This is a genomic window from Massilia sp. PAMC28688 (genome assembly GCF_019443445.1).
Taxonomy (GTDB): Bacteria; Pseudomonadota; Gammaproteobacteria; order Burkholderiales; family Burkholderiaceae_D; genus Telluria_A.
In genome coordinates, this window is sequence record NZ_CP080378.1 from 5,278,801 (window position 1) to 5,336,471 (window position 57,671).

At 63.0% G+C, this 57,671-nt stretch carries 35 protein-coding genes and 2 pseudogenes (2 of these 37 only partly in view); 12 read left to right on the forward strand and 25 right to left on the reverse strand.

All coding sequences use genetic code 11. The annotated features are described in order from the left end of the window. A protein-coding gene (locus tag KY495_RS23215; protein ID WP_219881623.1) for a polysaccharide biosynthesis/export family protein crosses the window boundary here: on the reverse strand, nt 1-1,033 show its 5' portion. 74 nt of this gene lie to the left of the window's left edge; the window shows 1,033 of its 1,107 coding nt (coding positions 1-1,033); the start codon lies at nt 1,031-1,033; its stop codon lies beyond the left edge, outside the window. Nucleotides 1,034-1,214: 181 nt separating this feature from the next. Between KY495_RS23215 and KY495_RS23220 the strand changes: the two genes are divergently transcribed. Next, complete coding sequence (locus KY495_RS23220) at nt 1,215-3,266, forward strand: ATP-binding protein (RefSeq protein ID WP_219881624.1); 2,052 nt, start codon at nt 1,215-1,217, stop codon at nt 3,264-3,266. Here the strand turns inward: KY495_RS23220 and KY495_RS23225 are convergent. After that, nucleotides 3,263-5,119 carry a TonB family protein gene (locus KY495_RS23225; RefSeq protein WP_219881625.1) on the reverse strand — a complete coding sequence of 619 codons (1,857 nt, stop codon included), beginning with the start codon at nt 5,117-5,119 and terminating at the stop codon, nt 3,263-3,265. The two genes, KY495_RS23220 and KY495_RS23225, sit on opposite strands and share 4 nt — an antisense overlap. Before the next feature lie 270 nt (nt 5,120-5,389). On the opposite strand from KY495_RS23225, the gene KY495_RS23230 reads away from it, so the two are divergent. From KY495_RS23230 to KY495_RS23240, 3 genes are all read left to right on the forward strand, one after another. Beyond that, nucleotides 5,390-6,049, forward strand: coding sequence for an ABC transporter substrate-binding protein (locus tag KY495_RS23230; protein ID WP_229518432.1), 660 nt, complete (start codon nt 5,390-5,392; stop codon nt 6,047-6,049). Nucleotides 6,050-6,133: 84 nt separating this feature from the next. Beyond that, on the forward strand, nt 6,134-6,655 hold the full coding sequence (locus KY495_RS23235) for a flavin reductase family protein (RefSeq protein ID WP_219881627.1): 522 nt from the start codon (nt 6,134-6,136) through the stop codon (nt 6,653-6,655). Nucleotides 6,656-6,679: 24 nt separating this feature from the next. Beyond that, nucleotides 6,680-8,032: an MBL fold metallo-hydrolase gene (locus tag KY495_RS23240; RefSeq protein ID WP_219881628.1), complete on the forward strand. Its 1,353-nt coding sequence runs from the start codon at nt 6,680-6,682 to the stop codon at nt 8,030-8,032. A gap of 527 nt (nt 8,033-8,559) precedes the next feature. Here the strand turns inward: KY495_RS23240 and KY495_RS24180 are convergent. From KY495_RS24180 to KY495_RS23250, 3 genes and pseudogenes are all read right to left on the reverse strand, one after another. Beyond that, complete coding sequence (locus tag KY495_RS24180) at nt 8,560-8,730, reverse strand: hypothetical protein (protein ID WP_229518433.1); 171 nt, start codon at nt 8,728-8,730, stop codon at nt 8,560-8,562. Between the two features lie 78 nt (nt 8,731-8,808). Then, nucleotides 8,809-9,156, reverse strand: a pseudogene (locus tag KY495_RS24435) (zinc-ribbon domain containing protein); the annotation flags it as partial. A gap of 274 nt (nt 9,157-9,430) precedes the next feature. Continuing rightward, nucleotides 9,431-11,521, reverse strand: a complete 2,091-nt coding sequence (locus tag KY495_RS23250) for a PAS domain S-box protein (protein WP_219881630.1) — start codon at nt 11,519-11,521, stop codon at nt 9,431-9,433. Between the two features lie 132 nt (nt 11,522-11,653). Here KY495_RS23250 and KY495_RS23255 point away from each other — a divergent pair, with 132 nt between their 5' ends. Together KY495_RS23255 and KY495_RS23260 are read left to right on the forward strand one after the other, a co-directional pair. Next, nucleotides 11,654-12,328, forward strand: coding sequence for an SOS response-associated peptidase (locus KY495_RS23255; RefSeq protein ID WP_219881631.1), 675 nt, complete (start codon nt 11,654-11,656; stop codon nt 12,326-12,328). A 106-nt stretch (nt 12,329-12,434) separates the two neighbouring features. Next, nucleotides 12,435-12,815, forward strand: a complete 381-nt coding sequence (locus KY495_RS23260; protein ID WP_219881632.1) for a hypothetical protein — start codon at nt 12,435-12,437, stop codon at nt 12,813-12,815. Nucleotides 12,816-12,980: 165 nt separating this feature from the next. Here the strand turns inward: KY495_RS23260 and KY495_RS23265 are convergent, their stop codons facing one another. The 11 genes from KY495_RS23265 to KY495_RS23315 all read right to left on the reverse strand — a co-directional run bounded on the left by KY495_RS23265 (nt 12,981) and on the right by KY495_RS23315 (nt 28,020). Then, on the reverse strand, nt 12,981-13,733 hold the full coding sequence (locus KY495_RS23265; RefSeq protein WP_219881633.1) for a YfaP family protein: 753 nt from the start codon (nt 13,731-13,733) through the stop codon (nt 12,981-12,983). 18 nt (nt 13,734-13,751) lie between these two features. After that, entirely contained in the window at nt 13,752-15,404 is a 1,653-nt protein-coding gene (locus KY495_RS23270) for a DUF2300 domain-containing protein (protein WP_219881634.1), read from the reverse strand. A 35-nt stretch (nt 15,405-15,439) separates the two neighbouring features. Next, on the reverse strand, nt 15,440-19,993 hold the full coding sequence (locus tag KY495_RS23275) for an alpha-2-macroglobulin (RefSeq protein WP_219881635.1): 4,554 nt from the start codon (nt 19,991-19,993) through the stop codon (nt 15,440-15,442). Beyond that, nucleotides 19,990-20,640, reverse strand: coding sequence for a DUF1175 family protein (locus KY495_RS23280; RefSeq protein WP_219881636.1), 651 nt, complete (start codon nt 20,638-20,640; stop codon nt 19,990-19,992). Before KY495_RS23280 ends, KY495_RS23275 begins: the two co-directional genes overlap by 4 nt. A 2-nt stretch (nt 20,641-20,642) precedes the next feature. Then, nucleotides 20,643-22,223 (reverse strand): DUF2138 family protein, encoded by a 1,581-nt coding sequence (locus KY495_RS23285; RefSeq protein WP_219881637.1) that lies wholly within the window; start codon nt 22,221-22,223, stop codon nt 20,643-20,645. Nucleotides 22,224-22,313: 90 nt separating this feature from the next. After that, nucleotides 22,314-22,697 carry a hypothetical protein gene (locus KY495_RS23290; RefSeq protein ID WP_219881638.1) on the reverse strand — a complete coding sequence of 128 codons (384 nt, stop codon included), beginning with the start codon at nt 22,695-22,697 and terminating at the stop codon, nt 22,314-22,316. Nucleotides 22,698-22,766: 69 nt separating this feature from the next. Then, nucleotides 22,767-25,595: a pitrilysin family protein gene (locus KY495_RS23295; protein WP_219881639.1), complete on the reverse strand. Its 2,829-nt coding sequence runs from the start codon at nt 25,593-25,595 to the stop codon at nt 22,767-22,769. 73 nt (nt 25,596-25,668) lie between these two features. Next, nucleotides 25,669-26,490 (reverse strand): class III extradiol ring-cleavage dioxygenase, encoded by an 822-nt coding sequence (locus KY495_RS23300; RefSeq protein WP_219881640.1) that lies wholly within the window; start codon nt 26,488-26,490, stop codon nt 25,669-25,671. Nucleotides 26,491-26,598: 108 nt separating this feature from the next. Next, entirely contained in the window at nt 26,599-26,955 is a 357-nt protein-coding gene (locus tag KY495_RS23305; RefSeq protein ID WP_219881641.1) for a hypothetical protein, read from the reverse strand. A gap of 172 nt (nt 26,956-27,127) precedes the next feature. Continuing rightward, nucleotides 27,128-27,493: a hypothetical protein gene (locus KY495_RS23310; RefSeq protein ID WP_219881642.1), complete on the reverse strand. Its 366-nt coding sequence runs from the start codon at nt 27,491-27,493 to the stop codon at nt 27,128-27,130. A gap of 185 nt (nt 27,494-27,678) precedes the next feature. Continuing rightward, complete coding sequence (locus KY495_RS23315) at nt 27,679-28,020, reverse strand: hypothetical protein (protein WP_219881643.1); 342 nt, start codon at nt 28,018-28,020, stop codon at nt 27,679-27,681. 238 nt (nt 28,021-28,258) lie between these two features. Here KY495_RS23315 and KY495_RS23320 point away from each other — a divergent pair, with 238 nt between their 5' ends. Then, nucleotides 28,259-28,936: a PEP-CTERM sorting domain-containing protein gene (locus tag KY495_RS23320; RefSeq protein ID WP_219881644.1), complete on the forward strand. Its 678-nt coding sequence runs from the start codon at nt 28,259-28,261 to the stop codon at nt 28,934-28,936. A gap of 78 nt (nt 28,937-29,014) precedes the next feature. Here KY495_RS23320 and KY495_RS23325 read toward each other — a convergent pair whose 3' ends face one another. From KY495_RS23325 to KY495_RS23350, 6 genes are all read right to left on the reverse strand, one after another. After that, complete coding sequence (locus KY495_RS23325; RefSeq protein WP_219881645.1) at nt 29,015-29,527, reverse strand: hypothetical protein; 513 nt, start codon at nt 29,525-29,527, stop codon at nt 29,015-29,017. Between the two features lie 10 nt (nt 29,528-29,537). After that, nucleotides 29,538-30,443, reverse strand: a complete 906-nt coding sequence (locus tag KY495_RS23330) for a hypothetical protein (protein WP_219881646.1) — start codon at nt 30,441-30,443, stop codon at nt 29,538-29,540. 344 nt (nt 30,444-30,787) lie between these two features. Further along, nucleotides 30,788-31,303, reverse strand: a complete 516-nt coding sequence (locus KY495_RS23335) for a DUF4240 domain-containing protein (RefSeq protein ID WP_219881647.1) — start codon at nt 31,301-31,303, stop codon at nt 30,788-30,790. A gap of 2 nt (nt 31,304-31,305) precedes the next feature. Then, on the reverse strand, nt 31,306-32,262 hold the full coding sequence (locus KY495_RS23340) for a leucine-rich repeat domain-containing protein (protein WP_219881648.1): 957 nt from the start codon (nt 32,260-32,262) through the stop codon (nt 31,306-31,308). Between the two features lie 21 nt (nt 32,263-32,283). Further along, nucleotides 32,284-40,359: an RHS repeat-associated core domain-containing protein gene (locus KY495_RS23345; RefSeq protein ID WP_219881649.1), complete on the reverse strand. Its 8,076-nt coding sequence runs from the start codon at nt 40,357-40,359 to the stop codon at nt 32,284-32,286. An 86-nt stretch (nt 40,360-40,445) separates the two neighbouring features. Further along, nucleotides 40,446-47,435, reverse strand: coding sequence for a carboxypeptidase regulatory-like domain-containing protein (locus KY495_RS23350; protein WP_219881650.1), 6,990 nt, complete (start codon nt 47,433-47,435; stop codon nt 40,446-40,448). Nucleotides 47,436-47,861: 426 nt separating this feature from the next. Between KY495_RS23350 and KY495_RS23355 the strand changes: the two genes are divergently transcribed. Further along, complete coding sequence (locus tag KY495_RS23355) at nt 47,862-48,260, forward strand: hypothetical protein (protein ID WP_219881651.1); 399 nt, start codon at nt 47,862-47,864, stop codon at nt 48,258-48,260. A gap of 53 nt (nt 48,261-48,313) precedes the next feature. Here the strand turns inward: KY495_RS23355 and KY495_RS23360 are convergent, their stop codons facing one another. Both KY495_RS23360 and KY495_RS23365 read right to left on the reverse strand, forming a co-directional pair. Further along, nucleotides 48,314-49,051 carry a hypothetical protein gene (locus KY495_RS23360; protein WP_219881652.1) on the reverse strand — a complete coding sequence of 246 codons (738 nt, stop codon included), beginning with the start codon at nt 49,049-49,051 and terminating at the stop codon, nt 48,314-48,316. 93 nt (nt 49,052-49,144) lie between these two features. Next, nucleotides 49,145-52,090: a type VI secretion system Vgr family protein gene (locus KY495_RS23365; protein WP_219881653.1), complete on the reverse strand. Its 2,946-nt coding sequence runs from the start codon at nt 52,088-52,090 to the stop codon at nt 49,145-49,147. Nucleotides 52,091-52,256: 166 nt separating this feature from the next. On the opposite strand from KY495_RS23365, the gene KY495_RS23370 reads away from it, so the two are divergent. From KY495_RS23370 to KY495_RS23380, 3 genes are all read left to right on the forward strand, one after another. Next, the gene (locus KY495_RS23370) at nt 52,257-52,484 is read left to right on the forward strand and encodes an SUMF1/EgtB/PvdO family nonheme iron enzyme (protein WP_267876182.1); all 228 of its coding nucleotides are present in this window, start codon (nt 52,257-52,259) and stop codon (nt 52,482-52,484) included. Nucleotides 52,485-52,629: 145 nt separating this feature from the next. Continuing rightward, entirely contained in the window at nt 52,630-53,628 is a 999-nt protein-coding gene (locus tag KY495_RS23375; protein ID WP_219881655.1) for an SUMF1/EgtB/PvdO family nonheme iron enzyme, read from the forward strand. Nucleotides 53,629-53,777: 149 nt separating this feature from the next. After that, nucleotides 53,778-54,710, forward strand: coding sequence for an SUMF1/EgtB/PvdO family nonheme iron enzyme (locus tag KY495_RS23380; RefSeq protein WP_219881656.1), 933 nt, complete (start codon nt 53,778-53,780; stop codon nt 54,708-54,710). Nucleotides 54,711-54,746: 36 nt separating this feature from the next. On the opposite strand, the gene KY495_RS23385 is transcribed toward KY495_RS23380, so the two are convergent. Beyond that, complete coding sequence (locus KY495_RS23385) at nt 54,747-57,080, reverse strand: hypothetical protein (protein ID WP_219881657.1); 2,334 nt, start codon at nt 57,078-57,080, stop codon at nt 54,747-54,749. A gap of 552 nt (nt 57,081-57,632) precedes the next feature. Between KY495_RS23385 and KY495_RS24185 the strand changes: the two are divergent. Continuing rightward, nucleotides 57,633-57,671 (forward strand): annotated as a pseudogene (locus tag KY495_RS24185) (transposase); its annotated part runs 106 nt beyond the window's last position; the annotation flags it as partial.

Sequence of the window (57,671 nt, forward strand, 5' to 3'; positions counted from 1 at the left end):
CCAGCGGCGAGGCGGCCACGTACACCAGGTCCTTGGGATGCAGCTCGAATGATTCGGCCAGCGCCAGCGCCCCCTTGCGCCGCGCGTCGAGCTGGAACACGCGCGTGCTCTCCCCGGTGCGGCGCACCACATACACCTGGCGCGCGTCGCCCGTCATGGGACTGATGCCGCCCGATTCGCCCAGCGCTTCGTTCAGCGTCAAGCGGCCGTTGTGCATGGTCAGCGCCTTGGGCGAAACCACTTCGCCGGAGACGAACACCTTGCTTTCCTCGCGCGAATGGACGCGCACCACGTCGCCCGGCAGCAGCAGCACCTTGCCCGGATTGATGCCCTTGGCCACCATGGTGCGCAGGTCGATGTGATAGCGTTTCTCGCCCCGCTCCAGCACGATGCGGCTCTGGTCGGCCGAAGGCAGCATGCCGCCGGCGCGGTTAAGCGCTTCGGTCAGGGTCATGGGAATGTCATTGATGGCCTGCAGGCCGGCGTTCTTGACTTCCCCATCTATATACACGCGCTTGCTGCGGTAGGACTGCACCCGCAGTGTCACGTTGGGCGAGGCCAGGTAGCGCGACAGGCGCCTGGTGAGCAGGCTGCGCGCCTGTTCCTCGGTCAGTCCGGCCACCGTGAGCACCCCGGCAAAGGGAAACTGCAGCCGCCCTTCATGGTCGACCACGAAGCCGGCCGCCGGCGCGCCCGGGGTGCCCATATCGGCCATGGCCGACGAGGCGGCCGTGCCCTGCCCGGCCAGCTCCGGATGGTCCCACACGACAATGGACAGCACATCCCCCTTGTCGATGGTATAAGGTGGGGGATCGCGCACGATCAGGTGGACAATATGCTTGTTGACATGCTGTTCGCGCTGCGCGCGCTCGGCCGCAATCAGCTGCTCCGTGATGAGGTCGGTTGGTGGCCCCGGCTCGTCGCGCGTGCCCTCTTCCATTGCGCCCACGGCATGGCTGGCGCAACCGCCAAGCAAGGCAAGGAAAGCGATCAGGACAATTCTTGACCATACGGACGACTGAAAAGTTTTCATTTTGCTTGCCAATATAAACACGATCTGAGCCAGAGTAAGTGAGCCCCACCCGCTTGGCTTTGGTAAATATCAATCCCGAATCACAGCGATGGCGTTTGTATAACGCAAGCTTGTGGCGACAAGAAAGACTGTTTGTGGCAAGCTCATGCAATTCCCAGTGTTGCCATCCGATAAGCGATTCATGCCTGCCTCCCGCCCCCTCCCTGACGATGTTTCGCGCGAAGAATTGCTTGCCAGCGAGGCACGCTACCGCGCCCTGGTGGAGGCCAACAGCGCCATCGTGTGGACCACGCCGCCAAGCGGCGAGTTTACGGCGCCGCAGCCTGGCTGGAGTGCCTACACCGGCCAGCCGCTGGCGCAACTCTTGGGCTGGGGCTGGCTTGACGCCATTCATCCCGACGACCGCGACAACACCGTGCGCAGCTGGCGCGACGCCATGCAGCGCCGTGCCCTGTATGTGTGCGAGCACCGCCTGCGCGGGGCTGATGGCCAGTACCGCTACATGTCGGCGCGCGCCGCGCCCATCCTGCATGCCGATGGGACGGTCAAGGAATGGCTGGGCATTCACATCGATATTGACGAGCGCAAGCGTGGCGAGGAACGCCTGCGCCTGCTCGACGCCATGAGTCAGGCCACGCGCAGCGCCGTCGATCCCAGGAGCATCATGGACATCACCACCCGCATGCTCGGCCAGCATCTCGATGCCACGCGCTGTCCTTATGCGGACGTGGAAGCGGACAACGATAGCTTTACCATCCGCCACGACTGGACCGCACCGGGCGCCTCCAGCACGGTGGGCAATTACTCGCTCGACCTGTTCGGCGCGCGCGCTGCCGGCGAGATGCGCGCGGGCGCGACGCTGTGCATTCGCGACGTTGACGCCGAACTGGACGCCGCCGCGGGCGCGGCCATGTTCAATGCCATTGACTGCAAGGCCATCATTTGCTGCCCCCTGGTCAAGGAAGGCAAGCTGGTGGCCATGATGGCGGTGCACCAGGACCGGCCGCGCGCCTGGACCGCGCACGAAGTGGCGCTGGTGGAAGAAACGGTGGAACGTTCGTGGGTGCACATCGAACGCGTACGCGCCACCGAAGCGCTGCGCGAGGCCGACCGGCGCAAGAGTGAATTTCTGGCCATCCTGGCGCACGAACTGCGCAATCCCCTCGCCCCGATCCGCAACGGCCTGCAGGTGATGCGCCTGGCAGGCGACGACATGGCGGCCATGCAGCGGGTACGCGCCATGATGGAGCGCCAGGTGGGCCAGATGGTGGACCTGGTCAACGATCTGCTGGACGTGGCCCGCATTACGCGCGGCGAGTTTGAACTCAAGCGCCGGCCCGTGCTGCTGGCCGAACTGGTGTCGAGCGCGGTGGAAACGAGCCGGCCGCTGATCGACCAGCACCATCATGCGCTCAGCATCAGCCTGCCCGACATCGACGTCTGGCTCGATGCCGACCCCACCCGCATTTCCCAGGTGATCAGCAACGTCTTGAACAACGCGGCCAAATACACGCCACCGTCAGGGCGCATCGCGCTCAAGGCCTGGTGCGAAGACGACGGCCTGGTGCTGCAGGTCAGCGACAATGGTCCCGGCATCGCCCCCGAGGCCGAGCAGCGGGTCTTTGACATGTTCTCCCAGCTCGGCAGCTCCGCGCAGCGGGACCAGGGCGGGCTTGGGATTGGCTTGTCGGTGGCGCGGCGCCTGATGCAGCTGCACGATGGCCGCATCGACCTGGTGCCGCGTCCCGGCCAGGCCGGCAGCACGTTTGAATTGCGCCTGCCGCTGCCGTCCGCGCCGGCGCAGGCCCCGGTTCTGCCGGCAGTTGGCGCAGCAGGCGCCCCGGCAAGTGCCCTCCGGGTGCTGGTGGTGGACGACAATACCGATGCGGCCGACATGCTGGCCACCCTGCTCGATCTGCTTGGTCACCAGTGCCGGGTGGCCAATGATGGCGTGCAGGCACTGGCGCTGGCCCAATCCTTCGTGCCGGACGTGGCATTCCTGGATATTGGCATGCCGGGCATGAATGGCTACCAGCTGTCCGAGAGGCTGGGACGCCTGCCGCAATTGTCCGGCATGGTGCGCATCGCCCTGACCGGGTGGGGCGAGCAGAACGACCGCGCACGCAGCAAGCTGGCCGGTTTCGACCACCATCTGCTCAAGCCGTGCAACCTGCAGGCTGTCGAAGCCTTGCTGCAGGAGCTGGCCCTGGCTAAAAGCCGACACCCCGCCTAGCGCACTTCTTCCATCAGCCTGAGCGTCGCGCCAAAGCGCCAGACACGGCGCACATCGATCACGTCGTAGCGCTGCGCAATGGCGGCCGGGAACGGGGCGTAGCGCGCATTGACGCGCACGATGCGGCGCACTGCCTCGTCCATTTCCGCCAGGCCGCTGGAGCGCACGATGACCACGTCTTCCACCGAGCCGTCGCTGCGCACGGCAACGCTGACCAGGATGTCGCGTTCGATGTCACCCGGACGGCGGTCGGCCCATGAGGCGGGGAAGTTGACCGAGGCATTGCGCTCGATCTTCTGGCGCCAGCTCTCTACATACATTTTCAGCGGCAAGTCGCGCTCGTTGGCGCCCACTGCCACGCGCCTGTTGTCGCGCAACAGGGGGCCTGGCGGGTCTCCCTTCAGGACATCGATCCCCTTGAGCATGTCGCGGGCGCGGTTGGCCAGGTCGCTGCCCATCGCGTTACGGGGCAGCTGGCCACGTGCGCCGCTGCCGCCGGGACCGGCGTTCAGACCGTCGGCACCGCCATTGCCGGGCGCGGTGCCGGCAGCATTACGGGCCCGCTCGGCAGCCAGCAGGTCGGCCTTTTGCTTTTGCTCGGCCGCGAGGCGGTCGGCGGCGCGCTGCGCGGCTGCCTGCTCGGCCGCTTCCCGCTGCTGCTGGGCGAGCTGCTCGGCGCGGCGCTGCGCTGCCGCCTGCTCGGCCGCTTCCCGCTGCTGCTCGGCGAGCTGCTCGGCGCGGCGCTGCGCTGCCGCCTGTTCGGCCGCTTCCCGCTGCTGCTGGGCGAGCTGCTCCGCACGGCGCTGCGCTGCGAGCTGTTCCGTGCGCTGGCGCTCCAGCTCCTGCTGCACGATCCGCTGCTGGTCGATCCGCTGCCGGTCGGCCAGATCCTGCTCCATCCGCTGCTGCGCCAGGCGCGTTTGTTCAAGTTCGGCCCGCTGCTGTTGCTCGCGCTGCCGGGCCAGCTGCAATTGTTCCTGTTCCGCCCGCTGCTGCTGTTCCTTTTGCTGGGCCAGCTTCGCCTCGGCACGCTCGCGTTCCAGCTGCTGTGCCAGGCGCTGCTCTTCTTCACGCTGCTGCTGCGCTGCCTTCTGCTGCGCCTCCTGCTGCGCTTCCTGCTGCGCTATCTGCTCACGCGCCAGTTGCGCCAGGCGCTCCTGCTCCAGCACCAAGTCCTGTTCGCGCCTGCGTTCCTGTTCCAGCCGCGCCTGGCGCGCGGCTTCTTCATCGGCGCGCTGCCGGGCCTCGCGCGCCAGGCGCTCCTCCTCGACCCCGGCCCGGCCCGCTTCCTCCGCCAGTGCCGCGGCCACCTCCGCGTCCCCCTCTTCTTCGCCTTCGCGCGCGGCCTGCAGGTCGAGCGATTTGTCTTCGGCTTCCTGGGGCCGCGCGATCGGCATGGCGAAGTCGTTGACAATGGCGTCCTGCGCCAACACCGGCGTGGGGTCAAGCAGCAGCTCCCGCTCGGGCAAGGGGGTGCTCACGCGGCGCACGCGGCGCGGCTTGTCTTTTTTTGCCGTCCGCCGTGCCTTGGCCACTGGCGGCGGCGCTGGCGGTGCAATGTCGACCAGGCGCATCCCGCTCACCGCGGTTGCGGGCGCCGTTGGCACTATCGTCACCGGCGGCGCGGATGGCATCGGGAGCGGCGCCGGCGCCGGCAGGGGCGCGGGCGGCATCGCCGCAGGGACGATGGTAACGGTCAGCGGTGGCGGCGTTCCCGGCAGGCCCATGCCCGGCACGCCGAACTGGAGCAGCAGCGCCAGCCCATGCAGCAGCAGCGACACGCCCACGGCGGCGAACAGGCGCCGGTCGGTACGGCTGGCAGCCGGGCTGTCCGGTTGCGAGCCGAACTTCATGCAAGGGTATCGTTACGCGAACCTGCCAGCAACGCCATAAGAGTCGGTTTGAAAGAGATAAACCTCTGAATTCTAAGCGAAAACTGCCGGTGCGGCTGCGCGGGGAGCGTCTTTTTTCTGCGATGTCTGTACGACAAGTAGAGCACCCCTTCTGCAAATCATCGCTATCATTACGCAATGAAATACGGCCTTCTTTTCTTTTCGCTACTGCTCGCCGGCGCTCCTTGCCGGTCGGACAATATCGTCTTTGCCGTGTCAACGGGCAGTGCCATGCCCATGACCAAGTTCCGCACGGCGGCGCGGGGGACCGAAGAACTGACGGGCGGGCTGCTCAAGGATTTTGGCGACGCCCTCGCGCGCGAGCTGGCCATGCAGCCGCGCTACCTGAACCTGCCGCGTAAGCGGGTCGAAGCGGCGCTGGCCGATGGCCGGGCCGACCTGCTGTGCGACCTGCGTCCGGAATGGATGGAAGGTGGCGGCTGGGCCTGGAGCGAGACTGTCTTCACCAATTACATGATCATCGCCGGGCGCGCCGACACGCCGCCCCTTTCCATGCTCGAACAAGTTGCCGGGCGACGCATCGGCACCGTGCTGGGCTACCGTTATCCCGAGGTGGAGAGCCTGCTGGGCGGCGCTTCGCGTTTCCGGCGCGACGATGCCGGCAGCGATGACGTCAACACAAACAAGCTGCTCAATGCCCGCTTCGACTACATGATGTCCAATTCGCTGTATTACAACTACCAGCGCAAGGTCCATCCCCGCGGAGCCCAGCTCAATCCTGCGGTATTCACAATCCGGCCTTTCGATACCTATTGCGCCCTGCCGCCCAACGGCCGGCTCGACCTGGCGCAGGTGAACCGGGCCATCCTGACTCTGCACAAAAGCGGGGAGATGCAGAAAGTCTACGCCCGCTACCGGCCTCAAGGCTAGCCTAATCGTCATTGTTTCACATCAAGATCACCAAACAGGCGTCCTCTAGTATGGGTTGAAGTCCACCATGCCTGCAGGCCGCCCATGTCCGCTCCCGCCCTCACCGCCACGCCGGCCGCGCCCCCTGGCCCCGGTCCGGAATTCAATTCCGCCCAGTTTCGCAGCGCCCTGTCGCAGTTTGCCACCGGCGTCACCGTCATCACGGCGCGCCAGGCAGATGGCAGCTTTGCCGGGGTGACCATCAACTCCTTCAATTCCGTGTCGCTCGATCCGCCCCTGGTGCTGTGGAGCCTGGCCCATGGCGCCAGCTGCATGGCCAGCTTCAGCGCCGCCCCGGCCTACGTCATTAATGTCCTGGCCGGCGACCAGGTCGAACTGGCGCAGCGCTTCGCCCGCCCGGGCCAGCACCGTTTTGAGTCGCTGGCCTTTTCCCTTTCGCGCCACGGGGTACCGGTGCTGGCTGGAAGCGTGGCCTGGTTCGAGTGCCGCCACCGCAGCCGCTACAGCGAGGGCGACCACGTCATTTTCGTGGGCGAAGTGGAACGCTGCCACTCGCATCCACACCGTACGCTCGGCTTTCACCGCGGCCGCTTCATCGCCATCTGAACCTGTCAACCACGGACTGCGACCATGCCCCACGCGCTCACCTTCGTCAACCACGCCAGTTTTTACATTGCCAACACCGCCAGCCTGCTGTTGATCGATCCCTGGGTCGAAGGCGCGGTATTCAACAATGGCTGGAGCCTGCTCGACACGTCCACCTCCAACGAGGCACTGGTGCGCGATATTGCCGCGCTCAATCTCAATACCTTCATCTGGTACTCGCACGAACACCCGGATCACTTTTCGATTTCCTTCATCAAAAAGCTCAAGCAGGCGGCGCCGGGCAAGGTCACGGTCCTGTTCCAGCGCACCAAGGACCAGCGGGTAGCCGGCTTTCTTCGCAAGAATGGCTTCGATGTCATCGAATGCGCAGCCGGCGCGCGCCAGGTGCTCGATCCCGAGCTCTCGATCGCCGTGTTCCCCTATGCCGACGGCGACTCGTGGTGCCTGATCCAGTCAGGCCAGAAAACCATCGTCAACCTCAATGACTGCGCCGTGACCGATGCTGCCGGCTGCCAGGCAATCCGCAAAGCCATTGCACCGCACTCGAAAAAAGTGGATATATTGTTTACCCAGTTTGGCTATGCCAACTGGATCGGCAATCCTTTCGAGCCGGGCCTGCGGCGCCGCGCCGCGGCCGAAAAGCGCAACCGCATCAGCCTGCAGATGGAGATCCTCAAGCCGGCGGTCACAATCCCATTCGCCTCGTTCGTGGCGTTTTCCAGCGTGGAGAACTGCTACCTGAACGACTACCAGAATTCGGCCTACACCATCCGCCAATGGGCCAGCCTGTCGCCGCTGACCGAATCGGTGCGTTTCATGAAGCCGCATGATGTCATCGATGTCGAACAAGCCAGTGCCGGCTCCATGTCGCGCATGAGCCACGCAGCGGTGGAGCACTGGGAACAGCTGGGCAGCCGCACGCGCGCGCCCACCCCGGCCGAAGCACCGGTCGCTCCCGCCGATGTGGCGGCAGCCTTTGCCCGCTACCGCGCCGCCGTCGGCACGAATCTGCCCTGGCTGCCCTGGCTGCTGGAAAAGTGCGGCCTGATCAAGCCACTGCTGCTGCACATGCCGGACCTGGCGCTCACAGTGCGCTGTTCGTACGTGAGCGGCTACACGGAACTGCCGGCGGCCGCTGCCTACGATGTGTCGATGACGTCATCGAGCGTGGTGTTCTTGTTCAGTAATGACTACGGCTTCAACACGACGCACGTGAACGGCCGCTTCCGTACCACCAGCAGCGGCGCCTTGCAGCGGTTCTCGCGCTTTTTCATGCCGCAGAACCTGGGCCGCCAGGGCTATGGCATCCGCCATCCGCTGGCCACCGCCGGCCACCTGGCCGGCAATGTGCTGGGGCGCATGCGCGCAGGCGCCTAGTGTCCTGAGTTATGAATTCGTTGATTGAATGCGGCGGGAATCGCCCCAATACCGCTTCACAAATGCTCGAGTGGCTTCTGACTGAACACAATAAAGTCGGTCGGGTTCATGCGGGATCAGTCGTTGGATTTTTCAAGCCCCCGAGCAATTGAGCAAAGTTGGTCGGGGCAAAGCTGGCGAACAACAAGCTCGCGGGCGCAACAATCAAGTTAGTCGGGATAGACCGCTTTCGCCCCAGGCTGTAACGCTGACGCGTCAAGTCTTCCAAGTGCGGGGCCGTACTCACCTCTGGCTAAATGCTCGAAGAAATCTCTCGCGAATGCTGTGAACGCCTTTGCTGGGCTATAGGGAGTACCGCAGATCATCAATTTCTTTCGCTGGATTTAATTTTGATGCCCGCTTTTGGCCGATCTCTGCCGATTGTACCCGACAACTGGGGTCAGTCACCTCCGCCGCTGTCGCCCCAAAGACGTCCATCTTGCTGCTCAAAAGCGCGCGTTTGGGTATATCTGGCGCGAAGTGAATGATCATGCCTCGCTTTGCGCATGACGTGCCGCCTTGATCGCTTCGGCGAGGCAGGCGATCCCTGGGTACTCCGGAATATCCTTTATTGCCCGATTCTTCACCGAACCAAGATTGCTCAGATTCTTGAGGACGCCATGCGCGAGCAGGTACGTGCCGTCATCAACCAAGAACATCAACTCCTTACGGGTAAGTTCATTTTTTGCAAAGAGGTCGGAGTACCTACGCAATCGACGTTGAACCGCCCTCGACTCACGACGGCAGTCCGGACAATGCACGCAGTCCGCATCCACGAAAAAGCGCAACGTCTCAAACCAATAGCGCTGCTCTGCTGCGAAGAAAATAAACGGACGATGACATGTGCGGCAACTTCTCAGGACATCGACGTAATATTCTCTCGGGTAGATTGAAAAATTTTGCTTATTGGTTTCCGCAATCAGTGCCGTTTCCGGAAATAGCGTATCTCTATGCAGTCGCCAAAAGCCGCGTCGAAGGTCAGTCTCGGAGATCCTCACTCCTGACGGACGTGGTGACGAACCGTAACGGGGGTGCGGCACATATTGTCCTGAGCTTGTGGCTGACTTGGGCGATTTGCGAGACATGTTGTGGATTAGGTGTTAAAGATGCGAACGGCGATTTGCGGAATTTGCCGTGGGACCGCTTCTGGCCCGTTAGCGGTCAGTCGGTATTGCCTAACTCTACACTAGCTTGATCGAGTCGACTAGAAGACCTGGCGCAGGGCGACCACACCCCGACCAAATTTATTATTTACTTACCGACTTCCTGTTTCGACTCACCTCGGCCTTGCTGTCATGTGTTCATCGTCCTGGGGCGATTTTCCCACATTGGTAATTCAACGACTTACCACCCAGGACACTAGCGCACCACCGTCAGGCTGCCGTCACGCTGTGGCCGCTCTTCGGCCAGGCGGGCCAGCAGGCTGCTGACCAGATCGAACTGCACCGGCTTGGTCAGGTGATAATCGAAACCGGCTGCATCGGCCAGGGCGTGGTCGTTCTGCGCACCCCAGCCGGTCAGGGCGAGCAAAATCACGTGCTCCAGGCCGGCGGTGGCGCGGATGCGGCGCGCGGCGTCATAACCGTTCAGGCCCGGCATGCCGATATCGAGGAACACCACATCGGGCGCAAACTCGGCCGCCCGCGCTACCGCGGCCAGGCCATCGTGCGCGACGCTGATGGTGTGGCCGGTAAGTTCCATCATGGTGGCCAGCGTGTCTGCCGCGTCCACATTGTCGTCCGCCAGCAGGATGCGCAAGGGCGCCACGGCACCGGGCACGCTGCGCTCAGGCAGTGCCGGCAGGCTGGCGGGGCCGACCGAAAACAGTGGCAGGCGCACCGTGAAGGTACATCCCTGCCCCGGACCTGCACTGTGGGCCGCAACCGAGCCGCCGTGCATGTCCACCAGCCGCCGCACCAGCGACAGGCCGATTCCCAGGCCACCCTGGGCGCGCTCCAGATTGCGGCCCACCTGCGAAAACATCTCGAATACCGTGACCAGGGCTTCGGCCGGGATGCCCACGCCATTGTCGGTGACGCTGACCACCGCTTCCTGGCCCTCGCGCCATGCCTTGAGCACGATGCGTCCCTGGGCCGGCGTGTACTTGGCCGAGTTATTGAGCAGGTTCGACACCACCTGCGCCACGCGGGTGGCATCCACGTCCACCATCAGCTCTTCATCACTAACTTCCAGCGACAGCGCGTGCTGGCCGCCTTCAATCAGCGGCAGGCTCGTTTCGACGGCTGAAAACAGTACCGCCTTCAAGTCCACCACACTCTTTTTCAGTTCGAGCTTGCCGCCACTGATACGCGCCACATCGAGCAAGTCGTCGATCAGGCGCACCATGTGCGTGACTTGGCGGTCCATCATGTCGCGCACCTTGGCCACCACCGCCGGGTTGTCGGCGCCAAGGCGCATTACGCCAAGGCCACTGCGGATCGGCGCGAGCGGGTTGCGCAGTTCGTGTGCCAGCGTGGCCAAAAATTCGGTCTTGCGCCGGTCCGCTTCCGACAGCCGCGCTTCGGCCAGCTTGCTGTCGCTGATGTCCACCACAATGGCCACCAATCCCTGGTACACCCCATTGCCGTCGCGCACGCTGTTGACATTGCTTTTGGCCCAGATGAGGCTGCCATCCTTGCGCCGATAGCGTTTTTCGATCACAAAGCCGTTGCCGCCGGCCGCTGCCAGCGCCACCGATGCCTGCGTCGCGTCGCGCGAGTCTTCTGCCGTCACTTCCATCACGGTCTTGCCCAGCAGTTCGCCCTCTGTGTAGCCGAGCATGTCGCAATATTTTTTGTTGACCAGAATGAAGCGGCCATCCACGTCTGTCTGCACCACGCCGGTGGCGGCCTGGCGCACGATCTGCTGGAAGCGCTCGCGGCTGTCAAACAGTTCGCGCTCCGTCACCTCTTGCACCGCCAGCAATTTTTGCTGCTCGTGAATCGTCTTGTGCAGTGTGAGCTGGCTCATCACCTGCCCGGCCAGGGTCCTGAGGGCAAACATTTGGGATGGCGTCGCGCCCTGCGGCCGGGCGACCGTATCGAGCACGCACAGCGTTCCCAAAGGCACGCCCTCCGGTGTCTTGAGCAGGACGCCGGCGTAAAAACGCAGTCCCGGTCCGCCCGTGACGAGCGCATTGCAAGCCAGGCGAGGATCTTGCAGGGTGTCCGGAATCACCAGTTCAGATTGTTCCAAGATTGCAATTTTGCAAATGGAATCATCCAGTGGCATCTCGCGCACGCCCAGGCCTTTTTCTGATTTGAACCACTGGCGCCCGTCGGCGATCAGGTTGACGGCAACGATCGGGGCATCAAACAACTGGCTCACCAGCGTTACCACATCGTCATAGGATTGTTCCGGTGTGGTATCGAGGATCTGGTAGCTGGCGAGCACGGCAAGGCGTTCCGCTTCACTCCAGGGCCGCTTTTCAAGTTCATGAGGTGTGGGCATAAATCAGGATGGTTCGTAGGGCAGTCAGGCATCCTACAGGGAAAACCTTGCGCATGGGGGCCGCGCAATATCATTTCGACATTGTCTCGCGCGGCGCGGCAAATCCGCCAGGGAAAACGGTACTATGGCGGCATGTGCGCCAATTACACCCCAAGCAAACGGGAAGCCTTCAGCCATCACTACGGGCTGGACCGCGGCATTTTCGACAACCCGGCCGAAGCCTTTCCCGGCTATCTGGCACCCATTTTGCGCGAGTCGCGCGAGACAGTGGGCCAAGTCGAGTGCCTCAACGCCGTGTTCGGCATGGTGCCGCACTGGGCCGACATGAAACTGGCGCGCCAGACCTATAATGCGCGCACGGAAACTGTCGCCTCCAAGGCGAGCTTTCGCAATGCCTGGAAGCGCAATCAGTTCTGCATCATCCCGGCCGAAAATTTTTACGAGCCCAACTATGAAACGGGCAAGCCCGTGCGCTGGCGCATTGCCCACGCCGAGCAGCGCCCCTTGTCGATTGCCGGCATCTGGGAATGGAAAGCCAACGGCCCGGACGACCTGCCGGTGATCAGTTTCTCCATGCTCACGATTAACGCCGACGGTCACGCCGTCATGAGCCGCTTCCACAAGCCCGGCGACGAAAAGCGCATGCTGGTCTTGCTCGACCCGGAACAGTACCAGCCCTGGCTCGAAGGCGCGCTGGTCAACGATCCCCAGGTCTACCAGCCCTACCCTTCGGAAAGGCTGGTGACGGAGGAGGCGCCCTTGCCACCTCGTACCAAGGCAAAGGGCGTCCAGGCGTCATTGCTTTGATTGCAAGGATGCTGGCGCTTTGTCCTACACAGTTCCCTCCGCTGCGCCTATTCCGCCGACGTTGCCACAGGCCTACTATGTTTCCTCAATCTCATCGAGGCTCATCATGGCACATCAGGACACTTCCATCGGCACCATCAGCGACTCGCCGGTTGACGGCATCCAGGGCAGCAATCCCGGTACTCAGCAGCCGGACGGTGCGCATGTCAATGCCGGCAAGGAAAAGACGCCGGGCAGCGGCGGCAACGCCGGTGTGGGCCAGCCGCCATCCCAATCGCCTGCGGCCGGGCAGAATCATGAAGGCGTCACCCAGCCAGGCGGCGTCACCGGCGCCATGGGCCGCCCAGCGCGCCGCACCCTGCAACCGGGCCAGCTGGACCAGATGGTGCGCGGCAAGTTCAATGGTTCGCTGTCACTGGCAGGGCAAACCATCGGCGTACGCATCGGCTGCGGCGCCATGAGCTTGCAGCAAACCACACGACACTGATTGCAAAACATTAACGCAGGGGCATACCATGATGTGATGGCCCCTCCCTTTTGTCGGCCGTAGTACGGGCACCCGGTGTGCGGGGCAGCCAGGCCTGTCGCATGACGCCGGTCGCTGGACCCGGGCTGCCGGGTCGGCAGGACCAGGAAACGCGCAGCCGCTACCTCACGGATAAACGAAGGATTTAACCAGCGTCAGTTCGCCGGCAGCGCGCATTGGAATGCGGAAGGTCTGCTGCTTTTCCGCCGGTGTGTTTTCGTTGGCGATGATCGTCACCTGGGCAATGGTCAGCACGCCCGTGTCGGCGCCGCTGCCGAAGTAGTTGACATAGACGTGATAGTTGCCCCTGCCAGGCGCCGTGCTGGAAAAAATCTCCGGACCGTAGCCGGTCGTGACATCCACATCGAGCGCGCCGCCGTTGGCCATCACGCGCTCGCCATACCACGAGTGCTGTCCGTCCGGCGCAATCACGTGCAGGTCCAGGTCGGTGCCGGGGCTGTCCCACGACATCACCACGCGCAGGCGGGCCTGGGTCTTGCCGGCGTAGGCATCCACGAACTGCCTGCGTGCGCGGCCCTTGCCATCGGGTGAACGCACCTCCACGCTGTTGGAACCGCGCCCGAACGCATAGGGACGCGCAAAGCCGCCTTTTTCGTCAAGCGCAATTGGCATGGGCACCCCATTGACCACCAGCTTGCCCGGCTTGCCCTTGGGCGCACCGGCAATGCGGCCCAGGATCTGCGCGCTGCCGGCCTGCCCTTCCTGCATGCTGACCGAGGACGCCGGATAGTTGACCGTCTGGGTATACTGCTCGCCTCTGCCGGCCGAATTGCGCCAGCCCGAAGACGGTGTATCGATCGTTACCTGCGCCGTGGCAGGAAGGGCCAACAGCAAAATGGGTATGAGCAGTGTTTTCATTGGTTCTTCAGAAGTACTTCAATACGTGTCAAGCGGGGCGTCCATCAGCCGGCGTGCCAGTTGTTCCACATAGGCTTCATCGTGGCCGCGCGGGTGATTGCGCAGGCCCAGGTGCAGGTATTCGTGGGCCAGGGTGATGCGCTCTTCCCGCGTTCCCAGTCCCCGCACAAAAATGCGGTTGCGCGATTGTTCGGAATACGGCATCCCGGCCGCCAGGCGACAGATCGATGGCGGCTCGGCGGGCCGTTCATAACCCGGCTGGGTGTGCAGCACGCGCTCCCAGCGCGGCAGCTCGCGCGCCAGCCATGATTGCGCGCGCGTCAGACGCACGCATTGTTGGCCCCCACCGGACAGCGTGGTCAGCTCCGCCTGCGGATAGGCGTGGGCCAGGATATCGTCAAAGCGCTTGCCGCCCTGCGCCTGCCGCACTGCCACACTCCACGCCATGGTGTTGCGGGCCGGCGTGTCGGCGTGATAGAACACGTCGACCCCGGACAGCACCAGCTGGTCGGTCCAGTCAGCGATGGCCCGCGCCGCAAGCGTGGCGCGATTCGGACTGACACGCTGGGTGGCGCTGCTGTCGGCTATGCGCTGGCAGCCGTCGGCAAACCGCGCGTTTTGCTGCAGGTAGGTACGGGCAGCAATCGCCAGTGCCTTGGCCGCTTCCGGTTCGCCGGCACCGCCCTCCCTGTCTATCACGCGCGCCACGTATTCATTCAAGCCAAGGTGGCCTGTGAGCTTCGGCCTGCCGCGGCTGTCCTGTTCCAGCAGCAGTTCGCCGTGGCTGACCAGTTTCAGGCTGCTGCCGTTGTCAAACCTGACCACATGCCCGCCATGCAGGATGCCCGGTTTCGCCGGGCTGCCCGCCGCAGACACGCTGCGCAGCGGGTAGCGCGCAAAATAATCGACCATCACGCAGCCGGCGTCGCGCTGCAGCGGCGCGGCCGGCAGCACACTGGCCAGGCGCGGCGCCCAGCGTTGCAGGACAGCCTGGCTGCTGCCTTCGCTGCCGAACCATACGGGGGTGCCGTCGGCCAGCCAGCCGGCGGCCCCGCCCAGCCTCACTTTCGGCCGCACGGGATCATGCCACGAGTAGGTCTTCACGCGCAGGCGGCTGCCGGTCGCACCCACCGTGTTGACGCCGCGCGCGCCAAGTGCCACCCGCAGCAGGGCAGATTCCGCCTCCGCGCGGCTGGCTTGCGGGATGCTGGCGAGAGAGCGCAGCAGGCTGTCAATCGACACCAGCCTGCCAGGGGTGAGCTGGCCCGGATCGGCCAGCCACGCCATGTCGCCAGCCGGCGCGCTGCCCAACCGCTCGGTCCAGTACTGGCGCCATGGGCGCCCGCGCACCTGCAGCCGCGCGGGCGCAAAGAACAGGCCACACGACTGGGCCAGCGCGGCGTCGCGTCCGATGCTGCCCCCGCGCTCGCAGCAATACACTTCCTCCTGCGGCTGCTGGCCGGTGCAGGTGTAGTCGGGCGTTGCCAACTTGCGGTCAATGGCGTGCACATACACGAACAGCTTCCACAAGCTCCCCAGCGGCACCTGGCGCGCGCCGCTGAAAGGCTGCTGCCGAACCTGGCCACCGTCGCGCACCTGCACCGTAGTTACTTGCCCCCTTTCGAGCCAGGCCACGTCCAGCGGCGCGGCGCCCGACAGTTGCGCGTACAAGGATGCGCCAAGGAGGAGCAGACCGTGGCGGATCACTACTCCACCTGCATCCGGCGCTGCGCCTTGCCTTCGCCCTCGAATGCCTTCTGCTCCGGCTGATAGGTGCGGTAGTAACGGGCAGGCGGCATGGTGAAGGTTCCCTTCTGCGCAAAACGCAGCAGGTGGCGCACCTTCAATGGCGCTGCCAGCGGTTCCACCGGCACCGCATAACCGTCGCGGCGCGATTCATGACGGGCGCGTTCGAGCGGGTCCTTTTCGCCGTCGATCTGGATGCCCCAGGTACCTGCCTCCACCGAGCCGCCCGGTGGCAGCGGCACTTCCAGCACGCCGTAGCGGTGGCGCGCGCCGGCTGCGGGCGTCAGTGTGATTTCGTCCATGTACAGGGCATCGGTGCGCAGCGCTTCGCCGTTTTTTACGACAGTGGTTTCGAAGCCGTCCTTGTCGGGCGTGAGCATCAGAATCCGGCGCTCCACTTTCACCGCCAGCTTGTGGGTCTCGGGCGCGCGGCTTTCATACTGCACCACCGCCACCGTGCCGGCAGGTGCCGCTTCGGTCAGCTGCAGCTGTGCCGGAACCGTGGCGCCCTGCCAGGCCCACGAAGCCTGGCCGCTGGCCGTCGTATGCCGGAACCAGGTGCCTGCCGGCGCCACGGAAAGCGCCCTGGACGAAGGGGGGCCGCCCAGCTTCTTCTGCACCCACAGCAGCGCCAGCGTGCGGTCAATGGTCGGCATGTCGGCGCTCAGGGACGCCAGTATCGAGTCAGCCGCGCTTGCAGGCAGGTGACCCGCGAGCATCAGCAGCGACTGGACAAAGGGCGACGGGTTCGCGCCCAGCATGGCGACGGCAGCTGCAGTATGGCCTTGCAAGTCGGGGCTCTGTTCCAGGCCGGCGCCGGCAGATACCACCGACAGGATCAGCGCCGTCAGCGCGCGGCTGGTGGCGTCTTCGCTGCCCATCAGGGCACTGTCGGTGCGCACGAACAGGGCCGGTTTGCCCGCCAGGTTTGCGGCGCGCGCCACGTCTTCGGCCAGGCCGGCGGCCAGGGTCTTGACCGGCAACCCCATCTCCTGCGCCATCCACAGCATGAGCGCGCGGTGCAGCAGCGGCTCCTTGATGCCATCCTTGGTGTACACCGTGAGCAGGTTTTCCCAGTGTTCCGGCGGCAGTGCAATCCCGAGCGAGCGCGCCGCGTGCCAGTCGGCATAGTAGGCGTACGCGGTCATGAAGGCGTTACCCGCAGTCGCATTGCCCCACCAGCCAAAGCGCGCTTCCGGTCCCGCCATCGATACCAGGCGCAGGCGTTCGGACTGCAGGCGTGTCATGAGCCGCTCGCGCAGCACGGCAGGTTCCGGCGCTACCGACTGTGCGGCCAGCGACAGCGGAATGAGGCGGCTGGCCGTGTGCTCCACGCCATGCGAGGGATATTCGATCAGGTCGTCGGCGATGCGGGCGAAGTGGCTCGCTGCACCCTGCGCCAGCGCCAGGCGGATATTGCGGGCGTCGGCGGGCAGCGCCAGCGGCGACACCGCGCCGGTAATGGGTACATTGACAGTACGGGCACTGCTCCACTGCTGCGGTATGCTCTGCACACTGGTGTCGAGCGCGTCCACCAGCTTGCCGTTCTGGCGCACCTCCAGCCGCATGGCCCCGCCGCCCGGGGGCACCGTGAAGTGCACGTAATTGACACCGCGCCGGGCCTTGAGCCTGTGCGGCGTTACCATGCCCCCGCCGGCAAGCGACACTTCAAGATTCTGCTCGCCCGCGGTCTGGTTGAATACGGCCACCGACGCCTGCGGCACGTCGCCGGCACGCAGCCAGCCAGGCGCCGTCCACTTGGCAAAAAACGCCTTGTCTGAACGCAGGTAGCCGCTGCGCTGCCCTACCCGGCCCTGGGCGTCCATGGCGCGGCCGGTGATGCGCCAGCGCGTGAGCGAGTCCGGCATGATGAAGGTGACCCGTGCGCGCCCGTCGGCATCGGTCTTCACGTTCGGCAGCCACAAGGCGGTATCCTTGTCGTCGCGGCGGGGGCGTTCGAGCACCTTGACTGCCCGCTCGTTGTAACTGCTGCGCGCCGGGGCGCCCATGGTACGGCCGGCAGCGAGGTCATAACTGATGAACGAGAGGCTGGCCGTGGTACGCACGTTGTTGCGGCGCGGGTGATAGAAGAAGTCGCCAATATCAGGCGCGATTTCCGGCTGCAGCACGTAGATCATCTCGTCCACCACGCCAAGCGCCACCATGGCCGACACTGGCTGTCCGTCCAGCTGCGCCGTCACGTCGAGCGTCACTTTCTCGCCCGGCTGATAGACTTCCTTGTCGGTCTTGAACTGCAGCGCGATGCGCGGCTCGATGATCTGCAGGCCCGCATTCTGGAACACGAAGTCCCCCTGACGCGTGTACGCCACCGAAAACGTGATATTAGGTCCGTATTCCGCCTTGACGGGAATGCGCACGCGCCACTGGTTGGGTGCCACGCGCACCGGCGCAATCCAGTCGGCACCTCCCTTGAGCAGCGCCACCGACTCGACCCTGTCGCGTTCCAGCGTCAGCAGGGCCTGATCGACCGGATCGGCAAAGGTCAGCAGCGCTTCGGCCGTGTCACCGGCGCGATAGCGTTCCCGGTCCAGCACGATTTCGATGCTGCCGGGCGTACCCTTGAGGCCATCGCCGGTGACCCAGTGGCTGGTCGCTCCCACCAGGTTGCCCTGGGCGTCGCGCAGGCTGAGCTGGTACGAGCCGGGCCTGGCGAAACTGACATCCCATGCCGCCGCATTGGCAGCGAGCGCGCCTTCCGTCTTCGTCTGGTTTTCAAGCTGCACCATCTCCCACTTGACAGGTCTTGCCGTGGCCACGCCATCGGCGACAATCGCAAAGCGCACGGCTTCGCCAGGCTTCGAGAAGCGGCGCGGCGCGGTCACGCGGTACAGGCTTGCCGAGCGTTCTATCATCAGTTCGCGCGTTGACTTGACGCGGTAGGCAGCGCCGTCGGAGGCGAGCACCGTCAGGATGTAGCGCGATGGTTCCTTCGCTTCGGGCAGCTCGAAGTCCGCATTGCCGCTGCCGTCGGTCTTCATGGTCTGGGTCTTGAGTTCGATCGGGAACTGGCCGCCGTACCGCAGCTCGCCCTCCACCACCGTATTCTGCTGCGCGCGCAGGGTAAGCGACAGCGCGGCGTTCTCCACCGGCTTGCCGTCCGGGTAGCGCAGCTCGATGCGGCCCTTGATCTTTTCGCCCGTCTTGAAGTCAGCCTTGCCCGGGACGATGTTCATTTCAAAATGCGGCTTGACGTATTCCGCCACCCGGAACGCAGCGCCGTACTGGGTGTCGCGGTAGTGAAAACGCAGCTCGTATCCCCCTGCGCTTGCCAGCGGCGGCAGCTTGAAGCGCGTATCGGCACCCAGTTCAGGGCTCAGCTGCAGGTTCTGCGTCAGGATCGGCGTGCCTGCGGGGTCCATGACGCTCAAGGTCAGTGGCGCGGCGGCCGCCGGCTGCGACACGCGGGCGCTGACGAATTCGCGCGCCATGAACTTGACCTGCACTTCGTCGCCGGGACGGTACAGTGGACGGTCGGTGACGGCGTAGATCTTGGTGTTGTAGATTTCGCTGTCGTAGTAAAAATTCTCGGACACGAACACGCCGCCGTCGGCGTCTTCACCCATGACATAGGTGTGCTCGGGGCTGCCGCGTTCCAGCGTCAGTACGCCGTTGCCTGCCGTGGTCCCCGACTGCAGCACGCCGCTGCCGTCGGTCCAGCTCACATCCACTTCGGCAACCGCCGCGCCATTGTCGCGGCGCGCGGTCCATACCAGCATCTGGCCGGCAGAGACCTTGGTGATGGCCATCGTGTTGGAGACGAAGACCAGGGTAGTGGCGCGGTGTTCGCCCACGATGGCCTCCACCAGGTACAGTCCCGGGGGCCGTTTGCCGACCGGGATCATGACATTGCCGGCACTGGTCTCGATGAATTCGCTGCTCGAACCTTGCAGCTTGACTTCCTTGGGCGGCGCAATGGCCTTGGCCTGCCACAGTGGGTAGCGAAACTGGTCCACCAGCTCAAAACCCTTGAGCGGCTGGTACTGGCGCTGCGCCCTGAACTCGGCGGGGCGATGGATGGCAGGGCTGGTGGCCAGCGCCGGCTGCGCTTCGGTCACGGCCAGGCGCGCTTCCGAGGAGAACAGGCGGCGAAACGCCAGGCGCGATTTTTTCCACCAGTGATGCCACAGCTGCGACAGGGCGTTGATCAGGCCTTCGCCCTTGTAGTTCGCCGTGACATCGACACGGTGCAGGTTGCGCTGCTTTTTCAAAAATTCCAGCGGCTGCGGCACCTTGTAGACCAGCACGTCCACGCCGCCATACTGCTCAAGGCTGGACCGGGCATAATCGCGGCCCGGCACTTCCATGCGCACCTGCGCCATTTCGGTACTGCCGTAGGCGGTATCGGAGAGCAGGAAGAATGGCGCGCCCTTGAAGGTCTCGTAATTGCTGGCGGCGATGACCGGCGCCACGGCCGGCTCTTCGTCAGCTGCGCGCGACGGGGCCACCGCGCACACCGCGGCCATGACCAGGACAATGGAGAGCAGTCGCTTCATGATAAAAAATTGAGCCGGAAGATGCCGGCGAAGTTGGGATTGTCGACCGCTGGTTGCCACCGCGTGTCCTTCCAGGTTTTGAGGTTGTTGACAGCAACGGAGCGCAGCCCGTTGTCACCGGGGTTGTTCGATCCGGTGTGGTACGCAATGCGCGCCCCCATCCAGACCATGAGATGCTGTTCGTCGCCCTGGTCGTAGAACAGCAGGTCGGCCGGCTGCGCCTGATTGAGGTCGCGGCCAATGAAACGGCTGTTGTTCTGCACCAGGGCGATGGCGGACACGTAATGGCCAATCGCACCGCCGGTCTGCACCCAGCGGTTCCGCAGCGTTTTCTGGGCCGGTGACAGGCCCAGTTCCGGGGGCAGCTGGCGGTCGGCGGCAATGCCGTTGGCGCGCAGCCAGCGTGCGTCATGCACGGTCAGCGCTTCATTGACGGCAAAACGCACCAGGCCGGCGCAGTCGCGATGCTGCCAGCGTGGGGACGGTCCCTGCTCGATCTGCGCGCTGACGATGCGCAGCATCCATGCCTGGAAGGCACGCGACTGCGCCGGATTCAGGCGCGGCGCATCATCGGGCGCTGCGCGCAGCGCATGGGCACGCGGCAGCGCCGCGCAGGCGGCCAGCATCAACAGCGATCGGCGCAGCATGATCAGCGTTCCAGCGCCTGCCACTCCACCGGTTGCCAGCTGGCACCGGAGCGGGGCAGCGATTTGAGCACCAGCCGGTAAGGGGGATATTTTTTGAGCGCCTCCAGGCGCGGCACCAGATGAACGTCGGCCGCGGCGCGCAGCACCGGCTCGCGGCTCGAAGGCAGCGCGTCAAAGGTCTCCTTGCGAATCAGTTCCGACAGCGCAGATGGCGCAATCAGGCCCACGGTGCGGCTGCTGTCGGCCAGGCGGTCTGCAATCGCGGGCGCCTGCTTGCGGCCCACGGCCAGCGCCCTTTCCACCAGCGCCGCGTCTGGCGAAAACAGTACCGTATCACCGGCGATGGCCATGGTGGGCAGCTGGGCGCCAAGCGGGGTGGCGGCAGAGCGCTGCCACAGCGTGGCACCGCCCTTGCCTGCTGTTTTCTTCACGTCGCCGCGCCTGCTGTCGCCCACTGCCGTGTCAAACAGACGGGCCAGCAGCTCGTCGCTGCTGCCCTTTTTGCGGGTGGCGATGACCAGTGGGCTGTACAGGCGCGAGCTGCCATACCAGCACACGGCGGCGGGTCCGGCAAACTGAGTGGCCACGCCTTCGAGCGCGCTGTCGATATTGCCCAGGACCGGCTGCATGGCCGCCCAGTCGGCCGGCAGCGCGAAGCATGCGGCCGGGTTGTGCGGCAGCGCCGGCCACAGCGCGCCGTTGTCGTAGCCGCCAGCTTGCAGTTTGGCGGCGTCCATCAGGGCGCTGGTGCTCCATTGGCCCTTCTTGAAATCAAAGCGCATGGCAGCCAGGCCGCCGAAGAATGGCTGGTAGCCGAATGAAAGGTAATCGGCCTTGACCGCCACGCTGTGGCCATCGACGGCGCCGGGCGCGAGCTGGAACTGGTCGCGAAAGCTCGCGTTCTTCTTCCCTTCCGCCGCCAGCATGTTGATGACTGCGTCCGCATTGTCGCTATTGAGCGTCTTGCCGTCCTCGCCGCCAAACAGCATGCCGGGATGGGACAGGATCACCATGCGCTTGCCGTGGGCGGCGAACAGCATGGTGCGCTGATAGGCATACGCCAGGGCAAACACAGGCACGGCGTCGCCATCGACCCGGATCTCGCCGGCCCGCGTCATCTGGCTGTCCTTGAGGGCGACCTTACCGCCCTCTTCGAGCAGGCGCGTGAAGCTGTTGCGCGACACTGCAATGGCAAAGTGCTTGAGGGTGCCGTCGCCATCGCGCCACAGCGCCACTTCGGCCGGCTCGTCGAGCACCATCTTGATCAGCTGGTCGCCCCAGCCCAGCTGGTGCTCGTAAGCGATGCGGCGCAGGGTGCCGGACAGGCCCAGGCGGTCCTGGTGCTGTTCGTAGTAGAAAACAAAGTCTTCGCGCAGCACGTCGCGCGCCAGCGGGATAGTGAGCAGGTCGCGCGGCAGCGAGGACAGGCTTTTGGTGACAATGAGCGCGTCAGGGGATGCCAGCCGCAGGTTCAGGCCCGTGGTGCGACCCATCCACTTCCAGCCAAATGCGGCATAGCCGACCACGCCGGCCACGCACACGGCGGCGCCGGCAGCGATGATTCCCAACTTTTTCTTGTCCATTCAATCCCACTGCCGCTAGTTGCACAAAGAGCATAATGATAGCCTAAAATATAAAACTATCAATATTTTTATCGAGCAACGCTGATGGAATTAATAGGATTGCACGCGCAGGAAGATACCCAGCGCCAGCAGTGCGCTGATGGCGCCAAACCACAGGTAAGTGTTGCGGTAGCGGCCGCCATTGAGTGCAGCGGCCAGCATGCAGCTGCCCAGGATAAAGACGAGGAAACTGGCGCCACCCACGGCGCCCAGCACAGCGCCAAGATACTTGAGGCGCAAGATCGCGTCCGCACTGAGGCGGGTGGCGAAGGCATCGGTGCCAAAGCCGTAAAAGAACACCAGCACCACCAGCACGCAGGCGCCCGTGAGCAGCGCGCCCAGCAGTACACCGATACTGGTGAGAAAGGTAACCATGGCCGTCTTGCGTTCCACCCGACTGGCCAGGTGCAGGCTCGTGCGCTGTTGCAGACTCATCGCCGGGACGCCCCCTGATTGACTTTATGGCAATGCGCCATTGTACAACCAAAGGGCGGCCGGGTATCGCTAGCGTGCGGCGGGCGTGCCGTCCGGATTGAGGACCATGACCTCGCCCCAGTTCAGCTCACGCACGTTCTTTTCCATCTTGCGCAGATCACCAACGACCAGCCATACCAGTTCGCCGGGGCGCACGAATTTGCTCGACGCCGCGGCCAGCTGGGGCTCGCTGAGCGCGCGCAGGCTGGCCGCGTAGCGCGACCAGTAGTCGTCCGGCAGGCCGAGGGTGAAGGAGGTCAGGGCCGCGTTTTCGAGCGCGCTGATGGTGGAAAAGCGGCCGGCCAGGCGCGCCGTGGTGTAGCGCATCACGCTCTGGTATTCATCGCCGGCCAGGGGACGCTCGCCGGCCACGCCGCGAATCTCCTTTGCCACTTCCAGCATTGCCTCGCGCGTTTTATCGGTCTGCACCGGCGCCACCACCATGAAGGCGCGCTGCCCGCGCATATTGGTCACCATGCCCTGGGTGCCATAGCTCCAGTGCTTGTCCAGACGCAGATTGCGGTTCAGGCGCGAGGTGGCAATGCCGCCAAAATTCTGCATCACGGTCTGGATAGCCAGGTCTTCCGGCTGCCCTGACGCCTCGGTGACATGGGCAGCCACGATGACCGACTGCGGTGCGTTTGGACGGTCCACCAGGTACACGCGCTTGCCGCTGGTGCGCGGGACTTCCGCTACCTGTGGCGGCGTTGCGCTCCCGGCCTGCCAGCGGCCAAAGTTCGCCTCCAGTACCGGCAGTACCTTCTCCAGCGTGGTGTCGCCGGTGACGATGATGGTCGCGTTGCCCGGCTTGAACCAGCTGGCGTGCCACTGCGCGAGGTCGTCGCGCGTAATGGCCGCCACGCTGGCATCGGTACCCAGCGGCGACTTGCCGTACGCATGCGCAGGACCATACAGCAGGGCCGGCATGAGGCGCCGCGCCAGCGCCGTGGGGTTGGCGCGTTCCTGGCCCAGTGCCGCCATCACGCGCTGCTTTTCAATGGCAAACTGGTCGGCGGCGAACGATGGGTTCAAGGCCGCATCGGCCAGCAGTGCGATGGATGGCGCCAGGTTGGCGGCGGTGGCCTGCAGCTGCATGACGGATGTATCGGGGCTGCTGTCGGTGGACAGGCGCGCGCCCAGCGACTCGAGCGCGTCGGACATCTGGAAGACATCGCGGGTGCGGGTCCCCTTGTCCAGCAGGTCCATTGCCAGGGCCGCGACGCCGGCCTTGCCAACCGTGTCGGTGGCCGAGCCGACGTTCAGCGCCAGCGCGACGTTGACGATGGGCGCCGAGTGGCGTTCAAGCAGTACCACTTTCAGGCCGTTCTTGAGCTGGGCACGCTGCATGGCGGGAAAGGCCACGTCGGGCGCCGCGCCCAGCGCCGGCAGGATCTTGCGGTCCAGCGAAGTCTGGACGGCTGCCAGCTTGGCGAACGGCTTGACCGTCATGGTGTAGTGGTTGGCGCGCAGCCATTTGGCAGATGCCGCCTTGACCTGGGCCGGGGTGGCAGCGGCCATGGTCTGCAAATGATCGAGGTAAGCCTCCGGGGTGCCGGCATAGGTCATGCTCTCGGCCAGGATGTCGGCGCGCCCGCCAAAGCCGCCCAGGCGTTCGAGGTTGCGCGCGTGGGTAGCCAGGTTGGACGTCTTGACGCGCTTGAGTTCTTCGGCGGTGGGGCCTTTCTCGATCAGCTCCGCGATCACCGCGTCAATCTCGCGCTCCACCAGCAGCGGGTCCACACCTTCCTTGACAGTGGCGATCACGCGGAAGGTGCTGCCCAGCTCTCCCCGGCCCACGCCGGCGGCCACGCTGGTGGCGAGCTTCTTGTCGTACACCAGGCGGCGGTCAAGGCGCGCGCTGCGCGAGCCGGCCAGGACGTCGGCAAACACGCTCAGATGCTGCACTTCGGGGTCCTTCCAGGCCGGCGCGTGATACACGCGGTAGACGCGCGCCTGCGGGACGGCATCTTCCATCTCGTCGCGGATATTGCTGTCCAGTTTGGGAATCCAGGCGGCCAGGCGCGGCAGCGCGGGGCCGGGCTGGATGCCGCCGAAGTACTTGGTCACCAGTTCCAGCGCACGCTCGGGCGTGATGTCGCCGGCGAGCGAGATGACCGCATTGTTGGGGCCATAGTAGGTGCGGTACCAATCCTTGATATCGTCCAGCGAGGCGGAGTTGAGGTCTTCCATGGTGCCGATGGGCGACCATGAATATGGATGCGAATAGGGGTAGATCTTGGCGCTGATCTCGCTGCCCACACGGCCATAAGGCTGGTTTTCGCCCTGGCGCTTCTCGTTCTGGACCACGCCACGCTCGCGCTCGAGCATCTCCTTGGAGATGTAGTTGGCCAGGTAGCCCATGCGGTCGGACTCGAGGAACAAGGTGCGTTCGAGCGCCGACACGGGAACGTCTTCAAAGAAGTTGGTGCGGTCAGTGTTGGTGGTGCCGTTGCGGTTGTTCGCGCCCAGGTCGTCCATGGCTTCGCGAAAGCCGCGGGGATAGTTTTCCGAACCGTTGAAGAAAAAGTGCTCGAACAGGTGGGCGAAGCCCGTCTTGCCGCGTTTTTCGTTGCGCGAACCGACGTGGTACCAGACGTTGACGCCCACCACCGGCACGCTGTGATCCTCGTGCACGAGCAGCGTCAGGCCATTTGGCAGCACGAACTTCTTGTGTTCGATGGCGTAGGCCTTGCGGTCGAAGTTCGCAGCGGGCGCGGCGAGCGCGCCCGACATCGGCTGCGACGCCACGAAGAGTCCAAAGATAACGGAAGCGAGCAGCGTTTTTTTCATGTATTCACCCGGGTCGATGTTGGCGCGCGCATGCTGCCCGCGCCGGAGCGAATATTCTGCCAGAAGCAAACCTGTTCAAGGCTTGAAAGTTGTTGGGCGGCCCAGTATTTTTGATATGCATGCGCAGCTGTAATGACAGCCTTCAGGCCACTTGCGCATGCCCGAATTCGTAGGACGCCATCGGCACCTTCATTGCGTGATCGCGAAAGACCGTGCGGCCGGGGTCACTGCCGGCGGCGCCGGCGACCACCATCAGCGGCAGCAGATGGTCTTCGCGCGGGTGGGCTGCGCGCGCGTGCGGTGCCTGCTCCCACTGTTCCAGCAGCCGGTTGCGGGTGCCGGCTTCCTGTTCAATGGCGTGGCTCAGGAAGCGTTCAAACGCATCGGCCACGGCACCGGAATCGTCACGGCCAAAGCCGCGCATGTTGTGATACGTGAGCCCGCTGCCGATAATCAGGACGCCCTCTTCGCGCAGCGGCTGCAATGCCTGGCCAATGCGAATGTGTTCGCGCGGGTCGTAGCTGCTTTGCAGCGACAGCATGACCACCGGGACATCGGCATCCGGATACATGAGGCCAACGGGTACAAAGGTGCCGTGATCGAAGCCGCGCTTTGAATCTGCGCGCACGGGAAAACCCGCTTGTGCCAGCAGCGCTTGCACGCGCGCGGCGAGCGCCGGCGAGCCGGGCGCGGGATACGTGATGTGGTAGGTATGGGCGGGAAATCCGGTGTAGTCGTATTCCATCCCGGGCCGCTCGGCGGCCGACACGGCCAGCTCGTCTTCTTCCCAGTGCCCGGTGATGACGAGGATGGCAGATGGCTTGCGGGGCAAGCGCTGCGGCAGTTCGCGCAAGGCGCGCTCGGTCAGCGCGAACTGCTCGCGCATGCCATCAACAAAAGGCCAGGGTCCGCCGCCGTGCGACAGAAAATAGACCGGCATGGTGGTGCGTGCGCTGGAATCCATGGTGCTGCTCCCGATGTGGCTAAGTGAAGCCCACTATAGGACGGATCGGGAGCGGCGACTAGCCGTGGATGCGGGTTTGACTATGCCACCAGCGGCACAATGAATGCATCAGGGACGTGCCGCGCCTGCGAGGTTGCGGTCGCGGTGCTCGCCCACAAACTTGATGATGTAGGGACGCATCTGGAGTGCGGCCTCCCGGCCGCCGGCATCGAACTCTTGCTGCACCACGGCGCGCATGACCTGCTTGACGTCGTCGCTGGACGTGCACGCGGCGACGGCGGCTTCAAAGCGCGATCGGGCGGCTTCGTAAAACGCTTCGTCGAATGCACTTGGGGCGGCCGTGCCAGCTGCTGCCGCCGGCGCCACGATGGCGGCGCTGACCTTGGCAGGCGCCTTGCGCCCGGTGTCGCGACGCTGTAACTGGCGGTTGGTGAATGTTTTACGCTTGGAGCTTAACGACGCCACGGCGGACCTTTCAAATATGGGAGAACGATGCTTTAGATCAACTAGGACAATATGATAACCCGAACGCTGTCCATGTTGACTTCTCGACACATATTTTTCTTTGCAAATGCAACAAGTGGCCAGGGTTTGGATTCAGATGCGTCACCGTTGCCGGGAACCTACGGCTTCCATTTCAGGCCTGCCAAATGAAGACAATCAAGGCAAGTGCTCCCACATAAAACAGGATCTCGCCGATTGAAATACCGCCGCTTCGCTCCTTAAGGAAGCGCTCCGGATCCTTGTTGACCGTGTCATTGATGACCTCGTGCGCCTTCGCAACCCAGGTCCCGGCGATGGCAGGGTCGAGTCCCTGTGCGGAAAGCGAGGCCACGACGTCTTCCTGCGACTTACCCTCTTCTTCAAGTTGCGAACATGCCTCGCCGACGATGACCAGCCCGGCAGCCAATAAAGCCTCCGCGCTCTTGTCGCCAGCGTCGGTATGGAAATGAGCAATCGCATCTTGCAATGCGGCGTCATCGGGCTTGGTGATTGACAGCACCCTGTAATCAGACATATTTTGGTTTTGGAAAATGGTGAAGGACTATCGTCCTCGACGTTTGGCGTGGTTCCACCTGAGCAGAAGGTCGAAGCACTGACAAGAAAGATGCAATTTTGGCAAACGTTGTCAAAAAAGTCTTATCAATTCTTTTCGCCCGCCTTTGGTGACAACGGCGCTCAGTGAATTCAAGCCGGCTCGTCGTTTGCCAGCGCCGCATACCACGCGGCGTAAGGAGTGTTCACCACCTTACGGCGGTTGTAATCGGGGGCGCCGTCAGTCCACCAGACCGGCCCGCGCTCGCCCAGCGCACGCTTGGCTTCGTCAACTGCACTTCTCGCGCTGCGCTCTGCTTCCACATCGCCTGCCTTTTTCGCCACACCAACCCGCCTGCGGGCGCTCATCAGCTGGTCGACCAGCAGCTGTCGTTGCTCAGACGGCAGGGCGGGATTACTGAGCCGCCACAGGCGACCGGCGACGACGAAGTAGCGGCCGTCCGCCGTGCTTGGGTATGTGGGCGATCGTGTCATGGGGCGACTATAGCAATAAAGGCCATCCAAGGCGTCTACTACCCGCGTTGCATATTCGCCGCAGTCAGCCACTAAAGCGAACTTATCCGTTGCATCCGTACATACGGAGACTATAATCGCAAAGTTGTTCAGTCAACAATGAACTGGCTTCGACGTTGTCGCTTCCCAAGCTTTTCGCACCAGATCCATGCAGTAGCACGGCCGGCCAATCCTGACCGGCCGCACTTTCCAGGAGATCATGATGAAGATGTTGGCAAGATCACTCATCGGCGCCGCCATGCTGGCCGCCGCATCGAGCGCACATGCAGAAATTCTCACCGTCGATGTGTGGACACCACTGCCGGGAACGACCCTGGCGGCACAACCAGAGCTGGCCGGCCTTGCCCTGGAAGATGAGCTGCAAGCATTTTCCTTCGCGACGGCCGCCGGCACCATTTCGGGCACCGTGCAGTCCAGGGTGGTGCGTTCGAGTGTCGATGGCACGCTCGATTTTTACTGGCGTATCGTCACCGACAGGTCATCGAGCGAGGCGCTGACGGCGTTCCGCCTGGGGGGCTTTTACACCCCGCTGTACGACGCCAACTGGCGCATGGACGGTGAGGGCGATACCGCCCCGGTCGAGGCAAAACTGTTCCCCGGCGCCGGCGGCAATGTCAACTTCCGCTTTTCCATCCCCGGTACGCCAGACTCCGGCATTGCCCCGGGAATGGGCAGCTACTACATGATGCTGGACACCAGCGCACTCACGTATGCGCGCACCGCCCGTTACGACATGACCGGCTCCGACGGCAGCATATCGGGCATGTTCGAGACTTTCGCGCCAGGACAGATCCCCGAACCTGGAACGCTCGCCGTGTTCACCCTCGGCCTGGCCGGCCTGGGTCTGGCGCGGCGCCGTAAGGATGGTACGGCGTAAGCTGTAATAAAAGAGGGACGCTCGCCACCCGGGCTTGCGTCCCTGCGTGGGCAGCCTGGCTGCCCTTCCCCGCCCGAATCAGATCTCTGCCTGCAGGATGATGGCCCCGCTACGCGTGTCGCGGATCGTGATGGAGCGCGCACCCAGCGACTGGCCATCTGCATACAGCGGGACGATCAGCGGCCAGTCGATCGGCCCGGTGACACCGACCCATTGATACTTGTCACCAGAGCTCGGGTGCGCTTCGGCCTCGCGCATCGCGGGATTATCGACAAAGAAGGAGCGCCGGGTTTTACCATCTATGATCACCTCCCACGGCCCGCCGCGGCGCGCAAACACCTTTGGCGCATAGGATGCGATCGTGCGCGACGAGTCTACGCGCGCCGCCATGATCTTGCCATTGTCCGCCTCCAGCCGGATGTTGAGCACCGCCACCTGCTGCCCTTTTGTTGGTGGTGCCGTGGCCCGCTGCTGGTCGGCGCGCGGCACAATCTTGCCGGGGTCGCGTCCGCGCGTGGGGTCGACAGTCTGTCCATGGACGGTACTGATCATGCCAATGGCAGCCATTGCTAAGCAAATCGAGGTTTTCATCGTATTTTCCTCAAGGAGACCAAGGTGGTGGGACCGTGTAGCTCCATTGTGCCGGAGCGAAGGTGGCAGGCGCGGTGATGGTCGGGGAACCGGACAGGGTGCTGTACGCGGCCCGCATGACGGCCCAGTCTGCGGGGCCCGACTCCCACACCTCATTGCCGCCGCTGGACATGATGAGGTTGGTGGTAATGTTGCCCTGAGAGCGCCACCACGTTGACCCATCCCTGCTCGACGTGTGCGACTGGCAATTGCGCCAGCCGGCGTTGGCCGCATCGCCCGTGCATGCCGCCTGGGTCGCATACATGACGGGCGCCAGCGTGAAATAGCCGCCGTCGCAGCAGTACTCGTCCGGCAGGCCGAACAGGCCGTGGCCGGTCTCATGCACGATGGTGCGGAAACTGGTTGGCTCCGCCGTGGCACGCCCCCCTCCGCCGCAGTCGCGCAGTTCGTTCTTGTGAATCAGGATGATCTGGTCGGCAAATGCGCCATCGGTGTTGACCTGGGAGGGCCAGCTCACGGTGGGACACTGGAACTTGCCGTCAGGCGTCAACGGTCGCTCGGTAACGGTGCCCGATGCTGTCATGTAGAAGTAGTTAAATCGTCCCCAGGCATTAAAGTAGGCGCGATTTTGCCAGTACGCGTTTTCGATCACGCTGGCCATGTCGTTGACAAAGGCCTGGCGATTGGCCAGTACGCTCATGTCGCCATAGGCAGTATCGGGCACGAACAGGACGTTAAAGGCTTTGTCGCGGTCCGTTTGCAGGACGTACATGTCAAAGACGGTGGTGCCCGAGGCGGGCGGGTCGTCCGGGTCGACAGTCTTCGTGATCTTGCAGCTTACGAGAAGACTGGCGCCCAGTAACAGCAGGCAGAGTTTGAAGGCATTGGGAGCATGTGAAACGATGTGCCGGAACATGGTAACTCCTGGACGGAACCCGCACCGGCCGAACCAATGCGGGAGACATCGATCGGAACACTACATTTGCAGCTTTGCCCGGGTTGACATCAACGGAACAATGTTAAATATCGATATCAACGAAGCAAGAGTTCAGTATAAATACAGTTTCAGCGGACACAAGAATTTTCGTAAATACAACCGGCGCCAGGCGGTGAGCGTGGGGAAATGGCAACGGTGTCTTGATACGGTAGAAAAAGGTCAATTCATGCGGTAACGGTACTGTCGAGTTAGCAGCAAATTTTGCTGACACTGACGGTGATGGTGTTCAAGGGCGTAGAAAATGTCACTGCAAGTTAATGAGCTCAAGCACCGGAGAATGCCCATAGCCGCGGGTAGCGAGCGGCCAGCTCGTGCTCGTCTTCGTTCCAAGGCTCCCCCGTCAACTCGCTGCTTGCCGTCGGGGTGTCACCCGGGAAGTCGTGAGCGGACTTGCCCAGCTTTTGCTCCCACGCCTGGGAAGCGGCATAGGCAAATTCTTCAAACTGGGCATCGCCATCCTTGTCAGCGAGCACATCGGCCAGGCTGTCGGGGTCCCTTAGCGCCGACTCGAACACTTCCTGGCCCTTCGATACCAGCCAGGCCCTGAAATCGGTAAAACCATCATCCGAGCAGCCGCCGCCAATCACATAGGCCGCTCCCCACAGATTCCAGTCATACGCCCGTGCCATATGCTCGCGGAAAATCCTGTCAAATTCCACGATCTCCGCTGGCGCGAGTGCCATGAGCTGTTCCCGGAGCACACGGATATGCGTGGCCGGGTCCGCACCGGCGGCGGCGCGAGACACGGCCAGGATGTGCCAGAAACTGGAAACGTCCACGTCTACTCCAGATCCATGGTGAAGGCGGGAACCTTTTTGCTACCGATGCGCACGAAGTTGGACACCTTCCGGCCTGCGGCCTGTGCAAGGGCGAGAATGGCGTCGTCACTCACCGCGTACCCTTCGTGCGTTCCCAGGGCAACGCTCTTGAGTGCGGGGAGGCTGAACAGCAACGCCCAGTCCACTTCCTGCACATTGCTCACCAGCAGACTTTCAAGTTTATGCAGCTTGCCCAGCCAAGCGAGGTTGTCCACCTTCTCCGGCATCTTTTCCAGGCGCACCTCGCGCAGGCCCGGGATGCCTCCCAGGATCGCCACGTCGTCGAATCTGGGGCATTTTGTCATTGAAATGGACTGCAAACCGGGGTGACCTGCCAAGGCGCTGAAGTCCTTCAGTTTCGCCAGCGAAAACAGCGACAGCCGCGTCAGTGACGGGCAACCCTGCAATCCATCGAGCGATGCTACCGGGCCTTGCCGCAGATCCAGCGCCTGCAAACTGCCCAGCGTGGAGAATGCCAGACAGTCAGGACGCGACCAGGAACGCAAAATGAGCTCGCGCAGCTTCGGCAGGGAAAACAGGCCGTGATTGGCGGACTTGGCGTCATAAGCCTTGTCCCACGACAGCTGGCACTTTTCCAGCCTGATCAGCGTGCCAAACTGCGGCACGGGCTTGGCTGAGGTGACATCGTCCTGCAATTCCACCAAGTTGACCAGCTTGTCGATCCCGGCAAGGGAAGCGAGCCCGCCGGTGACGAGCAAGCGCGCCGGCCCGCCAGGCAGGCACTGCTCCAGAAAATCCAGGTTCGGCATATCGCCGGCTGAAATGACCAGCCGGTCAAACTCGCCCTTGCCGATTTCACGCTCGACGTCGCCCAGGTCTGCATCAGGCGCGACGCAGACCGTCAGGTTTCGAAATCCCGCGACCGGAAACGCGGCGGTGCCATATCTGAACCAGGACATCAATACCTCAGTTTCACTTGATTATTTGCACAGTGCCTTGATCGCCTGCAGCGGCTTGAACATGCGGCCAGTCGGGCTGACCGCGCGCTTTTGATTGATCAAGTCACCTTCTGCCGAAATTGCATCCATCACCATCTGCTCTGCAATACGCAGAATATCCTTGCCGGCCTGCCCACCGCCCAGCAGAGGCACAGCCACTTTCGCAAGCAGCGTGAAGCCTTTTTTCGCTTCGTCGCGCGCGTGCTCCGTGATGCGCCTGGCGATGTCGTTGGACTGGCCGACATAGTACAGGCCCGCGCCGTTGGTCAGCACATAAATACCATACTTGACGCCCTCTTCCGCCGCCGCGCCGACCAGTTCGCAGCCAATATTGCGCAGGACTGCTTTGCCCGTATTGACGGTAATCGTACGCTGGGCCGCGCTGATATTCATGCTGGCAGACAGTTCCGGCAGCGTGGTGGCGCCGCTCGGATCCGTGTTGCCAAGCGGGTCGGCATCACCGTACAGATACTTGTGCAGCGTGACCGGCTGCTGCAGATGCCCGGCAAATCGGTCCTGCGACACAAAGCGGCCCAGCGCAGGATCATAGTAGCGCGCCCGATTGTACTGCAATGATGTGGCGTCATCGAAGGCTTCGCCGGTGTAACGGTGGGCATTGCCGGTGCTGCCCGTGCGGCTGTCGATATTGCCGAAAGCATCGTACACATAAGTATCGGTCGTGTTCCCGGCCGCGTCGGTCAGGGCGTTGACGCTTCCCTGGCCATCTGCGTGGTAGTAGCTGCTGCCTTGTGCGCGATTCTGGGAAATGAGCTGGTGGCCGCGAACATACAGGGTGTGCGCCTTGGCCGAACCCGTGACGACTTCTTCCTGCACCACCTGGGCATAAGGGAACGTGTCGTCGACCAGGTAGTTGGTGACGACCGTCGTGCCGCCCTCGCCTGGCGTGCGCGCTGCCACCCGGTTGCCAAGCGCGTCGTAGGTATACTTGACGACGACGGCCGCGGTGGGCTCAGTGGCACCCTGCTTGACTTCGATCAGGCGGTTATCGCTGTCCCACTGATAGAAAGTGGCATTGTTGCCGGTCGACTTGCTCTTCAGATTGCCATTGTCATCCCATGTATAGGCGATCTCGAAAGCCGGCCCGGCCACCGGCGAGACGGTTTCCGTTTTCAGGCGGTCGCGGTTGTCGTACGCGTAGGCGGTCGTGCTTACCCCAGCCTCGGTGGTGACGGTTTTCAGCGTCCGGTTGCCAGCCTTGTCATAGGCGTACTCGGTCTTGCGCACGCCGGCCCCGCCACGGGCGGTCGACTGTTCCGAGATCAGGCGGCCGGCAGCGTCATGAACATAGGCGAGCGAACGTGCGGGATTGCCGGCCACACCATTGCTGAAGGTGCTCGCTGCATCGAGTTCCACCGTCGCGCTGCGCTTGCCATCCGGGCGCACGCTGTGCACCACGCCAGTGACCACACTGCCATCGGCACGGGTGTGCACCAGTTCCAGCAGGCGGCCGTTGGCACCGTGGCGCTGGCGGGCCGTGACGCCATTGGGCATCAGGGTGGCGACCAGGCGGCCGGCGTCGTCGTAGGTGTAGGTGGTGACGCGGCCATCGATCGCGGTGACCGATTCCATGCGCCCGCCGGCGTCGTAGGCATAGCGGACGGTACCGGCAGCCGTACTGCGTTCGACGATGTTGCCGGCCGCGTCGTACTTGTAAGCCAGATAGCTGCCGTCGGGATTGAGCTGGCGCACCAGCCTGTCGTGCGCATCGTAGGTATAGCTCGTTTTGCCATTCTGTAGCGATCCGCCAGTGACCGTCCGGCTTGCCACCATGCCGGCCGGGGTGGTGGCGATGGCGATCGCGGCGCCATCCGGGCGTACCACCTGGCTCAGCCTGCCGGCATTGGAATACCCGTAGCGCGTGGTCAGGCCGGCGAAGTCCGCCCATGCCACCAGACGGCCTGCGGCATCGTACGCAAAGCTTTCAAAGCGGTCATCAGGCAAGGTGCGGCGGGTGACCCGGTTGCTGGCATCATAGGTCCAGCGGGTGATGCGGCCCTCGGCGTCCAGCTGCGAAATACGATTGCCTTGCAGGTCGTAGCCGTATACGGTTTCCTGGTTGCTTGCACCGTTGGTCTCTGTCACCTTGGCCAGGCGTCCTGCGCCGTCATAGCCATAGGTACGGCGGTTGCCGCCGAAATCGGTTTCCGAATTCTTGGTGCCATCCATGTTCCAGACGATGGCCGCAGTGCGCCCGTCTGGCGCCGTGGTCAGCTCCAGCCGGTTCAGTGCGTCGTACTTATACAGCGTGACGTGGTTGTTCGGATCGGTGGCGCTGGTCTGGTTGCCGTTTTCATCGTAGGTGTAGCGCGTGGTCTTCTGCAGGGGATCGGTCACCGACAGCAGCCGCCCGGCTGCGTCGTAGCCGTAGGTAGTGCGCTTGCCCCTGGCATCGATATCGGCACTGATGCGACCGACAGCATCATATTCGCGGCCGGTCACGGTGCCGTCAGGCCGCGTGGTCGTGACCAGCCGGTTCAGCGCGTCGTACGCGAAGCGGGTGGTGCGACCCTGGCGGTCAACGAGTGCGGTATGGTTGTTTTCCGCATCGTAGCTCAGCAGTTCGCTGGTGCCGTCCGGGAAGACCATCTTGGCCAGGCGGCCGCGCGTGTTGTACTCGTAGGTGGTGACACGGCCCTGCGGATCGGTACTGCTGGTGACCTGGCCACCGGCGTTGTAGGTGAACTTGCTGACAAAGCCCAGTGGATCGGTCTCTTCCAGAATCCGGCCTTCGGCGTCCAGCGTGAGCTTGACCGTGACTGTCTGGTTGACACCATTGACGGCATGCGTCCATGACCGGCTGATTTGCCTTCCGTTGGCATCGTAAGCATAGTGAATGACGCGGCCGGCGGCATCGGTCTCGCTGGTCTTGTTGCCGCGCGTATCATAGGTATAGGTGGTGACGCGCCCATTCAGATTCACCGACGTGGCGCGGCCAGCACTGTCCACACCGACGGCACTGTTGCGGCCCAACGGTTCACTGATGCTGACGCTGCCGTTCATGGCATAGCCGAGCATGGTCACGTTGCTGCGCGCGTCGCTGATCGATTTCAGGCGATCACCGGCTTCCACGTCATAGTTATAGGTGACCGTGTTGCCGAGTTCATCGGTTTCGGTCAGGGGCTTGACGATTTTCGGATGGTAGGTGGCCGTGGCCGACTTGCCCTCCGGGTTGACCGTGGAAATCAGGTTACCCACCGCGTCATAGACATACGTCGTCTTGTTGTTGAGCGCGTCAATCTTCTCGGTGATGTTGCCCGACTGGTCGTAAGCGTAGGTGGTCACATTGCCCAGGCGATCCTTGATGATTTCCTTGCTGTTGGCCGTGTCGTGGGTCATTTCGATCGCCTTGCCTTCAGCGTCGTACATCGCCACCAGGCGGCCTTCGTCATCGTAGACATAGCGCGCGGCCAGGGTGCCCGTCGGGTCGGTGTAGTCGGTCAGCCCGTGGCCGCGGTTGTAGTTGAACCTGGAAACGGCCAGGGTACGATCGGTCACGCTGATGAGGTCACCGGCGGCGCTGTACGCATACTTGATCTGCTTGCCGGCGGGATCGGTGATGGCGGTGATGCGGCCGGCGACGTCGCGCGCGAAGGCAACAGACTGCCCATTGCTGTGGACAATGCCATTGGCGCCGTAGCTCAGGGAGTTTCCCGATGGATCCACCACCCGCGTAATGCCGATGCCATCGGTAAGGTAATAGACATAGCTATCCTGCGTGGTCAGCTTGAATTGCTTGGGATTCCACGGCTCGAGGTTATCCATGTCGTACAGATAGCCGCCACGCGCGTCGACGAACGGGACATTGACAATCTCGAGCTTGCTCGTGGTACCGGGCAATGCTGTGAACTTGATGTCGACCGGAGGCACCGAGGCAAATGCGCACTCCTGCGAATTGGCGGCTACGAAACGGTCCACTTTGCCATCAGGCATTGTGATATTGATTTTGCGCTTGCCAGCCGGGACCACGCACAAGAGGAACTGGCGCTGCTGAATTTGCCAGTCCAGGCCGAGCACCATGTTCTTGCGCACCTGAACGCTCTGGTAATCCACAGTCCAGCCAAAGCCGAAATCGAGGTTTTGTTCCTTGGTGCGGGTGTCGTAGGTACGCGTGACACGAATGGGAATGCCGGACGCTTCCACATTCAGGTCTTCAAACGTCATGGCAAACTGGCCGACCTTCAGGTCGCGATAGATATCGACCGTGCGAAAGCTCGACTGGCGGTTGCCATTGACGTCGGTGACCATCAATACAAGTTCATAGATACCGTTAGCCAGCTGGGTCGGATCAAGCTTGCCGAGAACGCCGCCGTTGACGCTCGACGTGCCGCGCGCGATTTCGCTCCATGCCGTGCTGCCCGCAGGGCGCAGCAGCAGCTGGTAGTACGCAAAGTTGGCGGCCGTTGCAGTGCCGAGCACATCTACCGTCGCCGTCAGTTCGGCGTCGTCTTCCGGGGAAGTGATCAGCGCGACCGGATTGGTGCTGTCGGCAAGGTCGCGTACGCTGAAGGTACCAGTGCGGGTGATGGTACGAACCGCATCCTTGACGCTCAGGGTGATGTGATGGGCGCCCCCCGTGCTGGCCACGACCGACGCCTGGCCCGAAGCGTCGAGCACCACTGGCTGGCCGTCCACGTTCAGCACGATCGTGCGCGCGCCGCTGCCACCATTGGCCACGACAGAAATGCTGACACTTTCGCCGAGATTGACGACTGCCGGTGTCACGACCAGGCTCGCAGTTAGTTCCAGCGCCTCGGCGCTCACCGTCAGCTGGTAACGCTGCTCGGCATACGCCCTGCCGTTATCGGCACGCACCGTCACGCTATAGCTGCCGCTGACGGGCTTGAGCCAGGAGACCACACCGCTGTCGCTGATGGTCATGCCGGTCGGCGCCCCAATCAGGCTGTAGGCCAGGGTGGCGCCCTGCGGATCGCTGGCGATGACGGGGTAGGCGTAACCCTGGCCGGCGCCGGCAGCGATGACCGGTGCGCTGGTAATGACCGGCGCGCCCGATACGCCACCCTGGTCAAAACCGGCAGCCGCGGTCAGGTCGGCGGCCATGATCACGGCCACGCTGTCGCATGGCTGGCCGTCCTGGGCTTGCGCCAGACGGGCCAGGAACAGGCCATTGACCGTCTCGGCCTGTCCGGGGAAGAAGCTCCAGCGCGTGGTGCTGGCCGTTTCGTCGAGCATCGCGGCCAGGATGGCGTCCATGGACTGCCCTGCCTGCGCAACCGGTGCCAGGGTGGCAGCCGACAGTCTGGGCGAGGCCAGCGCCAGCCAGCCCATCCCGGCGGCCGGGTACAGCGCCGCAGTGGCATTGCCCGCGTCACCGCTCAGGCGATAGCTGCCCGCGCCCGATACCAGGTCTTCCGTGGCGATGCCCTGCCCGGTCCAGCCGCCCAATGTGAGCGGCGTCTTTGCCACCAGCGCGCGCAGGCCGCGTGCGACGTCACTTTCCAGGTCCAGCGCAGCGCTGGCCGACAATGTCAGCTGTGGCAGCACCGCCGTGCCATTGCTGCGCGTGACAGCATAAATGGTCTGGCCTGCTGCGGCGGCCGCTGCCAGCGACCGCACGGGCGAGACGGCCATGCCGGGCTGGCTGGCGCTGGTAAACAGGTGCGCCAGCACTTGATGCGAGTAAGCTGCATTGCGTTCGTTGGCCTGGCGCAGATAGGCGCTGCTATCCATGCCGTCGTCGAGCGACACCACCGCGCTGCTGGCGCGGTCGATATCAAGCGCCACGCCAGGGAAGCTGACGTTGTTGACGATGCCGAGCACCATTTCGGGCTGAACCTGGGCCACCGCCCGGCCAAACGATGGCAGGCGCTGTTCGAGCACGCCGGCGGCGCGCTGGAACACGGCGCTGTTGGCGTCGGCCGTGGCAAAGTAGCCAAGTGCGCTTTGATACAGCAGTTCACCGGCGACATCGTCGCGGCTGAGAGACGCGGTCTGGCCGGCCGACAGCTTGGCATGCAGCGAATTCATTCTCGCCTTCATGGCGTTCAGATGGCCGGCGCCGATTCCCTGGGCGTTGACCGCCACCGCGTGATAGTCGCCGGCGTGCGCGAGGAAGGTAGCGCTGGTCCAGTTACCGGCAGAGGGATCAAAGGCGCCGCTTTCAGCGACCAGTTCACTGCCCAGTACAAAGCTGCCACCGCTCGACACGAGCGCGCCGTCAAGGCGGATTTCAGCCTTCACGCGAATCAGGTAACCGGGAATTTGCGGTGCGAATTCGGATGCCTGCACAGGGCTGTCGTCGGCATGCTCTTGCGGCAGGTACAGTGCCAGCGTGCGCGCGTCAGCCTCGGTGGCAGGCACAAAGCTCAATGTCAGACGTTTGTCTGCAACGGCCGACAGATCGGCTTGAAATGCAGCGACGCTGTTTTCCTGGCCCTGCTCGGCGCTGTTGGCGTACAGGTTCAGCTTGAACTTCCAGCGCAGCGTGTCGGGCATGACGTTGGCCACGGCCCCCGTGACCACTACCTTGTACGGCAACGAGCCCATGAGGATGCTGTAGTTTTCCGCGGCGATGGCAGAGCTGCCCAGGACCTGGCCGACGGTCAGGTCGGCGCCCTGCTGCGCCAGGAAGGTGTCGAGCTGGCTCTTGTAGGCGGTATAGCCTTGCTGCAGATTGACCAGGTTCAGGTTGCGCGCATAATCGGGGGTGCAGACCGCGCCCTGTCTGGCCGAGTCGAACAGGCCCGCTTCGTTCAGGCTGACGGCGCCGCGCAGGTCGATGCCCGTCTGCTGCTTCATCTGCTTGAAGCTCGCGTCCAGCGACACCCAGGTGCGGGCCGCGCGGTTGACGGCGCCGCGGCTGGGCGAGTAGTCCACGAACGCTTCCACCCACACGTGTTCCATCTGGATCGCGCCGCCGCTGCTGCGGTTCGGGATGCCGGCCTGGGTCAGCAGCGCCAGCGCTGCACTGGCGCTGTCCACGCCCAGCCAGTTCTGGGCCCGTGCCGCTGGCACTTCGATGGTGCCGTATGCGTAGCGGGCAGGGATTTTCGCGGCGCGCAGCAGCGCCACCAGCAAACTGGCGGTATCGACATCGTTACCACGGCGCGCCTTGAGCGTCGCGGCCGCGCCCTGCATGGCGCCAAAGCCGGGCGCAAAGCGGATCTGGTTGCGCACCCAGTTGTTGATCGCGACCGGGTTGTTGCCCAGGCTGGCCGCCAGGGCCACGATCTCCGGTGTGGCCGGCGCGTCTGCGGTTGCGGCCAGGTCGGCCGGCTGCACCGCGTCCGGCAAAATGGCGTCCGGCAGCTCAATGCCGGAGAGGGTGCCACTTGAGGCGAGCTGGATCGAGCGCGGGAAGCGCGCTTCGTGCTCACGCTCGGTCTGCGCCACCTTGGGCGCAGTCTTGTGTCCCTGCCCCCAGGGCAGCTGCTCCTTGCCATGCGTCTGCTGGCCAGACACGCTTGGATACTGGTCGAGCCATTTGGCCAGCTTGACCAGCGCGTCGCGCGTGGCTCCCTTGCCGGCCGCCGCTGCGTCGAGCGCAGCCATCACCTGCCTGAGACTTGCGCTGCGTTCGCTGAACTGGTTCGATGCGGCGCTATTGCGCTGGATGATTTCTTCCGGCACGCCGTTGGCGCGCAGGTGGGCGGCGGTGGCGGCAAAGCCTGCGGCCATGTCACCTTCCTGCTTGAGCACTGCAGCGTACTGCACGCGCAGGGCTTTGGCCATGGCCAGCGCGTCGCCCTTGCCGCCGCGCAGTCCGGCCTGCGCCTTGCGCGCCATTTCGTGCAGGTCGCCGATGGCCTCGCCATAGGTCGCTGGCTTGATGCGCGCTGCAGCTGCGGCCGGCGTGGCGTGAAGCACGCGTTTCGCGCCTTTGCCGGTCGGGATGCCGTTGGCATCGATTACCGGCAGGCTGCGTGCGGCCGGTGCCTGCAGCGGCACCAGCGGCGCATCGCCGACCATGGCCGGCGCACGGGTCTGGGCCATGGCGGCCGTTGGCGACAGCGTGCCGGCGACGAGGGTGGCGATCAGGACGGAAGATACGGCGCGCTGCAGGGTGTGATTGAAAAACATGGAATGGTCCAATGTGTGATTCGGGGTGCTGGTTTGTGTAAGCGGCCAGGGTGAAATGTGCTTTTTCGCCCCGGCCGGCTTCGGTATTACTGCGCGGCGCTCCAGCGCCATTGCGCTTCGCGCAGGATGCGGTCAATGTCCAGACGCGCCGCCGTCGTATCGACCGCTGACAGGCTCTCGAGCATGTCGGTGACCTGCAGCAGACCCTGGATGGCCGTGTCGTAACCGCTCGCCGTGTTGCGATTAAAGGCGAGCATGGCAGCGTCGAACTGCGCCAGTGCGCGGTCACGCACCCGGCGATCCGGCGTGCGGGCGATCACCAGGGCGCCAATGGCCGTCTTGACGTTCACTGCCGTCTGGCTGGCAGGCTTCACGGTGAAACCCTGGGTCAGCGTCGGTCCATATTTAGTCGCCACGCCATTGACCACGGAGCTGACCACCGTGTCGATGGCATGGGCGCCGGCGGTGGCCGGGGCCCGCAGCGACAGATACAGGTCGGTGTTCTGATCCTTGCCCAGCGTGAAGCGCCACTGTGCACTGTGGCTGTTGGCATCGTAGCTGCCAGGGGCGCTGGCGTTCAGGTACGCGGCACCGGCCGGCAGGCTGCTGTCGACTGCCAGATCGGTGGCGCCGGCCAGGTTGCCAATGCTGGTACGCAGGCGAACCATGCCGCCCGGGGTCACAACCTGCGACTGGCCCGGCAGGACGGCCCTGAGCGTGGTACCGAGCACCGGCAGCCATTGATCGTGCGCTTCCAGGCTGCGCGCCAGGTCAAAAGCGAACAGCACCGCCTGGCCACTGCCGTAGGCATTGCTGGCAATGGCCACACCGCCCGCTTGCGGATGGCGGCCGTCAAACACGGCCTGCAGCCTGCTGTCGACCAGTTCGGGCTTCTGCGCGCGGCCTACAGTGTTAAGGCGCTGCGAGGTGTACCACGGACCGGTCAGCTCGACCGGCAGATCGGTTTCGCCGATCTTGCCCTGGTACTTGACGCCGACGACGGTGTTGAGCACCTTGTTGCGCGAATCATGCACGCCGTCAAGGATCAGGCCATCGCCGCTGAAGACCGCTTCACGCACTTCCACCGGCAGGTCGTCGTGCAGCTTGTCCTGCTTGCCCGAGATCCAGTAGGTGTTGTACAGGCCACTGCGCAGTTCACGCCTGAACGCTTCCTCGCTGGTGACGATGGTGTGTGCCATGCCGAGCGTGGTCAGCGCTTCATCAATGGTGCGCGAGCGCTGGGTTTCGCACACGGGCGGCTGGCCGTTGGGGCCAACAGCATCATGCTCACCATCGTTGCACGACACCAGTACCAGAATCCGGCTGCCGCTGGCAAAGGCCTGCTTGATATCGAGCTTGACGGCCTGGTCGACCAGCATGAAATCATCCTGGGCCAGCAGCAGTGGCTTGCCGGCAACGGTGGCGGACAGCGCCGCGGTGAAGCGGGATCCGACAGTACCGGCTCCGATCCAGTTGCGGCCAAATTCATGGCGCGCGCCGGTGGCCACGGTCTGCACCTCGTTCAGCTCGGCCACCACCTGCTTGCTCGCCATGTCAATGATGCGAATCGACAGCGGCAGGTCGGCCAGCGCGGCGTTGCCGCTGTTGGTGGCGCTCGCTGCCATGGCCAGCGAAGCGCCCAGCTGGAGCTGCTTGGTGCTCAGGCCCAGGGCGCCGCTCAGGCCCACGCCGCTGGCATCGCTCGATGCGACCGCAAACTGCGTGCTGGCGGCCGCCAGGACCTTGCCATCGGCGCCGGTGAACGACAGCGCAGCCATGTAATTGCCTGCCATGCCGGGACGCAGCGGCAAGCTGTAGCCGTAGTCGCGCGACTGGCCCTGGGCCAGCTGCGCCAGCTTCTCGGTCCTGCTCAGCACAACGTCGCCGGCAGGATTGCGCACCGTGGTCGTCACGCTGGCGTTATTGATATCGCTGTTCTGGGCGATATTGCTCAGGCGTTCCTTCAGCTGCACGGTGGCGAACGGCTGGTAGACCAGCTTGTCGGCAGCCAGGGTGGCGGTGGCAACCGGGGTGCCGGCCGCCGCGCCAAGGATCGCGAACTGGGTCTGGGCGGTGCCGATCTGGCGGCCCTGCTCGTCGAGCAGCGTGGCCAGCACGATGTAGCCAGGGCGCTCCGGATAGGCACCGGTGTTCCAGTAGGCGTCGAGCCTGACGCTGGCGCCGCTCGCCAAGCCATTGAACGGTTCCTCGGCCAGCATCGTGATCAGGGTACGGTCTGGCGCATACACGCCGAGCGTCACGCGCCCTGCCGTCAGGGTACCGCCGCTATTGGTGACCTGGCCGGTGATGTCGACCATGGTGTGCGCCGGGTAGGCCGGCTTGTCGGTCGTGACACCCAGGTCCAGGAAGCTCGATGCCTTGACGCTCGGCACATCGATCGGCGCATTCACCATACCGCCCGTGAACGAATTCTTGAACGTCATATGGGCGTCGGTCGAGACGGCGCGCGTTTCGCCGAGCTGCATGTCGATCAGGCTCAGGTCGTAGCTGAGCGAACGGTCAGCGCTGGTCACACCGGTCAGCTGCCACTGGTAGGTGGACGAACCGTCGGGATTGGCTGCGGTCGCGGTCGGCACCAGATCAGGATTGCTCATCTTGACGTTGGCCGGGAAGGTCACGCTCAGGTCGGTGTCGATGCCACCCAGGCGGTTCAATATCACGGGCAGCCAGATCGACACCCAGGTCGTCGCTGCCAGGCGGGTGCCGAACAGCCCATTTTCGCTGGTCCATGATCCGTCCGCCTGCTGGCGTGCCAGCAGCCACTGCACCGCGCTGCGGATATAAGGGTCGCTCGGCGAGGGATTGAGGTAATCGAGGGCATAGCCGACGTGAGCGGTAACGAACGAGTCGCCCGTGTGGTTGGCGGTCACGCCCCAGCTGCCGTCGGCCCGCTGCCGCTGGCGCAAGGTCGCGGCGATGGCTTTCATTTTCGTTTCCAGCGCGGTGCGGCGCTCGGTGTCGTTGGCGTAGAAGCGTGCCGACTCACCCAGGCCCATCAGCTGGTGGGCCTGCACCAGCGTGTCGCTGCTGGTCAGGCTCTGGTTCTGCATGTACACCGTCGCCTTGTCGATCATGTCGGCCAGCTTGGTACGGCGCGCAGCCACGTCAAGTTCCTGCGCCTGCATTTGCCGCATGCCGATCGCGTTGTAGTTGACCGAGATGATCCGGCCGTCGGCCAGCACCACGTGGCCGGTGCCGACGTTGGTGTTGAGCTTGTCTGCGCGTTCGCGCAGCAGCGTGTCGCCCTTCCACTTGTCATTGATGCGCCAGGTGCCGCTGGTGGTGCCCAGCATCCAGCCGCCGTCATAGGCAAACAGGTCGCGCGGATAGCCGTCGAATACGGTGTCGGTGATGACGATATCCACAGTGCGGTCCTCCTTGACGCGGAAAACCTTGCGTGCATAGTACGACAGCACCAGCAGCTCGCCGCTTGGCGAGAACAGGATGCGGTCCGGATTCTGGAAGACCGGGTTGTGGAGCCACACTTCGGGCACGAACGAGGCATCCAGACGCGTGATGTTGTTGCCAGCATAGTCGTTCGCATACAAGGTGCCATCGGGCGCATAGGCCAGCATTTCGAGCGAGCCACGGCTGTTGAGCTTGGTCGAGACATTGCCCGTGCTTAGGCGGAAGACGCCGCTGGTGGTGCACACGAGCATACCGCCGCCGCTGCGCGCCTCCAGCAGACCGCGCGGGTCGCTCAGGCCAGTCCAGCTTTCGCCGAGGCTGCCGTCGGGCTTGTACTGCTGGACCTTGCCCTGCCCCATCATGGACACGTAGAAATTGCCGGCCTGATCGGTGGCGATGTTGCCGCGGCTTCGGAACTGCTGCTCGGGCAGATAAGGGGTAACGGGATAGGCTTTGAGCGCGGCAGCAGGTACCTGGGTCAGGGCTGCATGCAGGCCGACCAGGCTCTTCAGATTAAGAGCGGTGTGATCCACGGGGTGCGTATAGCCGCCCAGCCATGGGTGCGCCACCGGCCAGCTGCCGTTCGATTGCTGGATGGTCGCGAGGTAGTCGGCGCCCTTGTTAATTGCGGTAATGCTCGCGGCCTTGTCGGTCCAGGCATCGAGCGACCACATGGCCAGCATGCTGGAGGTCCCCGCATAGCCTGGATGGCTGTCGAAGAACGCGCCGCTTGCCTGCTGGCGGCTCTTGACGAGGTTGTACAGCGCGCTGCGCTCGGCTGGATTGAAGGTGGCATGCAGGCGATTGGTTTCGCCGCCCACCAGTGCCTGGGTCTGGATATGGCAGCCGATGCAATTGCCCTGTCGGACCGTCCAGTTCACCGCTTCGCGGTCGTTGTAAGTGACCGATTTTTGAATTGCCGCCTTGACCAGGGGCGCCAGCGGATCGGACAGGGTGCCATTGACGATGTCGGCGCCATTGAGCTTGATGGTGCCACGTACCGACTGGGTACCGGCCGGCACCACCACCTTGCTGGCGGTGTACTTGGCGGTGACCGCATTGCCAACGTACAGGGTCGACGTCAGCTTGCCAAGCGCAGGGTCGGCCGCGCTCAGCTCGAGCCGGTAGTTACCCCCCTTGGCCGGGGTCCAGTCCGAGAACGCCAGCGTCTCCAGGGCGCTCACGGCAAGCGCCCCACCTGCTGCCTGTTCGGTATGAACCACGCTGGCGTCGGCCACGTCGATCACCGACAGAATGTACGACTGGGCCGCAATCGGCTGGTTGCCCTTGTTCTGCACCACGGCCGACAGCTTGACCGGCGTGCTGGTGCCAGACTGCAGCACAGGTGGATTGGCCGTGATGGTGCCGCCGAAAGCGGACTTGCCGGTGACGGCCACCGCGCCCACGCGTTCTATCAGGAGCACGCCTTGCGGAGTAGCTTGCTGCAGGCTGCCAGCTTCCAGCAAACGTACATGCAGGCTGTAGCTGCCGGGCGGGTGCTGGGCCGAGTTCCACACCAGGCGCACGACCTGCTGGGCCCCGGCCGCCAGCGTGGTCTGGCCAATCAGATTGCCCTCGGTATCAAATGCCGTACCGGTACCGATCACTTTCTGATTCTGGTCACGCACCTGCAGCTGGATGACGGCAGTGGCACTGGCGTCGCCCGCGTTGGCAATACTGGTATTGACCGTAATGTCGCTGGCGCTGCCCACGCTCGCCGGCGTCACGTCGAGCGTACCAATGGTGAACTGGCCCACGCCTTGCGAGGCGAGCGTGAAGTCCTGCAGCAGCTCGGTCGGACCCGACGCCTGGAGCGTCACGGCCTGCGAGTTGTAGCCACTGGCACTGGCGCGCAGCGCAAACGTCAAGCCGCTCAGGTTCTCGATCCGGTAGCTGCCGTCGGCCGCCGTGGTGGCGATGGCAGCGGTGCCCGTCAGCTGGACGCTGGCCCCGGCAATGCCCTCGCCGCTGGCATTGATGACGCGCCCCTTGACGGCACTGCTGGTGCGCTGCTGAGTCATGCTCACCACGCCGGCGTTCATGATGCTGCCTGCGGGGCCGACGAAGCGCTGGGTCACGCCGTTGTAGCCGGCCAGCGAGAAGGCGGCGCTGTAGCTGCCGGGATTGAGCGTGATCGAGAACTGGCCATTGCCGTCGCTGCTGGTATTGAAAACCGAGGTGCCGTCGGACAGTTCGACGCTGACGCCAGCCAGTGGCGCGACAGTACCGGCAGCGACCACCTGGCCCTGATAGCGCACGGTGCCCGATGGCGTTTCGGAAGCTGGATACAGGGCTGGCGAAAAGCTCAGCGCCTGGCCGGCGGCGATCACCGCGCTGCCCGATACGGTCTGATAACCGGAGGCGCTGGCACTGACCGACACGGTACCCGGCGTCACGCCCACCAGCTCGTAGCGGCCGGCGGCGTCACTGACAGCGGTGATCGGCGGCACGCCGTCAACGGTGATGGTCACGCCAGCCAGTGGAGCACCGCTGGCCCCAACGGTCACCTGGCCGCGCACGATGCCGGCGGTGGTGAGCTGGGTCAGGCCGACGGTGCCCGCATCGAGGGTTTGCCCGAGGACGATGCTGGCCGAGGCGATGGCACCGGTGTAGCCGGTGCGCGCATAGGTGATGCGATAGCTGCCCGCGGTCAGGTTGGGGACGGAAAACGTACCCTGCACGTCGCTGTTGACGGTACGGCTTTCGGCGCCGGAGAGGGTGATGGTGACGCCGGCGAGCGGCAGGCCACTGCCCTGATCAATGACGCGGCCCTGCACCACGCCGCCGCCGGTGGGCGGCAGTGACTGCTGGCCGGAGATGGCCCGCAGCACCAGCGCGGTCAAATAGGGATCCTTGTCCCAGCTGCCATCGGCAGCCTGGCGCGCGAGCAGGAAATTGCGGCCGGCCGTGCGCACGGCCGCATCTGCGGTAACGGGGGAAACGGCCGCCAGCGACAGCGCTGAAAGATAGGTGTCTTCCTGCCAGCCGCCATCGGCCCCCTGCTGACGCAGCAGCCAGGAGCTGAGCGAGCGCACCGCGTTGATGCTGGCGCTGTCGGCGGCGGTTTGCAAGGCCAGTAGCGCCATGGCGCTGTTCTGGACCCGGTCCGCATCGCTGCGGCCAGTGATTGCGCCGTCGGCATCGAGCTGGGTCAGCAGCCACGCGCGCGCCGAGGTAGCGCTGGCGGCAGCGCCCATACGAGCCTCTGTCAGGGCCAATACTGCCCAGGCTGTGTCAAGCGCATTGCTGGCATAGCCGGGTGCGCCACCGAAGCCACCATCGCTGTTTTGGCGTTCGATAAGCAGATCGATGTGGACTGTGATGGCGTTACCCGAACCGGCCAGGGCGATAATCTTGCGCGCCAGGTATTCGGTGTTGTTCTCGGGGTCGGCAAGCATGGCGTTGCCCAGGCTCGGAGGCGCAGCGGCGAGCAGCTTGAGCGTCTGCCGCACTTCGGCGCGGTTCTGCTGCTTGGTCGCAATCGACTGGTCGGCGCCTTGCACCTCACCGTCAGCTTGAACCTGGGCCGCAAGCCACGCCAGGCCGCGTGCGATTTCTGGACTTTGCGCCCGCGCGGCAAACAGGACCGACAGCGAGATGGCGAAAAACAGGACGCAGCGCGTCACTATGCGTTGAAATTTTTGCACAGACACTCCGGGACAACAGGGGTTTTGTTGTCGTCGGAACAGTGGCAAAAACGCCGAGCCTATTCAAAAGAACAACGTAATGCGGCAATTGTATCAACGAGGAAATATTTCCAGCAATCTATTTTGCGAGGAAAGCAATCTTTTGTATGATATTTACAACTATTGGATGACAGACGATGACGCGGCCGCTGCTAATGCTTTGTTACTCATGTTCGGGGACCTTGGCGGCTTGCCCAGTTGCGCTCAAAAAGAGAAATTTGCTGGTAGGGCTAGCTGTGAGCTGTCAATGTACTTTCTCACCGTACACGCGACCGTGACATCACAGCAACTGGCGCGTTAATGATGTAATCTGCAAAATGACAAATGCTAAAGCGGCGCAAGGCAAGCAATGGCCCGCTATCTCGCCGAATGAAAGGATTGCTGACAATGAAACGTGCATTTTCGATGGTTGCCCTGGCCCTGACCCTTGGCGGATGTGCCTCTTCCGCAGTTGTCGTCGGAAAGGTTCGCCCGCCTATTGCGGCGTCTCAGGTGAAGCTCTACGTAACCCCGCCGAAAAAGTTTGAGGAAGTGGCTCTATTGCAGTCGAGCAGCCAATTGTCGATGGCTTTTACTGACCAAGCGAAGATGGATGCTGTCATCAACCGACTCAAGGAGGAGGCGGGCAAGGTCGGTGCGAACGGCGTGCTGCTGCGTGGTACGGGCGAGCAGTATGGCGGCAGTGTCGGCGTCGGGACGGGCGGCGGCGGGTTCGGCTTGGGTACAGGAATTGCGATCACGCAGAAGACTGGTACCGGTGTCGCCATCTTCGTGACTGAAGAATAGCTGCTTGCGCTGGATGTCGGGCACATTCGACAAACCAGGCTTGCACCACCCTGTCAGGCTGGCTGCGCTGACAGCAGCGTTTTCACCGGCTTGGGCAAACTGTCGTAGCGCTGCACGGTCGATGGCGCATGGGCCAGATACACGACACGGGTCGACTCGCCCTGATTGAAGTTGCCGACTGGCCCCAGATGAAGCTCGTATTCCTGTCCATCGAAGGCCTGAAACGTCAGGATCACCTGCGACAGGGGTTTCCCACGCCTGCCCAGCCCGGGCAATGGCCGGCGTGAGGAACGCGCTTTGGTGACGATGCCATAGCGAACCACGCGCCAGCTGGCAAGCACAGCACGGACGTAGAACACGGCAGCGACGACACCGATCAGTATCGGGAATAAGCCCACCAGCCACAACCAGTTCGGGATATGCGTTTTTCTCAAGCCAGGAATGCGCGACCACTCTGGATGCCCTGGCACGTATTGCACGCGCAGCGGCGTGGCGGGATCGGGTTCTTCCGCCTGCGTCTTGGTAACGGCGACGTTCTCATACAACACGCCATCGACCACGTAACGGTACTTGAGCTCATAGTAGTAGCGTGTTTTACGCCGCACTAAATTCAGCTCCACGAGTTGACCCATCGCGGCCGGATCGTCGTCCCGGAATTCCCATTCGGTGAAATCGGCGCCGGCCATGAAAGCCAACGACAGACCCAGCCCAACTACAAAGGGGATGACAACCGCCAGCCAGCCTTCCCCGCACATCGACAGGCGTTGACGCAGGGACAGCGAACGGGGCAAGGTTGGAATGGCCGTGGGCCGGACATGCGGAATCATTGTGAGAAAAATGAAATAGGAACAGCCCGGCCGACATCGTCTTTCAGGGCTGCGTCCTTAGTCAAAAAACAGCTCGATCGAATCGGCCTTGTTCTTGAAGATACGCGCAGTTTGGCCATGTTCGTCCGTAATGCCGCGGTATTCCTTGCCGTCACCGGTGACGATGCGGTAGGCAGTGAACGGCATTGGCGTGCCGCTGTGCTCGTCCTTGATCACAAACTGCTCGTCGTATAGTGGCTGTGCCTTCGGCATCTCTGGCGCACCCATGGTGCCGTCGGCCGGGCCGGTCAGTTCCTTCTTGCTGGCTTTGAATTCGATCTTGCCCGGGCCATGCAGCATGATGTTGCCGCCTTCTAGCTTCAGGTAGGCGCCCTGTGCCGTCATCAGCACGTGCTGCTTGGCAGCGACCCTGACCGACTTGGTCACGCTCACCACCTCAACGGCCTTGTCTGCGGTGAGCTTGGTGGCAGCGGAGTTGGCGTGCAGGCTGACCTTGCCACTGGCCGCGTGCAGCTTGATGCCCACTTCCTGATTGGGCTTGTCGGCGCGGCTCGCCTTGCCGTAGGTGAACAGGCTGATACCATCCTTGACCACGCAGTGCGCATTCGCCTGCGAGAGCACATTGATGTCTTCGCCGGCCGTGATGCTGGTGGTGCGCGCGGCGGAAATGACGGCACTGGCAGGCGTTGCGGCGACGATGCCTGCGGGCGCCGACAGCTGCAGATGCGGCGCGCCATATCCCGTAGCCGCGCCATCACCGCCAACCTTGCTGTTCCCCTCGCCTGCCTCGATCTCGTTTTCCAGCACCTTGATGGTGTCGCCGAGGCGGCCCAGGGCGGGCAGCTTGTCCGGCTCCGCCTCACCCTTGAGTTTCGCATTATGATTTTGCGCTGTGGTGGCCATGCTGGTCTGCAGCTCGAGACTGCTCTTGTTCTGTGCCACCGCTTCGCGCGAATCAAGCTGGGTGCCGCTGGCGTTGGGGCGGGCATTGGTGGTGATCAGCATGCCCTTGCCGGCGCGAAGCGCAGCGCTCGCCTCCGTCTTGAGCTCGGCGCCGAAGCCCGCGGCCGCAAGCCGCTGGTTGTCGGTCTGGTGACGCAGATGGCCTAGGTTCAGTTCATCGTTGCCCTTGTGCGCCGATGCGTGACGCTGCAAGGACATGCGCGACTGGCCGGGACTGTCGTCCATGACCAGCTGGTTGTAGGCACCGGCGCCGGTCTGGCTGGTCGCCATCGCCTGCGTCTTGATGCCCGACAGAACCGCAGGATGCGCGTGGCCTTGGCTCTCGCCCGGGAACCACGACGGCGCGTTGCCGGTGCTAAGCCCCGCGCCCTGCGCCACCTGGTTGTGCTGGGCATCCTGTTCGCCGCTACCGTTGTAGAGCGTGCCGATGACGACTGGGCGATCGATGTCGCCTTCGAGGAAATCGACCAGTACTTCCTGGCCGACCCGCGGGAGGGCGTGACTGCCCCAGTTGCTGCCGGCCACCGGGGCCAGCGGCGTTGCCACCCGTACCCACGTGCCGGCGGTATCGTCCGCCGGTGCGCCTGAATGATTCGACGAGTCCGGATGATCGAGGCGGCTGTGGCTTTGTGCGCCGCGCTGCCAGTGGAACTGCACCTTCACGCGGTGATCGCGATCGGTATGGATCACGCTGCCAGCGGGACCGACCACAATGGCGGTCTGCTGGCCGCCCACGACAGGGCGCTGGAACAGCGGCTGGCCCTGGTCGTCAAAGGCACAAGTGCGATACGGCACACTGGCGCGGATGGCGTCAATACGGTTGCGATACAAGGGACGCTCACCGATGTTCGTGCCGACCCGGTGCAGGCTGGCGTTTTCTTCCTGCTCGATCAGCGCTTCGAGAGCGCCGGTCTTGAGCCGGTCGACGATTTCAGCCTTCATGTCGGCGCTCAGGTTGTTGTGCATCAGATGCACCACACGGGTCACGAGGAAGCTGCGCGCATCATCATTGTCAGTCAGATCAAAGCTGGCCTGTCCCTGCAGGGTAAAGGTGGTGCCGGGCGCGAGCGTGCGCACGGTGCCGGCGGCAATGTGCACTTCCTTGCGGGCGTTCAAGCCTTGCAACAGATGGTCGGCAAGGCGCTGGCCTTGCTGGCGCGATTCGTACGCGTACGGTGCCAAACTGTCGGACGCGGTCAGCATGGCCGCGCTGACGTTACTCTCGGCTGCGTTGACGGGCCGATGATCGAGCGCCCGGTAATCCCAGCTGCGCAGGGCCAGCGCGTTGGTCTGCTGGCGGAACTCGGTGCGCCAGCGGTCAAGGCCATCCTCCTTCATCACGGCGCCCGACTGCGTGTAGCGGATCTGTGCCTGCACGTTGGGCTGAAAGCTGGCGTCATGGTCAGCGATGACCATGGTGTGGCGGCCCAGCGAGTCGCTGTCGGCAGCGCCTTCATGCTCGAACCAGTAGAACAGCCCCTCTTCTGCCATCAGTCGGGCGATGAAATCGAAATTGCTTTCCTGGTACTGCGTAACGAGGCTGCGCACGGGATACACCGCTCGGTCGGCGATATCGAAGCGCCAGGACGGCGCCAGGCGCCCCTTGCCTTCGTACTCGCGCAGGATCGCGTCGATGATGTCGAACACCGTCACGTCCTGGAACACGCGGCTGTCGCGGCCCAGTTTCAGGAAACTGGTAAACGGCGACAGCGTCAGCGAATAGCGCGCGAGGCCGCCGTTGGCCCCACAGTGCTCGACAGCAGTGAGGTAGCCATGGAAGGGGCGCAGGTCATCACGGCTGTGGGCGGTCATCAGCTCCAGCAGCGCGGGCTGGCCGAGCAGCGAGCCGAGCTTGATGCCGGCATCGGTGGACAAGGCGCTGATGGTGAACTCGAATCCCTGACCAATGCCCTCTTCTCCGCGCACGCATTCGGCCAGCAGGGCATCGCGCCCCAGCGGGGTGGTCAGGTGCAGGATGCGCGTCGCCTGCGAGAATTGCGGGACCAGTGCCTGCAGGATGTCGGATGCCGTGAATGCCATGATGTGTCTTTAGTGTTCCTGCGCGAAAAAAGCTTAACGGGTTCAATTTATGCAATATTATAGTATTTGAAACATACTGGCCGAATTCTCTGGCGCATTTATCGCTCGGCTGCATTTACGAGCACTGTGATCCACAACGAATCTGGCAAACAAAACCCACAGTCAGCTGGTCGCGATCAAGGGCGGCACGTTCAAAATGGGCGACTTCGGCGAAACGCACTCAGAGGAAAAGCTGCCCTACACCCGCGAGTTTGACGACGGCCCGGTCCACGACGTGACGCTCGACGATTTTTCGATGAGCAAGCACAAGGTGACCGTAGGCGATTATGACGTGTACACGGCCGCAAACGGCTTACAAGGCGGTTACCTTGGCTCAAATCAAAGCGCGAGGTGACAAAATGGCGCGTTCGCACTCTAAAATCACCCAGATGGCGTGGACTAACGAGATGCAAAAAACTATTGTCAGTGGATAGGCAAGCTTGGCAAGACTTGACGTTTGCCCGCAACAGCCGGGAACCCGCGCTCAAGGATAGCAAGGCGTGATCACCGACCGCACGTACGGCTTTCGCTGCGTAGTGCGGCTTGCAAAAAAACTTAAGCTTGAATCGGTCATGACTGCACATTACTACACCCTCACCACGTCGGCTATGACTGGCGTTCTCGCCCTATCCTGCGGCCTCGCTGCCTGCCAGACGAAGGCACCCGAGGCGCCAAAAGCATCGGTCGCTGATCTCGCAAACAAAACCCGCAGCCAGCTCGTGGCGATTAAAGGTGGATCGTTCAAGATGGGGGACTTTGGCGACACACACTCGGAAGATGAATTGCCTTATACCGGCGAACTTGATGACGGCCCCGTACACGAAGTAAAACTCGGCGATTTTTTCATGAGCAGGTACAAAGTGACGGTCGGCGATTACGACGTGTACACGGCGGCGAACGGATTGCCCGGCGCTTACCTGGGGCCAAATCCGAGTGGGAGCGACATAAGGGCGCGTGCCCATCCCAAAATTGCCATGATGCCCGTTGGGGTTGACTGGCAGGACGCCAAAAACTATTGTCAGTGGATCGGCAAGCAGATCGGCCTAGATATGGATCTGCCGACCGAAGCCGAATGGGAATACGCTGCGCGGGCGCGCGGCAAGGAAATGATTTTCGCTACTAACAACGGTGAAGACCAGCCAGGCGTGAACTTCGCGAGCTTCGATCAGATGGAAGCTACTAACGCTGCGACGGGCGACATGCCGGTCGGACTGTACCCGCCCACTCCGCTCGGGCTGTATGACATGGCATCCAACGGCTATGACTGGACCAACGACTGGTATGACAAGGATTACTATGCACATTCACCTGTCGATAACCCAAAAGGCCCGCCAACAGGCACCCGCAAAGTGATTCGCGGCTCGCATAACGGACCCGACCACGCAGCAATGACATTCGCTCGCAACAGCCGCGAGCCGGCTCTAAAAGATAGAAAAGGCGGGGTTACCAAGCGCTCGTATGGATTCCGCTGCGTAGCACGGCCTGCCGTAATGCGGTAAGCGTGCGCCTGGATCAAGGGCGCAGTGGGCAACTTCAATCAAGCATAGTTGGGGAACTCGTGCATGAACACAAGTGGTGTGATAATGCCTGAACAATCTTGCCACAAACGCTCTTCCTTATTCAAAAATCGCTACGTTTGGACCTGCACATGACCTTCACTCGACACTCTTACACCCGCACCACGTCGGCCATTACTGGCGTTCTCGCCCTCGCCTGCGGCCTCGCTGCATGCCAAGCGAAGGCACCCGAGGCGCCGAAAGCATCGGTGGCCGATCTCGCAAACAAAACCCGCAGCCAGCTCGTGGCGATTAAAGGTGGATCGTTCAAGATGGGGGACTTTGGCGACACACACTCGGAAGAGAAACTGCCTTACACCGGCGAACTCGATGACGGCCCAGTGCACGAAGTCAAACTCGACGATTTTTCCATGAGCAAGTACAAAGTGACGGTCGGCGATTACGACGTGTACACAGCGGCGAACGGATTGCCTAGCGCTTATATGGGCCCGAATCAGCGTGCAACCGACATAATGGCGCGTGAGCATCCCAAAATTGCCATGATGCCCGTTGGGGTCGACTGGCAGGATGCCAAAAACTATTGTCAGTGGATCGGCAAGCAGATCGGCCTGAATATGGATCTGCCAACAGAAGCCGAATGGGAGTACGCTGCTCGCGCGCGCGGCAAGGAAATGATTTTCGCTACCAACAACGGTGAAGACCAGCCTGGCGTGAATTTCGCGAGCTTCGCTCAGATGCAAGCTACCAACGCTGCGACGCGCGACATGCCGGTCGGAATGTACCCGCCCACTCCGCTCGGGCTATATGACATGGCGTCCAACGGCTACGACTGGACCAACGACTGGTATGACAAGGATTACTATTCGAAGTCACCTGTCGATAACCCACAAGGCCCGCCCACAGGCACTCGCAAAGTGATTCGCGGCTCGCATAACGGACCCGACCACGCAGCAATGACATTCGCTCGCAACAGCCGCGAGCCGGCGCTACGAGACAGCAAAGGCGCCGTCACCAACCGTTCATATGGATTTCGCTGCGTAGCACGGCCTGTTGGGAAACGGTAAGCGTGCGCCGGGAGCAAAGCCAAGCGGGCAATTTAATCAAGCATAAGTGCTGATATCCATGCTGGACAGAGGGTGGATCGCCGCCATTGCATAGTGCGGATTATCCTCGGAGTTCATCTCGTACATCATGGTGTTGTTGGCGGCAAATGCGTAGCCACGCGCCGGTGCATCATGCAGGCGCGCCTTGATCCGTTCCAGATCGTCATCCATGTCACGATAACCCAGCTTCATGAACTTCTCGACAGTGCCATAGTGGCTGCCATCGATCCGCTCGCCGCGTGGATGCATGTGCTGGAACACGTTATTCCATTCGCGCGTCGTCTGCACCCACTGCAAGACGCGTAGCACCGCTTTTTTGCGGTTATGAAATGCATCGGCCTTCTGATAGTTGTCAGGGTTAACCCAGTCGGTCTTGTCGTGACGCGTGAGCTGATAGAGCAGCATGCCCTTGGTTTCCGGAGTCGCCCGGCGCAGCATTGAATCATCGGTCAGGATCCTGGTAGCCAGGGCATCCCGTGCTTCAGTCTTGTCCATGATGCGTAAAACAACGCCGACCTCGTCGGCAATCTGTTGAGACGTATATTTCATGAAGTCAGCCGCCTGTTTGCCACTCTGAATGACTAGGAATTGAATGTTCTGCAGCGCATTAAACGCATCCCGCGAGATAAACGCCAAAAACTCGTAATTGGCGCAGTAAAGCTGGTAAACGACCCAGCAAATAAACTTTCCGATCAGCAGCGCATCCGTTTCACAACCAATCTTGCCACGGGCCCCAGGGCCCAGGCAAAGGCTGGCTTGAAATATCATGACGAATTTCCCGTTGTTATAGGTAATCTCAAGCTTGAGCGACCCGCCGATGCCAGCCATGGCCGAGACAGCCGGAGCGAGCTTGATAAAGTCTTTGTGCTCTGGTTCTTTTTCCTTGTCCTCAGGGTCCAGCCACTGCAAGGCGCCCGTTATTTCCACGTCCGCCTTGACGCCGGCAAACGCCCCGACATCCACCTTAGCCGGTGTGATCTTCGTCTTTTCCGCGACCTGCGGCCCACCTGCTGGATTAATGGTTGGCGGCGGTGCGCCCGGGGTAGTCACGCCTTTCATCGCGATTTTCAACTTGCTGCATTCAATTTCAGACGACAATTCACCCACAACGCTGGCGCCGGCGACCCCGGTGAGCACCGCTTCAATCTTGGCGCGGATCGAGCCCAACGGATAGACCTTGCCCGTGGTCGGGCTCGTAAAATGCAGCAACCAGCCGACACGGTGCGGCGCATAAAAGGCAATCGCAGCCTTGCCTTCAGCGACCGCGAATTCCGCTCTCCCCTCAACCTTCAAGCCTAACTTGCCGCCGCTGGGGTCGTAGACCCCGGCGGCGCCAACGCCTGCCATATAGCGCATGGTCTGCGCCTCCCGGCTGGTGTCGATACGGTCCTCGCCGTAGCCGTTCAGGCCTTTGTCTTTCTTCTTGTAGTTCCACGACAGGGCCCAATCCTCGATGATGCCATTGAAACTCGCGTCGTCGAACTTGATGAACTCTGCCTTGATCTCCGGCTTGATAGCTGAGATCTGCTTCATCATCTTTTTATGGTCGAGTGTCCGCCTGCCGGTTGCCGGATCGCGCGCGAAGATGCTGTCATTCTCGTGCGACTGACTGCCGGCGACATTGCGGCGCTGGGATGAGGCCGAGGCACGCTCGCGGTCGATAGGAAAGGCGCGCCAGCCCTGGACTCCAGGATGGTTCGACTTTACATGCACAATCTTGCGGTTAAATTGCTTTCCCTTGCCATTCGGACCGCCGGGGGCGATGGGGAGCAACTCCATGAGGGTGGTGCCGTTGGCATCGAGCTTGGCCAGCTCCAAGTCCTTCGTTTTTTCCATGAAAATAGCATGTACCTTTTCCAGGAACTGCTGCGCACGCTCGTACAATGTGATGGATTTCTGAACCTTCTGGGGATCTCTGCTCTTTACAGCTTCGCCGTAAGCCTCGACCGATTTCGTGACCTTTTCGTTGGCGTCCTGCAGATTTTGCACGATCTGCGCCATCTCGAGCGCGTGCGCCTGCAGCGGGCCCGCCAGTTTCTCCGGGACGCAAATAACTTCGGCCGTCTCTGGCCGGAAGTAGAACTGGCAGGCCTGAACCTTCACCTCTATCTGGCTTTGCCCGGTCGTATTAGTTTTTCCCTGAGCGGCGGGAACAGGTGCGGGGGAAGCAGATTCGGCCATATGAGTTCCAGATAGTGAGACGCAGGTGTGCAACATGTATTCGGACGCAACAATATCATAAGCGCAATACAGAATTCCACTGCCGAAACTTGTAAGGGCGAAGATTTGCAGATTAGTTACGCGCACGACCACCATTGCGACGGAATTCAACAAAGCAATCCGCCGAGGTCATAATGATTTTTATGAAAACACCATTGCCTTACCCCATTGCCTTTACCGCGCTATCCCTCACTGCTCAGTAGTGCCTGCGTCGCAGTGCCGGACTTTTCTAATGCCGAGAAACTGCGCATACTAGCCGCCCCCGACTCCCGGTGGCACCGGCCACATCAGTGCTGCTGCAAGCAGCCCCCTACCGTCCCGCCCGTGTCCGGATGGAGCCACTGAGCCTGTCGAACCCTTCAACCAAAACGGCGATGGAGCTGGAAATGGTGGTCACATCCTAAGACTGGAATGTATGATGTTAGTTTTTCCGCAATACCATACAGCCGTGACGACTGTTTCGCCGCCCCCGCGCACAGTGACCAGGCGCGACAAATGGACGCTGCTGACGAGCCGCTCCATTGTTCATATCAGCTACTACGTGTTCTTCATTGCCTTCGTCATTGGCCTGACAATGCTCACAGGGGCGGAGGTGAGATAGCCCCCTGAGTGACCAGACACAATCTATGCGCTATTCTTACGGATAGGAATAAGACTGTGCATATGACTAGAAACAAGCAAACAATCGAAGTAGTGACGGTG

What these genes read in the sequence shown, in the direction of transcription:
- KY495_RS23255 (WP_219881631.1), top strand. Translation starts at nt 11,654, where the DNA reads ATGTGCGCCAATTACACCCCAAGCAAACGGGAAGCCTTCAGCCATCAC.
- KY495_RS23230 (WP_229518432.1), top strand. Translation starts at nt 5,390, where the DNA reads ATGCCCATGACCAAGTTCCGCACGGCGGCGCGGGGGACCGAAGAACTG.
- KY495_RS23225 (WP_219881625.1), bottom strand. Translation starts at nt 5,119, where the DNA reads ATGAAGTTCGGCTCGCAACCGGACAGCCCGGCTGCCAGCCGTACCGAC.
- KY495_RS24180 (WP_229518433.1), bottom strand. Translation starts at nt 8,730, where the DNA reads ATGTTCTTGGTTGATGACGGCACGTACCTGCTCGCGCATGGCGTCCTC.
- KY495_RS23235 (WP_219881627.1), top strand. Translation starts at nt 6,134, where the DNA reads ATGTCCGCTCCCGCCCTCACCGCCACGCCGGCCGCGCCCCCTGGCCCC.
- KY495_RS23300 (WP_219881640.1), bottom strand. Translation starts at nt 26,490, where the DNA reads ATGGATTCCAGCGCACGCACCACCATGCCGGTCTATTTTCTGTCGCAC.
- KY495_RS23325 (WP_219881645.1), bottom strand. Translation starts at nt 29,527, where the DNA reads ATGAAAACCTCGATTTGCTTAGCAATGGCTGCCATTGGCATGATCAGT.
- KY495_RS23315 (WP_219881643.1), bottom strand. Translation starts at nt 28,020, where the DNA reads ATGACACGATCGCCCACATACCCAAGCACGGCGGACGGCCGCTACTTC.
- KY495_RS23260 (WP_219881632.1), top strand. Translation starts at nt 12,435, where the DNA reads ATGGCACATCAGGACACTTCCATCGGCACCATCAGCGACTCGCCGGTT.
- KY495_RS23345 (WP_219881649.1), bottom strand. Translation starts at nt 40,359, where the DNA reads ATGTTTTTCAATCACACCCTGCAGCGCGCCGTATCTTCCGTCCTGATC.
- KY495_RS23330 (WP_219881646.1), bottom strand. Translation starts at nt 30,443, where the DNA reads ATGTTCCGGCACATCGTTTCACATGCTCCCAATGCCTTCAAACTCTGC.
- KY495_RS23250 (WP_219881630.1), bottom strand. Translation starts at nt 11,521, where the DNA reads ATGCCCACACCTCATGAACTTGAAAAGCGGCCCTGGAGTGAAGCGGAA.
- KY495_RS23220 (WP_219881624.1), top strand. Translation starts at nt 1,215, where the DNA reads ATGCCTGCCTCCCGCCCCCTCCCTGACGATGTTTCGCGCGAAGAATTG.
- KY495_RS23275 (WP_219881635.1), bottom strand. Translation starts at nt 19,993, where the DNA reads ATGAAGCGACTGCTCTCCATTGTCCTGGTCATGGCCGCGGTGTGCGCG.
- KY495_RS23265 (WP_219881633.1), bottom strand. Translation starts at nt 13,733, where the DNA reads ATGAAAACACTGCTCATACCCATTTTGCTGTTGGCCCTTCCTGCCACG.
- KY495_RS23285 (WP_219881637.1), bottom strand. Translation starts at nt 22,223, where the DNA reads ATGGACAAGAAAAAGTTGGGAATCATCGCTGCCGGCGCCGCCGTGTGC.
- KY495_RS23380 (WP_219881656.1), top strand. Translation starts at nt 53,778, where the DNA reads ATGACCTTCACTCGACACTCTTACACCCGCACCACGTCGGCCATTACT.
- KY495_RS23340 (WP_219881648.1), bottom strand. Translation starts at nt 32,262, where the DNA reads ATGTCCTGGTTCAGATATGGCACCGCCGCGTTTCCGGTCGCGGGATTT.
- KY495_RS23280 (WP_219881636.1), bottom strand. Translation starts at nt 20,640, where the DNA reads ATGCTGCGCCGATCGCTGTTGATGCTGGCCGCCTGCGCGGCGCTGCCG.
- KY495_RS23320 (WP_219881644.1), top strand. Translation starts at nt 28,259, where the DNA reads ATGATGAAGATGTTGGCAAGATCACTCATCGGCGCCGCCATGCTGGCC.
- KY495_RS23240 (WP_219881628.1), top strand. Translation starts at nt 6,680, where the DNA reads ATGCCCCACGCGCTCACCTTCGTCAACCACGCCAGTTTTTACATTGCC.
- KY495_RS23365 (WP_219881653.1), bottom strand. Translation starts at nt 52,090, where the DNA reads ATGGCATTCACGGCATCCGACATCCTGCAGGCACTGGTCCCGCAATTC.
- KY495_RS23290 (WP_219881638.1), bottom strand. Translation starts at nt 22,697, where the DNA reads ATGAGTCTGCAACAGCGCACGAGCCTGCACCTGGCCAGTCGGGTGGAA.
- KY495_RS23355 (WP_219881651.1), top strand. Translation starts at nt 47,862, where the DNA reads ATGAAACGTGCATTTTCGATGGTTGCCCTGGCCCTGACCCTTGGCGGA.